This window comes from Duncaniella freteri (genome assembly GCF_004766125.1).
Taxonomy (GTDB): domain Bacteria; phylum Bacteroidota; class Bacteroidia; order Bacteroidales; family Muribaculaceae; genus Duncaniella; species Duncaniella freteri.
The window spans coordinates 111,106-168,776 of sequence record NZ_SJSA01000001.1 but is presented as its reverse complement, the minus strand read 5'-3'; the positions used below and the strand labels follow the sequence as shown (position 1 = coordinate 168,776).

Genomic DNA, 57,671 nt, shown 5'->3' with positions numbered 1-57,671 from the left:
AAAGCGAGTTGATGAGGTGGACTCATGCATTATACTGCATGACAGTTCAGCCGGAACTCGTCCAGTGGCAGTCCATAGGATTCCTTTGGAGCATGTGGTTTCCATCACCGGTGATATCTTCACCGGTGATGAATGGGATTTGTGAATTATGTTTGCTGTTGCTGATTGTCAGAATGCGATTGCTGAATGTGAGAGCTTATGACTTAGGATAGAGCGGACCTCGTTGTGCAGATATGGTAGTTCTACAATCCATGGTGTATGGTAGGACGGATGGAACACACCCAGGCGCATCTTAGAGACTGATATTCCGTATTTCTCTTCAAGGATAAAGCGGTATATGCTCACCTGAAGGGCGTAATGCCAATAGGATGTGTCGGGAAGATGATTTACTGGATGAAGCCCTGTGGCCCGATAGCGGGATTCTGTCAGTATCCTTCCTGTCGGGTCGATTAGTTTTTTTGAGCGTTTCCAGTCGTAAATGTTGAACTTGCCTTGCGGGGTGCATTCTATGAAGTCAAGAGTGCCTGCGAGATCAAAATCTTCGTGATATATTCGCCATTCTGTACGGTAAGGATGCAGGCGGTTGTTTGCAGCGAACAGCCGGAACAGCCTGTATGCATCCGTGTCATCGCCCTGGTCTTCTCCAAGATAGTAGTGTTCTATCTTGTCATGCATCATTGTGCCGAGGTCGCGGGCGTGTTGTGCCTCACGATCCCAGCGGTCGAGAATCATATCAGGATCCACTCCTTCCTGCAAGGCTTTGCGTGCGGCCCAATAATTCTTGTCAAATTTAGGGAAGCAATCCTCTACAAGAGTAGTGACCGAGGTCATTTCGCGTCCGTCAAAATGGTATGAATGTGTGTCAGGGTCGAATGACAGGTGCGCGTCTCGTGGGTGAATGTTCAGGTCGTTGTAGGTCATCCGTCTGTTTTATGCCTTTTCGCGTTCGATGGATTTAGCCTCGTCCCAAAGTTGGTCCATTTCGGCAAGAGTCATTTCTTTGAGATGTTTGCCCATTTCGGCAGCGCGGCGTTCTATGTGATTGAAGCGGCGTATGAATTTGGCGTTGGTCTTTTCGAGGGCATTTTCGGAGTTGATGCCATATAGTCTTGATGCGTTTATTATGGCGAACAGGACATCTCCCATTTCGGCTTCGCGCTCTTTTTCGCCCATTGATTCGGCAGCTTCGGCAAATTCGGCTATCTCTTCGCTGACTTTGCTCCATACGTCTTCGCGTTTCTGCCAGTCGAACCCCACATTAGCGGCTTTTTCTGTGATGCGTTCCGCCTTGATCATGGCTGGTAGGGCTGAGGGTACTCCTGAAAGCACTGTCTTGTTGCCACCCTTTTCCTTTAATTTCAGCTCTTCCCAGTTCTTAAGCACATCATCGGTCGAATCCACATGGGTAGATCCGAACACGTGAGGATGCCTGTAGATGAGCTTGGTGTTAAGTGCGTCACATACGTCTGTGATATCGAACTCCCCTTTCTCTTCCCCTATTTTCGCATAGAAGAGCACGTGGAGCAATACATCGCCCAGCTCTTTGCGTATGTTTTGATCATCTTCCTTTATGAGTGCATCGCATAGTTCATATACCTCTTCTATGGTGTTGGGGCGCAGTGATTCGTTTGTCTGTTTGGCATCCCAAGGGCATTTTACTCTCAGTATGTCAAGTGTGTCTATTACTCTTCCGAGAGCTTCTAACTTTTCTTGTCTGTTATGCATGATGATAGGCTAATTTTTGTACAAAGGTAGGAAGAATTCATGAATTTATGGCTTTGTAGTCGAAAATAAAGATTGGATTATATTTATGGATACATATGACTCTCCATTAGGCGGTGTTTTATCGTTAGGACTAATTGTCAATGATACATAATGTATCTAAAAGCAATTGGTTTATGGTTAGGGGAAGTGTCATCTGGACATTATGTTTTGGGGGTGTAGGGGTAATAGTTATTAGCGCATTATGGGTTGTTGAGTGCCGTTACAGAGGTGTGCTGTTTTTTGAATGCTATATAAATTAATGTATCAATAATTTGTTTTTGAGAGATAGTTGTGTTACTTTTGTAGCTGAAATACAGCTGATATTCTCAATATGAAGAAGTTTTTAATGGCTTTTCTTGGCACTTTGGCCGGGATATGGTTTTCATTATTCATCGCTTTTTTCGGGTTGCTTCTAATCATAGCCGCTGCCGGAGTGTCGTCTCTTGGCAGAAGTAAGGTCGTGCAGGTTAATGACCATAGCTATCTGAAACTTGTGCTTGCAGGGGAGCTTTCCGACCGTCCGGGACAGTTGGACCCTATAGCAGTGATGCGGGGTGACAAAACGGTAACCCAGGGTGTCAACGAGATTGTCGGTTCTATTGATGCATCTGCTGGTGATGACCGTATTGACGGCATTGTGATAGATTGCCGAGGCTCTTCCGCAGGGCTCGCCAAGCGTCAGGCTATCGTGGAGGCATTGAAACGCTTTAAGGATGCTGCTCCGGAAAAATGGATATATGCTTATGGAGATATATACACCCAAGGTGATTATTATGTGGCTACAGCAGCCGATTCTATTTTCATAAACCCTATCGGGCAGATTGATATTCATGGACTATCAAGTACAAGATATTATTTCAAGAATCTTCTTGACAAGCTTGGGGTAGATGTGCAGGTGGTCAAGGTCGGTACTTACAAGAGCGCGGTGGAGCCTTATATTCTTGATGGTATGAGTGCTCCGGCTCGCGAACAGGAGGAACTGTTCCTGTCAAATATATGGGAAAATATTGCCGGAGAGATTGCTGAGGCTCGCAAGGTGTCGGCTGATACTGTCAATCATTGGGCAAACGGATCAATATATGCCGCCCCTACGGAGGATTATGTGAAGATGCATATTGCTGACCGTATGGTGTATCGCCATGAGTTTGATTCCATTGTAGCCTATGCGACAGGAGTAGGAGATGTGAACGATCTGAATCCTGTGACTCCGGCTGAGTATTGTCAGGTAAATGATGTGTTTAGGAAAGGTGATGGAGGTAGCGCGAATATAGCGGTGCTTTATGCCTGTGGCGATATCACGGATGAAACCGGTGAGGGCATTGTTGCACGGACCATGGTGCCTCAGATCCTCAGCCTTGCCGATGATAAGAGTATTGATGGATTGATAATGTATGTCAATTCGGGAGGTGGTTCCGCTTTTGCTTCTGAACAGATATGGGAGGCGTTGGAGCAATGGAAGTCGTTGACCGGCAAGCCGTTCTTCGTTTCTATGGCTGATTATGCCGCATCAGGTGGGTATTACATATCATGTGGAGCCGACAGGATTTATGCTCAGCCCACCACGCTCACTGGGTCCATTGGAATATTTGGACTGATACCAGATCTTAAGGGGTTGATCTCCGGGAAGTTTGGTATTACCACCTCTACAGTGGCAACCAATCCTAATGGTGCTATGCCATCATTGTTGCAGCCGATGAGTCCTGCTCAGCAAGCATCTATGCAGGCATATGTCGATCGTGGATATGAATTGTTCACCGCGCGTTGTGCACAGGGCAGAGGCCTGAGCCAGGATTCATTAAAAATGATCGCCGAAGGTCGTGTGTGGGATGGCTCCGAGGCTCTCAAGCTTGGTCTTGTTGATGAGATAGGAGGACTTGATGCAGCGATTCAAGGTATGGCTAAAAGGCTTGATGCCACATCGTGGACTGTACGAAATTACCCGGAGAGGAAAGAAAAATGGTACGATCTGCTTGTTGAGGCAGGTGCGGACATAAAAGCCGATATTGTACGTGATGAGCTTGGAGAGATGGCTTCGCTTTATGATACACTCAATAGTATCAAGGGTATGTCAACCCTTCAGGCCAGAATGGAGGCCATGGATGTGAATCTCTAAGACAAACACTTTAAAATAATATATACGATATGCCTCGGAATCGATTGCTTTCAGCACTGTTGCTTTATCCGGTCTCACGCCTTTATGGCCTGGGAGTTGCTGTGCGTAACAAGCTTTTCGAACAGGGTATATTAAAGCAACAGGAATTTAGTGTGCCGGTAGTCGTTGTCGGCAATATAGCTATGGGAGGAACCGGCAAGACTCCTCATGTAGAGTATATTGTTGAGGCTCTGATGGAGAAATATAATATCGGGGTGCTTTCGCGTGGCTACAAACGGTCCACGAAAGGTTTTGTCCTTGCGTCTCAACAATCACGGCCGGAGGACATTGGTGATGAGTCGTATCAGATATATCGTAAGTTCGGTCCGGAAATTACGGTGGCTGTATGTGAGAAGCGTGTTGACGGTATAAACCGAATGCTTGAGATAAACCCTAAGATCAATCTTATCCTTCTTGATGATGCTTTCCAGCATCGGTATGTCAAGCCATCGGTGTCTATAGTTCTCACTGAGCATAATCGTCCTGTATTTAAGGATAGCCTGTTGCCTTATGGGCGGTTGCGTGAATCGAGGGGCGCGCTAAATCGTGCCGATATCGTGATTGTGACCAAGTGTCCGCCCGATATGAAGCCTATGCAGTATCGTATTTTTGAAGAGAATCTTAACCTATTCCCATTTCAGAAACTCTATTTTTCTCGATACAATTATGGGCATCTGGTACCTGTTTTTCCCGATGCCGTCGAAAATGTACCTTCATTCGATTCGTTGGATCCAGGGACACCATTGCTTGTGGTGACTGGTGTGGCAAACCCAAAACCGTTTGTGAGGTATCTGCGCCGAAGAAAGGCCAAAGTGAAACTTAAACGTTTTGGCGATCATCATAATTTCTCTTCCTCTGATATGGTTGAGATAGAAAAGGAGTTCAATGAACTTTCCGGTGAAGATAAGTTCATCGTGACTACAGAGAAGGACGCTGTGAGGTTGTTTAACAATCCGTATTTCCCTCATGCCTTGAAGTCCAGGATTTTCTATGTGCCTATCAAGGTCGATTTCATAGACCGTTCTCACGAGATGCCTTTGGAGCAGACCATTGAGAAAACCATACGTGATTCGAGATTGTTCAAATGAAAGTGTCCTTTTGGAAGCTATTCTAATTTTCAAGTTATAATAATATATACTTCTACTATGCTGGAAAAAATTAATCAGACAGCAGAATATCTGCGTTCACGCGTGTCCGATATGCCTGCCACAGCTATAATCCTCGGCACAGGTCTTGGACCGCTCGTTGACCATATAACCGACAAACAGTTTATCCCTTATAGTGAGATCCCCAATTTCCCCGTTTCAACGGTAGAGGGTCATAGCGGTAACCTTATCTTCGGAAAGCTTGGTGAGAAACCTGTCATTGCAATGCAGGGCCGCTTCCACTATTATGAGGGGTATGATATGAAGACTGTGACATTCCCAGTCAGGGTGTTTAAGGCTCTTGGAGTGGATACATTGTTCGTATCCAATGCATCCGGTGGTATGAACAAGGAATTTGTAGTGGGTGATGTGATGACAATTACCGATCACATAAACCTCTTTCCGGAGCACCCTCTTCGCGGTAAGAACTATCCTGAGCTCGGGACTCGTTTCCCGGCGATGACTTATGCTTATGACCCTGAGCTTATAAGGCTTGCTGATGAGATAGCCAATGAGAAAGGTATCCGTCTGATGCATGGTGTATATGTGGGTGTTACAGGTCCTACCTTTGAGACTCCGGCAGAGTATGAGTTCTATCGTGTGATAGGTGGAGATTGTGTAGGTATGTCTACTGTGCCTGAAGTGATCGTTGCTAATCACGCAGGTATGCGTGTGTATGGCATCTCTGTCATTACTGATCTTGGCGGTAAGGATGTAAAGCAGGTGCCGACTCACGAGGAGGTACAGCAGGCAGCTGTGATAGCACAACCCAAGTGCCTTGAGATCATGAAAGAGCTTGTGAACCGTTGCTAAAGAGCTTCTGATAGATTATGGAGATTTCTCAGCTTGGAGAATTCGGCCTTATTGACCGTTTGACACAAGGACTTCCCACAGTCAACCCCTCCACCATACGGGGTGTTGGGGATGACTGTGCTGTGATACGCAATCATGATACTGATATGCTTGTCACAACCGACCTGCTGCTTGAAGGTGTGCATTTCGATCTGACCTATGTGCCACTCAAGCATCTTGGCTACAAATCGGCTATCGTGAATTTCTCTGATGTATACGCCATGAACGGAACTCCTAAGCAGATCACTGTGTCGTTGGGCATTTCGAAGCGTTTTACAGTAGAGCATATCGAAGAGTTGTACAGCGGCATCCGTTTGGCTTGTGAAATATATGGTGTAGATCTTGTAGGTGGTGACACAACGTCGTCACGTCAGGGGCTTGTGATTTCTATAACATGCATCGGAGAGGCCGATCCCGATAAGATCGTTACACGTTCAGGAGCTAAGGATACCGATCTCATCTGTGTGTCGGGAGATCTTGGTGCTGCTTATATGGGGCTTCAGCTTCTTGAACGTGAGAAGGTGGCATCGGTAGGTCAGAAAGATTTTGAGCCAAATTTTGCTGGAAAAGAGTATCTTGTGGAGCGTCAGCTTAAGCCTGAAGCTCGTAAGGATATAGTGCGAGAGCTTGCTCAGGCCGGGATTGTCCCTACCGCAATGATGGATGTGAGTGATGGTCTGAGTTCGGAACTTATGCACATATGTAATGACAGCGGGGTAGGGTGCAGAGTGTTTGAAGAGCGTATCCCTATAGACTATCAGACCGCAATCATGGCCGAGGAGATTGACATGAATGTTATTACTGCGGCATTGAATGGCGGTGAGGATTATGAATTGCTGTTCACCGTGCCTCTGCATAGCCATGATAAGGTAAAGGATCTTCCCGGAGTAAAGGTGATAGGCCATATAACCAAGCCTGAACTTGGATGCGCAATGGTCACCAGGGATGGGGCGGAGATACCTCTTCAGGCTCAGGGATGGAATCCTTTGAAATAGATGTTGATGATTTTTCTTCTGAATTAACATATATTGTCTGTCCCAGGCTAAACTTTTTGACGTGAGGGTGTTCTAATAAATAAATGCAACACTGTTAACGCTCTAAACATTTATGGTTATGAGAAGAGTTCTAAAAAACCTCATTTTAGCCATAGCTTTGGTGTCTATGTGTGTTCCGTCAGCTGATGCACAGCGTCATAACGGAGCTAAAGAAAATAAATCCCGCACTGAGCATTCCGGGCGGTCTTCTCGTCAATCAGGTGATAAGGTGCGCAGCGGGAACACTCAGGCGCGTCGTCCGTCAGGCGTGGGTCCTCAAAATGGCGGACGCCGTTCCCAGAGCAATAAGGGTACCGCATCGCGTCCTAATAATGGAGCAGGCAATAACAGTCGTCCTAATGTCGGGAATCGTCCTGTGAATAATCGACCGGATCATGGCGATCGACCTAACGTTGGCAATCGCCCAGGAAGCAATCGTCCGAATCCAGGTGTTCGCCCTGGAAATGGGAATAATCATCGACCGGATCATGGTGACCGACCTAATGTGGGCAATCGTCCTGGAAACAGTCGCCCGAATCCCGGTGTCCGTCCTGGTGGATCTCATCGTCCAAACCATGGATTGCGTCCAGGAGGTCATCCAGCCCCGCGTCCGCCAATGATTCGTCCGCCACATCGTCCTCACCGGCCTGTGATGGTTCGTCCGCATTATCGTCCGGTGCCACCTCCGGCATGGCGTCCTCATCGCGGAGTCCCTGTCATACGTGGTATACTCGGGTTGTCGTTCGGAGTTGCGATAGGAACTTCCTTGGATTATCTCTATAATTCGGGATATTCTGTAGATGGGTATGCCAATGATATAGTATATCTGCGAAATGTTCCTGCTCTGAATTATGTTTGGACTGATGCGGCACTCTACTACGGCAGTCGAGGATTGGATGCTTCAAGTTTCTATTACTCTACATCTGTCTATGATATGTCTCGTTACAATTCCGTATATTCGGATCTTGTCAGCACTTATGGTGTGCCTGTCTCGGTCAATAATGCAGGAGGCTTGTTGACATCGACTTGGTTTGGCGGAAATAGGGGATATATAACATTGTCGTTCGGTTCAGGAAGTGCAGGCCGTTTCCTTACTACTCTCACTCTCGGACTGTAACTGAAAAAATCTATATGCAAGCGGCATGCCGCAGCATGTTTGGTGCTCGTTACTTCGCATCATCTGTTGTGCATGCCGCTTGCTATGTGTCCGTTAATATCGTATTTCATATAAAAATAGACCTCCGCACAATCACTTGTACGGAGGCCCGGGACAGTGTCTATTTAGGGATGTAGTTGGTTGTTAGCTTGATAGAGTGTATATTTAATTATAAAATTCCCTGTGCCATCATTGCGCGTGCGACTTTCATGAAGCCAGCCACGTTTGCTCCTTTGACATAGTTGATGTAACCGTCCTCTTCTTTGCCGTATTTCACACATTGGTTATGTATTTCGGTCATTATCTGTTGAAGTTTGGCATCAACTTCCTCTTCACTCCATGAGAGTTTCTGAGAATTCTGTGACATTTCCAGCCCTGATACCGATACACCGCCGGCATTTGCAGCCTTGCCAGGTGCATACAGGATATGTGCTTTTTGGAATTCGCGTATCGCTTCAGGTGTTGATGGCATGTTGGCACCCTCGCTTACTGCGATGCATCCGTTGGCTATGAGTGCGTTTGCATCATCGCCATCAATTTCGTTCTGTGTGGCTGATGGCATTGCGATGTCACATGCCACACGCTGCCATGGACGCTCGCCCTCATAGTATTCACATTCATATTCTTCGGCAAATTCGCGGATTCTGCCACGGTATATGTTTTTGAGTTTGAATATGTAGTCAAGTTGTTCGCGTGATAGTCCTTCTGGAACATGGATTGTGCCGTCAGAGTCGCTCATTGACACCACTTTTGCTCCAAGGCTTAGCAGCTTCTCGGCGGTATAGGTTGCCACATTTCCTGATCCCGATATGGCTACCCGTTTGCCGGCAATGTCAATGCCGCGTGTGCGCAACATTTCGAGAAGAAAGTATACATTGCCATATCCGGTAGCCTCAGGGCGTATTTTGGAGCCTCCGAATTCAAGTCCTTTCCCTGTGAATGTTCCGGTGAATTCACGAGCCATCTTTTTGTACTGACCGAACATGTATCCGACCTCTCTGCCTCCTACTCCTATATCGCCGGCAGGTACATCTGTGTCAGGTCCGATCTGTCGCCACAGTTCTGATATAAAGGCCTGGCAGAAACGCATCACTTCCATGTCGCTCTTGCCGCGGGGAGAGAAGTCGCTTCCTCCTTTTGCTCCACCCATTGCAAGAGTGGTGAGTGAGTTCTTGAAAGTCTGCTCGAAAGCAAGGAATTTAAGTATGGATAGGTTGACTGACGAATGAAAACGTATCCCTCCCTTGTATGGACCGATGGCGTTGTTGTGCTGTACACGGTATCCCATATTATTGTGTACTTTCCCTTTGTCATCGACCCATGATACACGGAACGAGAAAATCCGATCGGGAATGCACAGACGTTCGACAAGATTGTAACGTTCAAATTCCGGATTTTCGTTGTACACATCTTCGATTGTGGTGAGAACTTCTTCTACAGCCTGTATATATTCAGGCTCGTTCGGGAAACGACGCTTCAGGTCGTCAATAACTTCTGTTGCTTTCATACCTTAGGAAATTGGAATCTGAGATTCGTTTTATTTTATATCGTTGTTTGTTGTCCTGTTATATCGGTCTGGAATGTCAAAATGTTATATGCTGTTTTATTTTTGCGACAAAGTTATATAAATTATGGTTAATTTCAAAATATTTGCAATGAAAAATAACAAAATATGTGATTGTTTATATTGTCATTGATGTTTGGTTATAGCAATGTGAGTCCACACCTAGCTCGGTATGGACTCATATGATACAATTGAAACTTTGGGTTGTGTGTATAGGGATAAAGACAATTAAAAGCAAAAAAAATTACTCGTCATCACGACGAATAACTTTCTTACCTTAAATCTAATACCATGAAAAACTTATTTAGCAAAGTTATATTAGTACTTTAATATAAACAAATGTTTTTGCCAAAATATCGTGCTGATTAATAAAATTTAACTAAATATCCTGTTCGATCTTTATCACGATATTATAACATTGACAACGATTATCTTAACCTTTTTTAATGAAAAAGAGAGCCGTGATTTCTTTCTGCTACCATTTTTTGTTCCTATCTTTGCAATACAGAGCGAAATAGTACGAAAAAATAAATTATTGCTTAACGTAAGTCAGTAATTCAAATCAATGTTTAACAAATTCAAGAACACATCCTCTCTCATACCACGCATTAACACATTCAACCCTCTCATGAAAATCGCTCTCTCCATTTTCCTAATTATAGTGCTTAATGTAATATTATCATCACATATAAATGCATTATCCTACAATGCGTCCGGCAATGAAGATTTGTTGGAGCAGCTTGACGAGCTCATAGCCGATCGTAAGATCTATATGGATCAGCGGCGGGCTAAGGCTGATTCGGTAGAGGTGCTCATAAATGAGACAATGGATAAGGGGCGGCAATTGTCGCTTTATCTTGAGCAGGCTCGTCTGTGGTCAGATATATCTACCGATTCTACCATTAATGTATGCAACCGAGGTTTGCATCTGAGTGCGCTTGAGTCGGATTCTCTGTATATGCAGCTTTTCTTAGTGGAGAGAGCTTTTGCATTCTTCAACAGGGGGCGTGTGCATGATTGTATAGATGACCTTAATCATGTAGAGAAATCAGGTGTGATGCCAGGTGTGGAACGACGGTTTCATTACGTAGGTTTTGCCACATATGTTACCTTGGGCGCATTTTATGAACATAGAGACCAGTGGACCAATTATTTTGTGCATGGGCGTAAACATCTTGAGGCTGAAAAAAGATACGTAGGGAATGACAGCAGTGCATACCTGTATTGTGATGCTCTGATCAATATGGTTGATGGCAAGAAGCGGATGATGGTTACCAGCCTTAAGAAAATGTTGGAGATAGCAGATGAATCAGATGAGAATTATCCTTTTGTCAATACCATTTTGGGTGAATATTTTTGGGAGACAGGCAACTATGATGAGTCAGTCTACTATTATTCCAAAGGAGCTATAGCAAATATCAGGTCGGCTAATCTTAGTGGGGTGGCACTTATGCGGCTCGGAGAGATGCTTTCGCTCACTAACGATAAGTCGCGTGCGTATAATTATCTTGCAGTATCTCTTGACCAGGCTCTTCAAGGCGACATGAAATTCAACCTTATGAGATTGAATGAAGCATTTATGGATGTTTCATCGGATATTGACAAGGATAGACATCATAAGCTTGCCATTCTTTCGGGATTGGTGGTAGTGCTCATCATGTTACTTGTGTTGGTGGCAAAAATGATTGTTAATAAACGCAAGGAGGTTAAGAAACTTAGGGTTGTCGAAGAGCGTCTTGCCAGGGCGAATCTTGCTAAGGAGACTTACATAACTGAGTTCATGGGGCTTTGTTCATCGTATATTGAGAGCCTGGAGGATTATAATAGATTGAGCCGACGAAAGATAACAGCCGGACAGGCTGAAGAGCTTCTTGCCTATATTAAGTCGGGTCGTATCATTGACGAGCAGCGTCGCAAGTTCTATGAGGTTTTCGATGAAGCGTTGCTTCATATTTTCCCTACATATATAGAAGATGTTAATAAGCTATTGCAGCCGGACAAACAGATAGTGCTTTCTTCCCCGGGATTCTTACTACGGAGTTAAGGGTGCTTGCCTTGAGTCGTCTTGGTATCGACGATGCTGCTGTCATTGCACGGTTTCTCGGGATCTCTACTAACACTATATATACTTATAGAAACAAGCTTCGTACTCGTGCAGTGGATAGAGCTTCTTTTGAGGAGGATGCAAAGAAAATAGGGGCTTTCTGAGGCTTTATGTGTATATTTATTTGATTACCGTTTACAACAGTTCGGTAATTTTTGAGCAGGCATAGCTGTATCGCACTGATACACAATAGTTTGCATTGATATTGAATTGTTGTTGCATCTTATTGATATTCAATTGAATATGCAAATTTTACCGAACTATTACGTTTAGATAAATATTAGTAATTGACAAGCTAATATATTGATTACCAGTTGCCATATGTTTAGATTTTATTAAATACGATTTTGATAGCTTTGTCAAGGGGTTGTTTCGCAAGAAATAACCCTTTAACTTTGCGATGTGATAAAAATTACAGACAACACCATTTTTATAATAGAGATTGTATCATGGTAAAATAGGTTGAGTTTAAGGTAAAAAGATTAGGTAACAAGATTAGTTTTTGTTAGATAAAAGTTTTCACTACGTTAGATTCTGTTTGGAGCGGCCTTCGTGATGATGGTGGCTCTTTTTTATTGTATATTTTTACTGTCCGCTAAACCATAAAAGGGTGAGTCCAACTTCTTGAACAGCATAAGTTGGGCTTACTTTTTGTATTTGACAAGCCCCCTCAGCAGTTTTCGGGATCTTCAGGAGGGGATTCCGAGGCCTCTGCGAGCATGATTTTCAAGTCAGCGTCGGGCTGATTTAGGAACTTTTCGAGATTCAGATAATACATCAGTACAATTCTGACGATTGTAGCCAGTCCAGAAAAGCTCCAACGCCTTTGCAAGGTGCTTTGTAAGACCGAGAGCAACAGATTAGCTATGAGCGTTACCCAAATCTGTATTTTTATGGCATTGGCACTTTCGCCATAGAAGTATCGCAAAGGGAAGTTCTGCTTTATCTGCTTGAAAAGCGACTCAATCTGCCATCGGCGACGGTAGGTGGCCACGATTGTCTCCAGAGGCATGTCGAAGTCATTGGTGAGAAGCGATATAAGTTTTGGCTTCTTGCCTTTCTTAATGTCAACGTATGTGATTATTCTTGCAATGTGGTTGATGCCGTCTTTACGGAACACTACGACCTGTTCACGGTACTCCATCAGTCCCTGCGGATTCTGGTGCATACAGTCCACAAGTATTTCATAACTGAGGTTTTTCTTCATTTTGGTTACATATACCACCCCTCGATCCGTCAGTTCCTCGAATTTGGCATAGTTGATATATGCACGGTCAAGTGCTACTATCTCGTTGTGGCTGTAATGGCTCGGTGCAAGCATGAAGGAGTCATTGGTCGCTGCCGAAGTGAACTGTACGTCGCAGTGAACGCCCTCGTTGGCATGTATGACCGAGTGTACCTTGATGCCGCCTTTCTTCTTTCCCGTCTTCGGATGACGGCCAACACCCTTGAAAATAGCATTGGAGAACAACGTGATTGTAGTGGAATCGATGATTCTAAGCCGTCTTATCCACTCTTCCGTGCCATTGCGTCGGCTGTCCGAGGAAAGAATGTCTTTATTGGCTGCATACAAGTCGCGGTATACATCTTCAAAGAACTTCTCTGAACGTCTGGCATTTGCATCCGACAAGGTGCTCCGCCTGGGCACAGTGTCAATGCCTACATGATGGAGTTTGCGTACCTCGGCTGTCATAGAAGTCTCTATCTCACGCAATGAATCGAAGCGCTGTATGACAGCATATAGCATCGTAAGCAAATGCGTATAGCCGTCAAAGCTCTTGACATATTTCTCTCCGCCGTGTTTTCGGCTGATTTCAACTATTTTTTCACGATCAAGTGATTTTATCAGCTGACCATATGTCGGCTGTCCGAAGAAATTACTACTTTTACTCATGGTTATTTAAGATAGTTTGGCGACATCAAAATAACCATTTAGGGCTGACTCCTGCAATAGGTGCCAGCCCTAATTTTCAACCGCTACTAAAAAAGTTTAGCGGACAGTAATAATTGTATATAGGCTTTATATTTTTAGGTAATTTTGTAAATTTGTACTCAGAAATATTTGCTGGATTATAAATCACCTTAACTAATATGTCTTGAAAATACGTTTATCAGCACTACTGTCAAGTGCTTTAATAATTGTATGTGCATTTTCTGTTGATGCGCAGCTTATTGACAGAGGATCTCTTGTGGCTCGTAATAACCCTCGTGTGACACAGATTGACACATTGTCGTCACTCACGGTTGGCAATGGTGAGTTTGCGTTTACCGTTGATGCCACAGGTTTGCAGACTTTCCCGGAATATTATCGGAAAGGTGTGCCATTGGGTACTCAGAGCCAGTGGGGATGGCATTCTTTTCCTAACGCGGAGAGTTATACTCATTCCGAGACTCTCAAGGAGTATGATTTCGGGCATGGGCATACAGAACTTTATTCTACACAGCTTAAAGAGCCTGAGAGGGGTAAGGCTGCTTGTGAATGGTTTAGGGTCAATCCTCATAGATTACATCTGGGATGTATAGGCATAGCTGACATATCACCTCGACAGGTGACTGATATAGATCAGGTGCTTGATATGTGGAATGGTGTGATACGCTCGAACTATAAGGTGGATGGCAAGCCTGTCAGTGTGCTTACATCCTGTCATCCTGATCGTGACATGGTTTCAGCTGAGATCAACACTTCACTTAAGCTTCCTGTGGCATTCCGTTTTCCGTATCCTACTGGTGCTCATGCTGATGATGCTTGTGATTGGTCATGCGATTCGTTACATGCAACCAGGATTGTATCATCGGGAGAAAATAATGTTATGCTTAGTCACACACTTGATGATACGTCCTACTATATCAGTGTAAGTTGGGATGGAGATGTGATCCCATCCATGACTGGGAGAAATGAGTTCAGATTGACCCCTTTGAGTGATTCATGGAGCTTTACGGCTGAATTTTCCCCGTTAGATACAGGTGTCTATGAGGCTAATGCCTTGGAGGTCCGTTCCGAAGCATCACGTTATTGGGACTATTTCTGGAGATCGGGAGGAGTTGTCGATTTCAGCGAGTGCACCGACCCTCGTGCCCAAGAACTTGAACGCAGGGTTGTCCTGTCGCAATACCTTCTTGCCGTCCAGTGCGCTGGTTCCACTCCTCCACAGGAGACTGGACTGACTTATAACTCTTGGTTCGGGAAGTTCCATCTTGAAATGATATGGTGGCATCAGGCTCAATTTGCTCTGTATGGTCATGACAATCTGTTGGCACGCACTCTGCCTTGGTATGAGTCGGTGTTGCCGTTGGCTCGTGAGATAGCTCATCGACAGGGATTTGATGGAGTGAGATGGATGAAGATGACCGATCCCTCAGGTGTCGAGGCTCCATCCAAGGTGGGCTCATTTCTCATATGGCAGCAGCCTCATATAATATATCTTGCAGAGTTGCTTCACCGAGCCAATCCTAATGGAGCTGTGATTGAAAAGTATGCGGATCAGGTTGAGGAGACCGCGCGTTTCATGGCATCATTCGTATCATATGATCCGGTGAAAGGACGCTACACGCTTAAAGGCATTATTCCTGCTCAGGAAACCCTCAGGGCTGCTGAGACAGTGAATCCTCCTTTCGAACTGTCCTATTGGCATTTCGGGCTTCTTACGGCGAATAAGTGGCGTGAACGTCGCGGGCTGCCTCGTGATGAAAAGTGGGATGAGATAGCATCGTCACTTTCGCATCTGTCATCCAAAGATTCATTGTATCTTGCAGCAGAAACGGCACCTCAGACATATAGCGACATACGTTTCACATCTGATCATATGGCTGTGCTCGGTGCTCTCGGCATCCTTCCGCAGTCGCCTCTTCTGGAGTTGGATATCATGAATTCAACTTTTGACTGGATCTACAGCAACTGGAACTGGAATAAGACATGGGGATGGGATTATCCCACTACTGCAATGTGTGCCACTCGTCTCGGTGAGCCTGAGAAGGCAGTGAACGCGCTTATGATGGATAAACGTACCAATACATATCTTCCCAACGGTCATAACTATCAGGACGACCGTCTGCGTTGCTATCTTCCCGGCAATGGCGGACTGCTTACTGCTATTGCTCTGATGACTGCCGGCTGGGATGGTTGTGATGTAAGGAATCCGGGTTTTCCTAAGGACGGAACCTGGAATGTGCGTTGGGAAGGTATAAAACCATTGCCATAGCATATGAATAGGATTGTACAATTGAGGTGGTCGGTGTTGAGTGTATTTCTATCCATGACCATTTTTCCGGTCTTGGCTTACAAAGGGATGCACTATCGCCCTGACGGTATCTCGGCTGTGTGTGTTGATTGTAAGCACATGTATAACCGAGCTCTCTATGGTGCTCATTCAGGATTCCGTATTGAGTGTAGTGACATACCTGTGTTTGGGGTCTATCTTCCAGGTATGGGCGGGAATATGAGTTTTATACTTCCCGAGGGGAAGTGTGTGGCTCATTATACACCAGGCCGTATGGACTACGAAAAAGGTGGCGTGACTATTGAGGTTCAGGTGATGCGCTCTTTCGATTGTGCCTTATGGCGGCTCACCAATAATAATAGTAATGAAGTGTCCGTTCCTGTGTTTTTCGGAGGTGTTTCCGGCAAAAAGTTTTCCCGCAACGGAGATCTTGGGGTTGACCCTGCCGACTGTTTTTCTCTCAAGCCTGAGTATTGCAAAGGGAATAAGTACTCATTTAGCGGTGATAGTGTCACTGTTTGGTATGGAGTGAAAGAGCGAAAAGAGATCTGCCTCATTATTCCGGCATATAAGCGATCTGTGACACATGATAATATATATGAAGGTGCTGTCAAGCTGAATCCAGGTGAGAGTAAGATTATTGCGTATTTCCCTGATGGAGATATCCCTTTATCGAGTCTTGAATCGCTTATGGTTCAGGCGGAGGATGAGAGATCCACTCTGGCTTCAGCCATGGAGATATCAACCCCGGATGAATGGCTGAACCCTGTCGGTGCAGCTCTTGCTGTGGCAGCTGACGGTATATGGGGCGGTAGGGCATGGTTGCATGGTGCCATCGGTTGGCGCACTCCGCATCTCGGTTGGCGTGGTGCTTATTGCGGAGATGCTCTCGGATGGCATGATCGTGCTTTAAAACATTTTGAGACCTATGCCGCCAATCAGATCACAGATATTCCGCCTGTATATTCTCATCCACGTCAGGATCATAAGCAGAATATGGCTCGCGCAGAGAAAAAGTGGGGGACTCCTATGTATAGCAATGGATATATATGTCGACGTCCCGGCAAAAAGACTGAGATGTCGCATTACGATATGAATCTCGTGTATATAGATGCAATGTTGCGTCATTTTATGCATACAGGAGATACTGCCGCCATGCGCAGGCTTTTCCCGGTCTTGAAGCGTCATCTCGAATGGGAGAGACTCAATTTCGATCCGGATGGAGATTATCTGTATGACGCTTATTGTTGCATTTGGGCAAGCGATGCTCTGTATTATAGCGGTGGAGCCGTCACACACTCCTCTGCGTATAATTACTTTGCTAATAAGCTTGCCGTTGAAGTGGCAAGGGCCATAGGTGAGAACTCATGGCAATTCATCTGGGATGCCATAGGGATAAATAATGCCATAGATTCTAAATTATGGATGCCAGACCGTGGATGTTGGGCTGAATTCAGAGAGACCGACGGTCGTTTGCACCCTTTCCCGGCATTATGGACCATATATCATGCCATAGATTCACGTGTAGGTAATGAATTCAAATGGTACACAGCCACACGTTACATCGATAGGGAGATTCCTCACATCCCCTTAAATTGTGATACTTCCCTGTACACTCTTTCCACTACCAATTGGAAGCCTTATTCATGGAGCATCAACAATGTTGCCATTGCCGAGGTGATGCATACGGCCTTGGCTTATTGGCAGGCTGACCGTCCGGATGATGCCTATGCGATAATGAAGGGGGTGATAATGGATAACATGTATTCAGGAGCCTCACCGTTGAATTTCGGTCAGATAAGTCAGTACGATGCCGCCCGGGGTGAATGTTACAGGGATTTTGCAGATCCTATCGGTGTGTGGAGCCGTGCTCTCACTGAGGGGCTGTATGGCATACGTCCTTGCCTGATTGGTGATAATAAGCGTGTGGTGATACGTCCCGGATTTCCTGAAGGTTGGGATTGCGCGTCAGTCTCGATGCAGGATATCACTTATAGTTTTAAGCGGGAAGGACAGGTAGATACCTATATTATAGAGGGTCGTTATCCGTCTGGGACATCTTTGGAGTTATGTGTGTCGGCTCTCGGACTTAGAGAGGTAAGGGTCGATGGAGGGTCTTCTGACTGGAGTGCGGTCGATATGGCAATCTCTCGACCGTTGATTAATGTTAAGTTGTGTAGCGGTAAAAAAAACGTTGTGGAAATTATCCGTGATGCGTCTCGTGAATATGTGCCGACAGGGGCTGTCAGGACGGTGGGACCAGTCCTGTTCACTCAGATGGAGTCCGGTATGCTTAAATGGTGGCAACCATCGGATGCTGGTGTTGAAGAGCAAGATACTAATATTTCGAAAGCCGCTATTACCAGTCGTTTTGCTGACATAAAGCCTTCGAAATGTGTTCCTGTCGATATTGCAGCATTCTATAATGATTCCGTATCCAATATATTCCGTAATCGTTATGAATCGCCGCGTCCGGATGTGACAACTTTGCAGATACCGGTTCAAGGGATAGGGGAGTGGTGCCATCCTCAACTTACAGCCGATATTGATGACACAGGTTTGCGCCGACTTTCTGCTGATGGAAATGGTACGGTACATTTGTTAAATATCCCATTTCAGATTCCATCTAATGGTCGTAATATCGTATATACAAGTCGGTGGGATAACTATCCTGCTCACGTTTCAATCCCTCTTAAGGGCAAGGCGACCAGTATATACATCTTGATGGCAGGTAGCACCAACCATATGCAGTGGGGGATGGAGAATGCGCGTGTGACAGTAAGATATTCGGATGGTGATACGACATCTTTTCCGTTGATCAATCCTGTGAACTGGGCTCCTGTCGAGCAGGATTTCTATACTGATGAGCATGCATTCAGTCAGCCTCTCGGAACAGAACCACCCATGCGCGTACATCTCCTTTCAGGGGAGGTGTCACGTTCTCTCGGAGCAAGTCTCGGGCTTGAAGGTCCTGCTGACCGTTATATTCCGTCAGGTGCCGGTGTGCTGTTGAATATTCCATTGGATATGTCACGTGGTCTTGAGTCGTTACATCTTGAGACTGTTTCTAAGGATGTTGTTGCAGGGATTATGGGTATTACTATACAGCGTCCATAAATTGACAATCATATGAAGTTCCTTATATTTGTATTACTGTCTAATTTTGCTGCTTTTACGGCTGCTTGGGCGCAGGCTCCTGTCGACTGGTATGCTGAAAAGGTGGAGAACCGTCCTTTTGTGCGATGGTGGTGGCATGGAAGTGCTGTGGATTCCGTCGGTCTGACATACAATCTTGAAGAATTTGCCCGCCAAGGCATAGGTGGGGTTGAGGTCACCCCGATTTATGGTGTAAAAGGTAATGAGGCTAATGATATCCCTTACCTATCTGAAAAATGGATGGATATGCTCGGTCATACTGTCAGTGAGGCTAACCGCCTTGGACTGAGGGTTGATATGAACAACGGCACAGGCTGGCCGTTCGGTGGCCCTAACGTCTCGCCTTCGATGAGTGCACGCAAACTTGTGACACGTCGATGGGAGGTGCCGGAGAGTCATGTCATAGATGAACCGATGTTTCCTCTTCCGTCTGAGATGAAGCAGCCTGATGCAACTTTTCAGCGTGCAATTGCTGTATCCCGCTCCCGGACTATTGATATTACTGACAGAGTGTTAAAGGACGGTTCGCTGAAATGGAAGGCTCCTGAGGGCGGACCTTGGAGGGTGTATGCCATATATTCAGGAAGAACATATCAGAAAGTCAAGCGTGCTGCTCCTGGAGGAGCCGGGCTTGTGCTCAACCATTATGACAGTATTGCAGTCAGAAAGTATCTTGCCCGCTTTGATGAGGCATTTGAAGGCCGTGAATGGATGATTCCTGACTCATTCTTTAATGATTCCTATGAGGTATATGGGTCCGATTGGAGCGATAACCTTTTTGACGAGTTCCAGAGGGATCACGGATATGATCTGGCTTCAGGTATCCATGAGTTTCTTGGCGACAATGGCAATAGTCCTGAGAGAAAGCGTTTGCTACATGATTACCGTATGACTCTTGCGCGTATTCTTGAAGAAAATTTCACACGAGTATGGACGGAATGGGCTCATTCACATAATGCGCGTATACGTAATCAGTCGCATGGATCTCCGGCTAATATCCTGGATATATATGCAGCCGTTGATATTCCTGAATGTGAGTCGTTCGGACAGACGGATTTTGATATCCCAGGGCTTCATTCTTCCGGGCCGTCACGTCCGAGTGATGCTGCACCGTCGGTGCTGAAATTCGCATCATCGGCGGCTCATCTTGCAGGTAAGCCTATGATTTCGGCTGAGACTCTTACCTGGCTCACCGAGCATTTCCACACCTCTTTGGCACGATGCAAGCCTGAAATAGACCAGATGCTGTGTTCCGGTGTAAATCATGTGTATTTTCATGGTGCACCATATTCTCCGAAGGATGCTACGTTTCCTGGATGGCTTTTCTATGCATCTGTCAACATGTCGCCTACGGCATCGCTGTGGGAGGATGCTGACGGTTTGTTCAGGTACATAACCCGCGTGCAGTCTTTTTTATCGGCAGGTAAGCCTGACAATGATATACTCCTTTATTTCCCTTATGAGGAGATAATCACACGTCATGGAGGTGGGCACTATCTCATGTTTGATATCCATAAGATGGATCGTGTGATGCCCGATGTTAAGCAGTGGGTAGCTGACATAATGGAAGCAGGATATGATGTGGATTATCTGTCGGACCGTCTCATAGACTCTCTGACTGTCACAACCGATCGTCGGTTGCTGTCGCGTGGAGGCAATAGTTACCGGGCAATCATAGTGCCTCGTGTCGATTATATTCCGGATTTGACTCTTGATAAGCTTGGAAAACTTAGTGACATGGGTGCTAATGTGGTATTTTCAGATGATATTTCATCCGCTGTCGGATCGCTCGGGGTTCCGTCAGAGCATCTGCGGCGTTCAGGCGTATCGATGATAAGACGTCTCAATGAAGCGGGAGGACATAATTATTTTATTTCAATGCTGCGTGACAGTGTTATTGACGGCTGGGTGCCCTTGGCAGTCAATGCGCGTAGTGTTATGATTTTTGATCCTTTGACCGGTAGAAAAGGGCTTGCCTGTTCGCGAATCGGGATCGATGGGAATATTGAGGTGAAGCTTCAGCTTGCCCCAGGAGAATCACTTCTGTTAAAGACGTTTCCTTATGATGTGGATGTCGCCTCATGGAGATACGTGGCTAAGCGTGGTACTCCGGTGGATATAGTGAATGGGTGGAGCATAGAGTTCCTTAAGAGTGACCCTCAAATTGATGGAGTCTTTACGACTGACACCCTCGCTGAATGGACGAGCCTACCCGATCCTCGTGTACGAGTCAATAGCGGCATTGCCCGATATAGGGTGAATGTCAGTATACCTGATGTTTCTGTGTCAGATTCCTGGCTCCTTGATCTCGGAGATGTGCGTGAGAGTGCATGCGTTACGGTTAATGGCAAGGAGGCTGGATGCGTATGGTCGGTCCCTATGGTTCTTGATGTCGGATGTCTGTTGCATTCGGGAGAGAACGAACTGGTGATTGACGTCACAAACCTTCCTGCCAATCGTATTGCTGATTACGAGCGCAGAGGTGTGGAATGGCGTATCTTCAAGGATGCCAACATAGCCAGCGTGACCAATGCCAAGAAGTTCAGTTTCGGAGATTGGGAGGTGGTGCCGAGCGGACTTAATTCGAAAGTGAAATTAATACCTGTAATATATGAATAGAAATGTTATTATCCTGGGTATCGTTATTCTGGCGGTATCTTTTGGGGCTCTTTCTGCCGGAGCGGCAGAAAATCTACAGCCGCGGGATGAGGTGCTGAAGACTCTTATGAAAGTCAATGACCATTATCTCAGAAAGCATCCTGACCCACTTCTTGGAATCCCGTATTATTCACGAAAGAAAGTGTATGAGGCTAACATATGGACTCGTGCTGTGTATTTTGAGGGACTGATGGCTCTCCATTCCATATATCCTGCAAACAGGTATTATGACTATGCATATAAATGGGCTGACGGTTTTAAATGGGGGATGCGTCGCGATGACACTACCACCCGCAATGCCGACAACTATTGTGCCACACAGGTATATATAGATCTGTATCGTCTTACGCCGCGTCCTGAAATGCTCACAAAGACAAAGGCTATCATGAACATGCTTGTTAATACGCCTCAGATAGATGACTGGACCTGGATTGATGCTATCCAGATGGGTATGCCTGCGCTTGTGAAACTGTCGATCACTACAGGTGATGCCAGATATGCGGAAAAGGCTTATGATATGTATACCTGGACCCGTAATGTCCTTGCCGGCGGACTTTACAACAGCAAGGATGCGTTGTGGTGGCGCGATGCGGATTTTGTGCCTCCCTATAAGGAGCCGAATGGCAGGGACTGTTATTGGTCACGAGGCAACGGTTGGGTGGTGGCAGCTCTTGTTAGGGTCCTTGACGAACTACCGGCCGATGCCCCTCACAGGTCGGAGTATGAGCGGGATCTTAAGGACATGTGCGCCGCGCTTGTGAAGTGCCAGCGAGAGGACGGATTCTGGAACGTAAGTCTGCATGATGCCTCGAATTTCGGTGGAAAGGAGCTGACAGGAACTTCTCTTTTCGTATATGGTATGGCATGGGGAGTTCGCAACGGACTTCTTGACAGAGATAAATATATGCCTGTTATTGTCAAGGCATGGAATGCTATGGTAAATGATGCGGTCCATGACAACGGTTACCTTGGGTATGTTCAGGGCACAGGCAAGGAGCCAAAGGATGGGCAACCTGTGGCTTATGATTCAAAGCCCGATTTTGATGACTATGGCACAGGGTGTTTCCTGCTTGCCGGTACGGAGGTGTACAAGCTTTAAATATTCTATTACTGTAGAACTTTTTAGACCAAAGGACCATAGATTCTACATTATCTATGGTCCTTTGGTCTAAAAAGTTCTTAGTGTATTTGATATTTTATCGCTGGTTTTATTTCACCACTTTACCGTTGAGTTTGAGGTTGATGAACTTTACGCCTTCGGTCTTGCCGATTATAGAATTGGAATCCGTTGTCACACCGTTAAATGTGCAGTCCTTGACAATAATATTGTTGATATTGCATCTGTCCTCGAAACCCTCTATTTTCACACCGAATTTGCTCTTATTGCAGGTGACATTTTCGAGGAACACATTTTTTACTACAGGATAGAAATCGCGTTGGCAGATCTCTTTTTTGTCGTATACAAGATTGATTTTAAGCACAGCTTCATTGCACTGGCCCACCTGTACATTCCTTACGAAAATGTCCTCGATCACACCTCCGCGACAAGAATTTGTCTTTATGCGTATCACTCGGTCAAGCTCGGGTGAATCCATGATGCAGTCCTCTACAAACAGGTTTTTGAATCCTCCTGATATTTCGCTGCCTACCACCACTCCGCCGTGGCCGTTCTCCATACGGCAGTGGCGCACGATCACATTCTCGGTCGGTATGTTCCAGCGACGTCCGTCACGGTTACGTCCGCTCTTGATTGCAATGCAGTCATCACCGGTGTCGAAGAAGCATCCCTCAATCAGTACATTCTTGCATGATTCGGGATCGCAGCCGTCTCCGTTTGGTCCGTCGTTCTGTACATGTACTCCTCTTACCGTAAGGTTCTCACAGAGCAATGGGTGCATCACCCAGAATGGTGCACGAAGCATTGTGACACCCTCTATGAGAACGTTCTTGCATTTCACAGGATTGACGAGCTGCACACGCATGCCATAGCCGTCACCGAGTATGCGCTTTTCGACAGGGATCTCTTTTTCATTCCATTCGAGAAGCAGCGGGCGGCCTATGCGCTGTGACACCATGCCTTCTTGATAGCCGAAATGGTGAGCTCCACACATTGCCCACCAGTTTGTCCTGTCGGCTCCGCCATCAATCACGCCGTGACCTGTGATTGCGATATTGGTCTGCTCATAGGCATAGATCATGGGCTGATAGTTATAGCAGTCCACTCCCTCCCAGCGTGTGAGCACCAAGGGATATTCTTTCAGGTCGGATGTGAATAGAAGTGTCGCTCCTGCCTCAAGGTGCAGATTCACATTGCTTTTAAGAGTTATAGGACCTGTGAGCCATGACCCTGCCGGGATAATCACCCTGCCGCCCCCTTCCTTGGAGCAGCGGTCAATGAGTGAGTTGATCATCTCGGTATATAGGAATCCGGGAGTTTCGGATCTTTTTCCGTAGTCGAGCAGGTTATAATCTCGGTCACGGAATGTAGGGGCTTTTATCTGGGCTTCTACTTCAGGATAGATTTTCTCCCAAGCTTCTTTTGGTGTCAGTGGGGCGGCACTCACACTCATGGAAAGCCCTAATGCCACCAATGGCAGTAAAAATTTTCTCATGCTTCTTTATTTAAGGTGATAAGTAATTGTAATATTTTAATAATCGGCTACAAAATTACAATTTAAAATCGCTGCATTAAATTTTAACACATAAATTTTTCGTATTTTTTGCAAACATTAGGATAAAATATATTAACTTTGTGCCCAACTTAGAGAAATCTGCAACTTAGAGTAATATATATAAACCTTAAATTTCAACAATGAGAAACGAGAAATCTCTTAAAATCAAGAGTTCTCGAAGTGAGCTTTGTTCTCGCTTTGGGCGTATCTGCTTCTCGGTGCTTTTTGCTGTGTTTGCCATTATGGCATCTGCACAGGACAAGTCCGTTAGCGGAACAGTGATTGATGAGACGGGCGAGCCCGTCATTGGCGCAACTGTAATGGTAAAAGGGACCAAGAATGGGACTGCTACCGATATTGATGGCAAGTATGCGCTAACTACCCCCCCCTCAGCTACTTTAGTATTTAGTTATGTAGGTTACACCACTCAGGAAATTCCTGTGGGTGGGCGTAACGTGATTGATGTCACCCTTAAGGAGAGCCGCGAATTGCTCGATGAGGTAGTGGTTGTGGGTTACGGAACCGTGCGTCGTCGCGATTTGACCGGTGCGGTTTCCTCTATGAAGAATTCCGATGTTGTTGTCGCTCCGACCAACAATGTGATGGAAGCTCTTCAAGGCAAGATTGCCGGTATGGACATCACCAAGTCAAGCGGTGAGACCGGAAGCGATGTCAATATTCTGCTTCGTGGTTCACGTTCAATTTATGGAAGCAATGAGCCTCTTTTTATCATTGACGGTATTCCTGGTAGCTACAGCCAGGTCAATCCCAGTGATATCGAATCGATCGATGTCCTGAAGGATGCATCCTCGACTGCTATATATGGTTCAGCCGGAGCCAATGGCGTTGTGATCATTACCACCAAGCGTGGAGAGGAGGGCAAGGCGATTGTGAATTTTGATGCCTACTACGGCTTCAGCGGCGATGTCAACTATAAGCATGGTATGCTCGGCGACGAGTGGCTGGCTTATCATCGTGAAGCATACAAATATATTAACGGTGATTATCCAACCGACAATGCTACACTTATGGGGAACCCAGAATATACCTCTGCTCTTGAAGAGGGAAAGTGGATTGACTGGGTTGATCTTGCATCAGGTCGGCGTGCCACCACTCAGAAGTATGCTCTTTCTGTGAGCGGCGGTACACAGAAGGCTCGCATTTTCGCATCTACATCATATTCTAAGGAGGAAGGTCTCCTTCCTAATGACGAGCTTGACCGTTACACTCTTCGCCTGAATGCGGATATGGAGATCAATAAGTATGCGACTATCGGTTTTACAAGCAACCTTACTTATTCCGATCATGACCGTGGTGTCAAGAACACATTCACTAAATCTCTTACGGCTTTCCCTCTCGGAGATGCTTTCGATGAGGATGGCAATCTCAATCATCGTTTTATTGATAATCAGGATTCTCCTCTCGGTGACTTTATTGAAAATCAATTTGCCAACAACACCAAGTCGACCTATATCAATTCAATAGGTTATCTGGATATAACTCCGTTCAAGGGATTCAAGTTCCGTAGCCAGATCAGTGCGATCCTGTCAAACAGTCGTTTAGGACAGTACTGGGGAGCTCAGGCTACAGCCAATCAGCCTTCGTATGCCAAGAGTCCTTTCGCTCAGAAAACCCACAATAATAATTGGGCATATACCTGGGAAAATATACTCTCTTATAATGCTGACATAAAGGACCATTCTTTCGGTGCGCAGTTCATCACATCGTATAACAAGAACACTAACGAACAGACTATTGCCGGTAGCGGCGGATTTGATGTTGACACCTGGCAGTTCCATCGTCTTCTTTCAGGCTCAGGAAGTCAGTACACCTATTCTGACTATTCTCGCACTCAGAAGATGTCATATGCATTCCGTGTGAATTATAATTATAAGGGGCGTTATCTGCTCACGTTCTCAAATCGTTGGGACGGTGTGAGCTGGTTCTCCGAGGGCAGCAAGTGGGATTCGTTCCCGGCAGGAGCTGTGGCATGGCGTCTTTCCGATGAGGAGTTTATGGAAAGCACACGCAACTGGCTCAGCAATGCAAAGCTCCGTGTCAGCTACGGTATCACTGGTAACTCAGGTGGCACAGGTGCTTATGTTACTCAGACCCAGGCATATCTCTATCCCAATGGTGGTGTGACGGTAGGTGGGAAGCCTGTACAGTTCGCTCAGTACACAGGCACTTATGCCGGCAGCACGCTCGGATGGGAGAAATCTTACAACTGGAATGTCGGTCTTGATTTCGGTGTGCTTAACAATCGTATTGACGGATCTATCGAATGGTTCAGGACAGAGACCAAAGGTCTTCTTTACAAACGTACTGTGCCCATCACAGACGGTGTGACTGGATGGGGTAGCCCGCTTTCACGTTGGGAAAATCTCGCCAGGACGGAGAATCATGGTTTTGAATTCACTATCAACAGCCGTAACATTGTAAGCAAGGACTTCAACTGGTCCACAACTCTTACCGCCACATGGAGCAAGGAAAGGATCAAGGAACTTCCCGGTGGTAATCTTATCAGCGAGAGCCTTTTCGTAGGTGCTCCTATAAAGTCGATATATGGATGGAAGTATGCCGGCATCTGGGGGACTGACGATGACGCTGAACTGATGAAGAAATATAAGGTAGAGCCTGGCTACATCAAGATTGAGACAATAGAAAATAATGGTGATGGCGGTGTTCATGCATATGGTGACAATGACCGTATGATTCTCGGACATCAGAATCCCAACTGGATACTTGGTCTTAACAACACATTCAAATATAGGGATTTTGACCTATCCGTATTCATGATGGGACGTTTCGGTCAGACTATTCAAAGCAACCTGCTTGGATACTATGATGCCAAGAATTCACGTACCACTAACCAGATTTCAGGTGTGGACTACTGGACAGAGGATAACCAGGGTGCATATTATCCGCGTCCCGGTACAGGTGACAAGCAGAGCAAGGTGATGCCTTCGCTTCGTGTTGTTGACGGATCGTTTGCCAAGATCAAGAATGTGACCTTCGGTTACACCCTCCCTGGCAAACTTACTCAGAAAGCTCTTGTTGAGCGTATGCGCCTCTACTTTACCGCTTACAATCCCTGGATCATTATGAATGACAGCAAACTTGACGGTATTGATCCGGAGACCGGCGGTTCTGACGCATTCCCTACCTATAAGCAGTTTGTTTTCGGTATCAATCTCACACTCTAATACTTAATTCGATTTTAATAATGAAACGAAATATATATAATATACTATGGGCTTGCGGAGTGGGAGCTACTCTTATGATGCAGTCTTGTTCGCTTGAAGAGGTGAATCCTGGTGAATTCTCGCTCGAAGTGCTTGGCTCCACTCCTCAGGGGTATGAAAAGTTGCTCAACCAATGCTATTTCGGCCTGGAGCGTCAGTTCTATAATGGCATTGACTTTATGGGTTTCATGGAGGGCAACACCGACCTGTGGACATCAAAGACCAACCAGCCGGGGGTGAATGACAATATGTTCAAATTCTTTGCAAACGCTTCTCCGAACCTTACTTTTACCGGCTCAATATGGAATGCCGCTTACGATGGTATTGGTGCATGCAATATGGCTATTGAAGCCGGGGCGGGCTGTTCGTTCTCAACCGAGGAGCAACGGAATGCAAAAGTTGCGGAAGCGCGTTTCCTCCGTGCTGTGTATTATTACAATCTTGTCGAGATGTTCGGCGGTGTGGTTAAGCTCACTGAGGTACAGAAAGAAAATAATTATTCTCCTGTCCGCACCGAACCTCTTGAGATCTATCGTGATATAATTATACCTGACCTTGATTTTGCTGCCAAATGGTTGCCTAAGGGTGATGATTCCTTTGATGGGCATCCTGCCCGGAAAGCTGCTCTCGGATATCTTGCAAAGGCTTGCCTTGCAACACGTCAGTATGATACTACCGATTTCCTTCAGATAGGTTTTGATGCAGCTAAAAAGCTCATTTCCGATTGTGAGGCTGGAGGGTCTGCCTATAATGCATATATGTATCCCGATTTCGAGGATGTGTTTGCTGAGGTAAACAATAAGGCAAATAAGGAGGCTCTTTGGAAATATTCAGTGTATGCCGGTTCTGACGCTCACGGTTCAAGCAACGGAAACTATCGTACCAATCGTAATGATGAGCATTTCCTATGTCAGCTTAACCATTTTGGAGCACGAAAGGATAATCAGGAATCCCGTAAGGCATGGGACGGAGGTGTGCAGGGCGACTTTATGCCTACTCAGCATCTTCTCAGTCTTTACATCCAGCAGGATGGCTCTCTTGATCCTCGCTTCCATAATCTGTTTATCACAGAGTGGAAAGCCAATCAGGCATATAGCTGGACCGAGGGCGATGTGAAGAATTATGGGAAGGATGCCTCAATGGAGGGGACAAAAGTTAATGTCGGAGATTTAGCTATCCGTTTTGTGATGCCGCAGGATGACAATTATGCAGATGAAGTAGCCGGGAAAGCTAACTCCAACTATCTGTTGATTGATTATAATGATGTGTATGATGATGCTGCAAAGTCAATCATTATGAAGGACGGTAGCGGCGAAAATCATTATCGATATTTCTATCCTTCACTCAATAAGCACGCAAGCTCCAATTATTTTGACGCCAATTACAGCAAAAGCCGTTTTGCCAATCTCAACAGTGTGATACCTATGCGTATGGCAGAGGTGTATCTGATCGCTGCTGAATACGATATCGTTATGAATGGCGGAGGTCAGGCTATGGGATATATCAATAAGGTGCGTCAACGTGCCGGAGCCAATGCTCTTACAGGAGCGGCTGATATCCGTACAGTCCTTGACGAACGTGCCCGCGAGCTATGTGGTGAGTTCACACGTTTCTATGACCTTAAACGTACAGGAATGCTGAAGGATGCGACTTATCTGCAATCCACATTCCCGGAGCTCGCTCAGTACTTTAAGCCGGAATATGCTCTTCGTCCTATACCGTCGACTTATACCGATGTGATCACGACCGGAGGACTTTTCCAGAATTACAGATAAATACAATCTCATATAAGACACTCTGGGCTTGCCTGATTGATATCGGCAAGCCCAGTTGTTTTATTCTATAATTTCGTTGAACTTAAAGAGTGTAGAGCGGAGTGGCGGCGTAGCGTGGGAGCGCAACGAGGCGTAGCCCTTGGAGGAGAATGAGAGCGTCGTCGCGTTGTGATATTGCTTCTTCAATTGTGTGCAGTGCTATCTGTGGCAGATTGTTGTCATGAGATAGATGGCACAGATATAGGTTGCGCAGACGAGGAGATATGATTTCGGATATGAATGCGGCGGTTACATTGTTGTCAAGATGACCGTTGTCGGCAGCGATTCTTGCTTTCAGATATTCAGGATATGAACCTGTCGCCAACATATGTGGATCGTAGTTTGCCTCTATTACGATTGAATCAGCCTGACGCATGTAGAAGTCCACTCGTGGGGATATGCAGCCCAGATCGGTAGCGACTGCCATAGTGTGTCCGGATGTATGGGTTATGAAGAATCCGGCATTATCTGCCCCATCGTGCAGCACTTCAAACGGTGTGACCTCGAAATTGCCAAGCTTGAAGGTGAACTCCTTATATATAGGCTGGTGGTAGTCCTTTATGCGGCGTGACACATTGTGGCGGCGTAGTATGCCATTGAATGTGCGAGGTGTGCAGTACAGTCTTATATGACGGTTGGCACGCAGTATGGCGTATGCCTGGGATATGTGGTCGTGGTGATCGTGGGTCAGGATTATGCCTTGGATGCGGTCCATTGTTATACCGTTGGCCTGTAAAGTCGAGGTCACTTTCTTTGCATCAATTCCTGCATCGACAAGAAATCCGCTGTTACGGTCACCTATATAAGCGCAATTGCCGCTGCTTCCGCTGCCGAAACTCATGAAGAATACTCGGTCGGATGCTTGTAGCGGAGGCAGTTCATCTATTTCCGGTTTCTGTGCATGAGAGCGTGCTATATCAGCCATCCTCTCCGGAGGGATGATTTCAAATCCTCGGTCGAGACGTTCGTTGAAGTCATCGAGTCCGTCGAATAGTCCTGGTTGCGGATGATGTGGAGGGCTGTATTTGCGACGCATGGTAGTAGAGGCGGTTAGTGAAAAAGGTGTGTTAGTTGTAGAGGAGAAAGATTGTTGGGACTTTGTCGTAGTTGTAAGCGCGCTTTGCCCATTTGGAGAGTGGTAGAGTGACTATTTCTTGATTGGGACCGGTGATGTCGGATGCCACGCAGAGCCGTATGCCGGATGGCAGCGATGATGCCAGCTCGGCGATCAGACGGTTGTTCCGGTAGGGGGTCTCAATGAATATCTGAGTCTGTCGGCGGGTGCGTATGAGTCGTTCCATCTCTTTGAGCTTCTCTGCACGCGCTTTTGATTCGTATGGAAGATAGCCGTTGAAAGCGAATGTCTGACCGTTGAACCCCGATGCCATTAATGACATGATAATGCTTGACGGACCCACCATCGGGATAACGGTTATTCCTTTCTGCTGGGCTACAGCTACGAGGTCGGCTCCGGGATCAGCCACAGCCGGACAACCTGCTTCCGAGATGACTCCTATAGGATGTCCCTGAGATATTGGGTCAAGCATTGCCGGGACATCTTCAGGACGTGTATGTTCGTCAAGTGTGGTGAATGTGATTGAGTCAATGTCGATTTCTCGGTCACACCGTTTCAGGAATCTTCTTGCTGTGCGCACATTCTCTACCACATAATGCTTTATCTCCCTTACCATTTCAATATTGGTGCGGGGCAGCACAGAGTCCACCGGAGCATCACTCATTGTGGATGGGAGCAAGTAGAGGGCAGGCTGGAGCATATTTTCAGTTTATATGTGTCGCAGTTATCAGATGGTTGATTTTATAGTAGTCTTAGCCGACGGAACCTTCAAGGGATATCTGAAGCAGCTTCTGTGCTTCGACTGCGAATTCCATTGGAAGTTTGTTCATAACTTCGCGGGCATAGCCGTTGACGATGAGAGCCACAGCCTCTTCGGTGGGTATTCCTCGTTGATTGCAATAGAATAACTGATCCTCGGATATCTTGGATGTTGTAGCTTCATGTTCGACTATTGCAGTGTCATTGTGTATGTCGATGTAAGGGAATGTATGGGCCCCGCAATGGCTTCCCATAAGTAGGGAGTCGCATTGTGTGTAGTTGCGGCATCCCGATGCCTCTGGAGCGACTTTGACGAGCCCTCGGTAAGAGTTTTCGGAGTATCCTGCCGATATGCCTTTTGATACTATGTAGGAGGTGGAGTTCTTCCCGAGATGTATCATCTTGGTGCCGGTGTCGGCCTGCTGGTGATTGCGTGTCACAGCTACCGAGTAGAACTCTCCGCGCGAATAGTCGCCTTTGAGTATGCATGACGGATATTTCCAGGTGATGGCTGAGCCTGTCTCCACCTGTGTCCATGACAGTTTGGAGTGGTCGCCTCGGCATAGTCCGCGTTTTGTCACGAAGTTGTATACGCCTCCGCGTCCTTCGGCATCTCCTGCATACCAGTTCTGTACGGTCGAGTATTTTACCTCTGCTCGGTCCTCGACGATGATTTCCACGATGGCAGCATGAAGTTGATTCTCGTCGCGCATCGGAGCGGTGCAGCCTTCGAGATAGCTGACGTAGGCATCGTCGTCGGCAACTATGAGAGTTCGTTCGAACTGTCCTGTGCCGGATGCGTTGATACGGAAATAGGTCGACAGCTCCATCGGGCATCTTACCCCTTTTGGGATGTAAACAAATGATCCGTCGGAGAACACGGCAGAGTTCAGAGCGGCATAGAAGTTGTCGCGATAGGGGACAACTGAGCCGAGATATTTCTTCACCAGGTCAGGATAATCTTTGACAGCTTCGGAAATTGAACAGAATATAATCCCTTTCTCTGCAAGCTTCTCTCGATGAGTGGTCTTTACACTCACGGAGTCCATGACGGCATCGACTGCCATACCAGACAGAGCTTTCTGCTCCTCAAGAGGTATGCCCAGCCGGTTGAATGTGTCAAGCAACTGCGGATCTACTTCATCGAGACTCTTCGGTCCATCTTTCTTTACAGGCTCGGCATAATAGCTTATGTCCTGAAAGTCTATTTCAGGAATCTTGAGGTATGCCCAGTCGGGAGCTTTGAGAGTCTGCCAGTAGCGGAAGGCTTTGAGGCGGAATTCAAGGAGCCACTCGGGTTCTCCTTTCTTGGAAGAGATAAGCCTTACCACATCTTCATTAAGACCTTTTGGTATGATGTGGGTGTCTATGTCGGAGGTAAAGCCGTATTTGTATTCCCCCGAAGTGGCTCTGTTCAGCAGATCGTCATTGGACTCTCCTGTATTGACCGGAGTTCTTTCGGGAGCGGATGTGTTATTGTTCATTTCCATTGTCATTGTTTAGGGCACCCCATACGGAGGGTGCGAGATCGATAATCCATGTCACCAGGCGACCGTCACCCAAGCGTGACGCTTTGTTGATGTCAGTGCCTGAGAACACCACCATGTAAAGGTTCAGTGCCACACTCATAACCATGAACCATTTCAGAATGTTCACCACTGCACCGGCTATATGGTCGAGTGGTCCGAGTAGCAGAGTGTGTGTCACAAGTTTGAGGAATTTTGCCACGATTATAACACAATAATATGCCACTATATATATTATGCAGCAGGCAAGTATTGATGCTCCGTAATTCGACATGAAGTTGACCTCCGGTCCTCCTGATGGTGTAATCATTCCGGCGACCTGTGAGCCGAACATGCGGCAGGCTATGATGCCTATTATTATTGCGGCAACAGAGCCTACCTGGGTAATGAGCCCTTTACGGAATCCCATTACCGCTGATACGGCAAACACTATGAGGATTATTATATCGATAGTCGGCATTTCTTATTGTGTTTATTAGGCATCAAAATTCAAATTAGTAGTCCTGTTTACTCGCTGTAGAGTGTTTTACTAATTTGAATTTTGATATCTTACACATCCTCTGTTTTTACGATAGTGCTGCAAGGGTTGTGCGGAGTGTGGCGAGCTTGGTGTCGGCATCCGCAAGTTTCTTGCGCTCACCTTCTACAACGGCAGCAGGGGCATTGGATACAAAGCGTTCGTTAGAGAGCTTTTTCTCAACTGATTTTTTGAATCCTTCGTAGTATTCAATTTCCTTGGCTATTTTAGCCTTCTCTGCTTCCACGTCAATGTTATTGAGCAGTGGGATATTGAATTCGGTTGTGCCTACGAGGAATGATGCCGCAGCCGGATCCTTTTCAGCTGTCGAACCGACCTTGTCGAGAAGAGCGAGTTTGCTTATCACATCAGCCAGTTCAATGTTTTCATTGATAGCGAGTAGGGTAAGGAGCTCTCGGTTAGGTATGTTGCGCTGTGCACGCACTCCACGCACACCGTTGACTATCTCTTTTGCTCTCTCTATGGCTGCGAGCAATTCATTGTCGGTTTCACCTGCTGCCGGCATTGATGCATACATTATTGACTCACCTTCGGCACGGTTACCGATGTGTTGCCACAATTCCTCTGTAATGAATGGCATGAATGGGTGAAGCATGCGCAGTAACGAGTCGAAGAATCCGATAGTGGCGTTATATGTGGCGCGGTCAATAGGCTTCTGGTATTCAGGTTTCACCATTTCGAGATACCAGGAAGAGAATTCGTCGCGGAACAGGCGATAGACGCTCATCAGGGCTTCGGAGATGCGGAATTTGTCAAACAGGTCGTTGATTTCGGCTATGGATTTGCTTAGCATACTCTCGAACCACTTGATGGCTGTATCCGAACTTGACGGCTGTGCTATATTGTCGTCGATCTCCCAACCTTTCACAAGGCGGAAAGCGTTCCATACCTTGTTGCAGAAGTTACGTCCGTTCTCACAGAGTTTCTTATCAAAGAATATATCGTTTCCTGCGGGTGCGGACAGCATGATTCCCATACGTACGCCGTCAGCTCCGTAGTCGGCTATTAGTTCCAGTGGGTCAGGGGAGTTGCCGAGCTGTTTTGACATCTTACGTCCTATCTCATCACGAACGATACCAGTGAAGTACACATTGTTGAAAGGCTGTTTGCCCATGTATTCGTATCCTGCCATTATCATTCGTGCCACCCAGAAGAATATAATGTCCGGTCCGGTCACGAGGTCGGAAGTGGGATAGTAATACTTTATCTCTTCATTGTCAGGATCGAGGATGCCGTTGAAGAGAGAGATAGGCCAAAGCCATGAAGAGAACCATGTGTCGAGACAATCCTCGTCCTGATGCAGATCTGCGGCAGTCAGGCCTGGAGTCTGTTCCTGTGCAAGCTTCAATGCTTCTTCCGCGGTCTCAGCCACTATGAACGATCCGTCAGGCAGATAATAGGCCGGGACACGGTGACCCCACCACAGCTGACGAGAGATACACCAGTCGCGTATGTCGGTTAGCCAGCGGCGGTATGTTGTCTTGAATTTCTCCGGGACAAATTTTATCACACCATCCTCGACTGATGCGAGTGCCGGATCTGCAAGGTGCTGCATCTTTAGGAACCACTGGTCGCTCAGGCGCGGTTCGGTAACAGTGTCCTGGTTGCGCTCGGAGTATCCAACCTTGTTTTCGTATTCCTCAATCTTCTCGATGAGACCGGCAGCCTGCAAGTCTTGTGCAATCTGCTCACGGCAGGCGAAGCGGTCCATGCCGACATACATGCCGGCTGCTTCGCTTATTGTGGCATCATCGTTGAATATGTCGATGGTTTCAAGTCCATGCTTCTCACCGAGCATATTGTCGTTCATATCATGTGCCGGTGTTACTTTGAGGCATCCGGTACCGAAATTGATGTCAACATAAGTGTCCTCGATGACCGGGATCTCACGGTTCACGAGTGGAACTATCACGCGTTTCCCTCTGAGATGCTGGTTCTTCGGGTCATCAGGATTGATACACATTGCAGTGTCGCCCATGATGGTTTCGGGGCGTGTTGTTGCAACGATTGCATACCCTTCTTCTCCAACGATCTTGTAACGGAGATAGTAGAGTTTGGAATGCTCCTCCTTGTACACTACCTCTATGTCGGATAGTGCTGTCTTGGCCTTAGGGTCCCAGTTGACCATACGTTTTCCGCGATATATTAGCCCTTTGCGGTAAAGATCAACGAACACATGGATGACGCTTTTAGAACGTATTTCATCCATTGTGAACGCAGTGCGTTCCCAGTCGCACGATGCGCCGAGTTTCTTGAGCTGTTCGAGGATAATGCCGCCGTGCTTCTCTTTCCACTCCCATGCGTGCTTCAGGAACTCTTCACGAGTCAGGTCGCTTTTTCTGATGCCTTCCTGTGCGAGTTTGTTTACCACTTTGGCTTCTGTCGCGATGGCGGCGTGGTCAGTGCCTGGCACCCACAGTGCGTTTTTGCCCATGAGGCGAGCCCGGCGCACAAGGATGTCCTGTATAGTGTTGTTGAGCATATGCCCCATGTGAAGGATACCGGTGACGTTGGGTGGGGGTATCACTATTGTGAACGGTTCGCGAGCGTCAGGCTCGGAGTGAAACAGACGATGTTCCATCCAGTAGGCATACCAGCGGTCCTCAACGGCACGAGGATCGTATTTTGAGGCAATTTCTTCCATGAGGTGATGTTGGTTTTATCAGTTCATTGGTTTTAAAGTGCAAAGGTACAAAAAACATATGACACTACGCCACTCAAATGTGTAAAATTATACAACTTTAATACCTATGGTTTCATTGGGGATTAAGGTCCGCCGGTCCATCAGGTTAAAAACGAAGTAGTGTGATTTACAGCATGCTGTAAATCACACTACTTAATCATAGTTTCATATGTGTTTATTCAGTTGTGGTGGGCGGATGTATTATCCATGTGCCTGATATGCTCTCAGAACAGCATCGGGTCGAATGAATCGGCAGGCAGCTGAGGGTTGGCAGAGATGGCGTTGATGATGTTTCGAAGCATAGCGGCGTAGCCTATGTCGAGACAGGCAGCACCTGAAGGTGACATGTCGTTGCGAAGTATGCTGTCGGGTCGGTTAGGACGAGGCATCTGCATGAGAGTGTCCATATCCTTGAGATGGGTGCGGGCTTCCGATATGGCCTTGTCTGTCTCTCCTATCCTTATGAGGCTCATGAGGTAGGGGAATGTCAGCCCTGGAGTCGGCATTCTTAACTCGGATAGTCCGTTGATTGATTCCTCGATGATATCGATGACTTCGCGGTACATTTTGTTGAAGTACCATAGTTCGGTCAGGAAGTTCAGTTCAGGTGCACTGACGAAACGGTCTCTAAACAGTCTAAGGAGTTCAGCCGCGATGTCGATGCGTCCGTTAGCCATATGTTCTCTTGCCCATGCCACCAATGTGTCGCGGGTGAAGGATGTGCGTTCGGCTATCTGAAGAATGAACGGTGTGGCGCGTTGGAAATCGATGTTCATCAACAGGTCTATGGGGATCTGCGAAAGCGGATAGCGCGAGATGGTCTCTTCAAGCAGTCTGACGGCTTCGTCGGTCAGTCCGAGTTCCACGATGGTGGCAGCGTAGGCGGCAGCATCGGAATCGTTGGCATCGGGATGGTCAAGCACGGACCGGAACACTTCCGCTATCTTTTCGCGCTGATGGTTGAGACGGTACATCAAGCGTCCCTTAAGACGTAGAGCCTCGACGTAGTTGCTGTCAATTGCAAGTGCATAATCGGCAGACCCCAAGGCATCCTCATAGAATCCCTCAAGCATCTGTACGTTAGCGAGCCTTACCCAGAAGTCGACAGTGAACGGTTCCATCATGGTCAGCTCTTCAAACAATCGATGGGCTGTAGGCAGGTCGCTGATCTCTTCGGCTCGGTCGGCGTATTCATATATGAAGGTAGGGGTGTATGAGCATTTCGCTTCTATTCGGGAGCGGTTTTCCTCTACCCAATCGAGCATACTGTTCTCAGCGCAAAAGTCAACGAGCTGTATCACATCCTCATCTCCAAACTCTGATGTGGCATCAACGATTTCATCAAGTCGTGAGCGTGTGTCAGGGGAGTCGGAAGCTCCTTCTGCACGAAGGGTCAGAAGCCGGTTGAGGAATCCTCCGTTGCTCACACGGTTGTTGACATCGGCGGCAGCCTCCATTTCACCGAATGATGAATAGAACCATGCCCGACGTGTGGCGAGGGCTTCGCTTGCGGGATAGTGGCGTGCTCCGTAGAGAAGGACTTCCATCTTGACGATGTAGTTGTCCATATCCGATGCATAGTCGAATATCTCGACAAGGTCGTTCTCGTCGAAGTATGCCTCCGGATTGCCTGCCTTGACTATCTCGGACTCGAATTCGTTGTAAAGACCCTGCCGGGTGTCGTCGTTGTTGTCTTGCATTTTATAGAGTTTTCGCGAGTTTACACCAAAGGTTAAGGATCAGGGGCTGTAGATTGATCCAAGTCCTTTGACAAAGTTAAAGGACATAATCTTTTTTAACCTCTAACCATTAACCTTTGGTAGATGTTTGCGAAGATACGGATTATTTATTGATCTTCTCCCAGGAGTCCTTGAGGGCTATCGTGCGGTTGAAGATGAGATTGCCGGGGGTAGAATCCTTGTCGAGAGTGAAATATCCTATACGCTGGAACTGTAGAGGCACACCGGGACTGGATATTTCAGCAAGATATGGCTCCACCTTGATTCCTTCCGCCACTTTTAGGGAGTCGGGGTTGAGCATTTCACGGAAGTCGCGCTCTGTCTCGGCGGCAGGATTCTCTACGCAGAACAGGCGGTCGTATATTCTTGCTGTGGCATTGACGGCTGTCGGTGCTGAAACCCAATGCAATGTGCCTTTGACTTTTCGGGATGCTCCGGGCAGGCCGCTACGTGTGTCGGGGTCGTAGGTGCAGTAGATCTCTTCGATGTTTCCGTCAGCATCTTTCTTGACACCTGTGCACTTCACTATGTACGCGCCTTTGAGACGTACCTCTCCATCGGGGGCGAGTCGGAAGAATTTCTTGGGGGGATTCTCCATGAAGTCGTCACGCTCAATGTATATCTCACGCGAGAATGGCATCTGATGCACACCTGATTCAGTGTCTTCGGGATTGTTCTCCATCTCTACCATTTCGGTCTGTCCTTCGGGGTAGTTTGTGATCACCACCTTTACAGGGTTGATGACAGCCATTCCTCTGGTCGAAATTTTGTTTAGGTCGTCACGCACGGCATGTTCAAGCAGGGAGATCGAGTTGAGTGCTTCGTATTTTGTATACCCTATGGCATCAATGAAATTACGTATCGAACGAGGTGTGAAACCTCGACGGCGAAGCCCGGATATGGTCGGCATACGAGGGTCGTCCCATCCTGCCACGAGTCCTTCTTTGACAAGTTGGAGGAGCTTGCGTTTCGACATTACTGTGTATGTGAGGTTGAGACGATTGAACTCAATCTGTCGGGGGCAATAAGTCTCATCGGCGAGCTCCTTTACGAAATATTCATAGAGGGGGCGGTGAGGCACAAATTCAAGTGTGCATATCGAGTGGGTGACTCCTTCAAAATAATCGCTTTGGCCATGGGCGAAGTCGTACATGGGGTATACTTTCCATGTGGTGCCTGTGCGGTGATGAGGGGTCTTTATGATGCGATACATAATCGGATCACGGAAATGCATATTGGAGTTAGCCATATCGATCTTGGCGCGGAGCACTCTTGATCCTTCCTCGAATTCACCTGCATTCATGCGCATGAACAGGTCCAGATTCTCCTCGACGCTGCGGCTGCGGTAAGGGCTCTCTGTGCCGGGTTGTGTCGGGGTGCCCTTCTGTGATGCGATCTGCTCGGATGTCTGATCATCGACATATGCCTTGCCCTCTTTTATGAGGCGCACTGCAAGCTCAAAAAGCTGCGGAAAATAGTCGGAAGCATAATATTCTCTGTCTCCCCAGTCGAAACCGAGCCATTTTATGTCTTCGCGTATGGAGTCGACATACTCGACATCCTCTTTGACGGGGTTGGTGTCATCGAAACGCAGGTTGCATGTGCCTCCGAACTTCTCAGCAATGCCGAAGTCCATACATATGGCTTTGGCGTGTCCGATATGGAGATAGCCGTTAGGCTCTGGTGGGAAACGAGTGTTGAGGCGTCCTCCGTTCTTGCCATCCTTGAGGTCGTTGTTCACGATCTCTTCTACGAAATTGAGGCCCTTGGCCTCCGGCATGATATTTTCGTTACTATCCATTATGTGAGAATGTATCGATGATTAAAATATTATCAGTTTGAGTATATATACGATGATGAGTGCATAAGTTCCGGCGAGAACATCATCCATCATTACTCCACATCCACCGGGGCATAATTCTTCTATTTTTCGGCAGCCTAATGGCTTGGTTATGTCTATGAGCCGGAACAGACCGAAGCCGAGCAGCGCAAATAACCACGTGTATTCTCCGCATGGAGCTACAAGCAATGGTATCCAGCAGCCCACGTATTCGTCGATTACTACTGCACGAGGATCGGGACCCCAGTATCGTTCCATCACTGAAGATGTCCATGCGCCTGTGACAGTGGTAACTACTATCAGTGCTATCGTGGAGAGTGTGAGTGCAAGAGGTGAAAGCAGCAGGTACAGCACATACCATATTATCAATGCGGTGAATGCTGCATAGGTGCCGGGGGCTCCTGGAAGAAGCCCTGTATAGAAGCCTGTAGATAGAATCTCGTGAAAGCGGGGTGCGACCCCAAGTTTCCTATAATTGTTGTCGCTCATATGTGAAAACTCAACTTGAATTGCAAAATTACTACATTTCTTGCACATTACGCAATTCGGTTTCTAAATTTTTATCTTGTCGATGCAAATTCTCGCAGGTTTTGCGTAAATTTGCAAAATAATCACCGAATTTCTAATATCGAGACGAAATAAAATATGGAATACAGAGAGATAGGCAAGACGGGGCTGAAGGTGTCCCGGCTTAGCTATGGTGCATCGTCACTTGGAAGTGTGTTTCACGAGACTGACGACCGCGTGGCTATAAAGGCGGTACACACTGCTGTTGAGAGAGGTATGAATTTCATTGATGTATCACCGTATTACGGACATTACAAGGCGGAGACGGTACTTGGGAAGGCTCTTAAGGATCTGGACAGGTCAGATTACTATCTGTCGACAAAGGTGGGGCGTTATGGCAAGGATGGTGTCAATACGTGGGATTATTCCGCCAAACGTGCCAAGGATAGTGTGTATGAGAGCATGGAGCGTCTTGGCATTGATTATATAGATATAATAAATGTTCACGATGTGGAGTTTGCCGATCTCAGCCAGGTGGTTGAAGAGACTCTGCCAACTCTTGTAGAGCTTAGGGACAAGGGTGTTGTAGGGCATGTTGGAGTGACCGATCTGCAGCTTGAGAACCTTAAGTGGGTCATAGAGCATGCAGCTCCCGGATCGGTGGAGAGTGTGTTGAGTTTCTGTCACTATGCTCTTAATGACGATAAGTTGGTTGATTTCCTCGATTTCTTTGAGGAGAATGGGGTAGGAGTGATAAATGCTTCTCCTCTGTCAATGGGGCTGTTGTCACAGCGAGGCGTGCCGGCATGGCATCCTGCACCTAAACCGTTGGTGGAGGCTTGCCGCAAGGCGGTGCAGCATTGCGCGGCGAAGGGTTATCCGATTGAAAAGCTTGCCATGCAGTACTCTGTTGCCAATCCGAGGATTGCAACCACTCTGTTCAGCTCTGCCAATCCTGACAATGTGGCAAGAAATATTGATTTCATCAGTGAGCCGGTGGATATGCAGCTCGTAGAGGAGGTGCGTGAGATTATCGGCGATCAGAAACGTGTAAGCTGGGCTAATTCGTGATTTTAAAATTAGGACAAATAGCCCGCTAAACTTAAATTCAGACTGGTTATGTATATCATTGACACGCACTCTCATCTGTGGCTCAGGCAGGACACAGTGGTGAATGGGCTGCCGATACGTCCGCTCCCTGACGGACGTGCAGACTTTATGGGTGAGGAGAGGCAGATGTTGCCGCCGTTTATGATCGACGGCAAGAATAGTGCTGAAGTTTTTCTTTCCAATATGAATTATGCCCAGGTTTCGGCTGCGGTTGTGGTTCAGGAATTTATTGATGGTAATCAGAATGATTATCTTGAAGAGGTGGCTCGCAGTTACCCCGACAGATTTTTTGTATGCGGTTTCTGTGATGTGCGTCATCCTGGTTTCTATCCTCAGGTTGAGGAGCTTTGTAGCCGTGGGTTCAAGGCGATAGCTGTCCCCGGTCATCGCCTGTTTCTTCCTGAAGGCAGGGTGTGGCTCACATCGGACGAGATGATGGCAATGTTCAAATATATGGAACGTAATGGTATGATACTCTCTGTCACGCTTGCCGATGGTGATGTCCAGGTGGCGGAAATGGAGGAAGTCATAGCTGAGTGTCCCGACTTGAAGATTGCTGTAGGTCATTTCGGTATGGTCACTGTGCCCGGATGGCTTGAACAGATAAAGCTTGCGCGTCATGAAAATGTGTCGGTTGAATCGGGAGGCATCACTTGGCTTTTTAATTCTGAGTTCTATCCGTACCCGAGTGCTATAAAGGCTATCCGTACTGCTGCCGATGAGGTTGGTTTCGACAAGCTTATGTGGGGGTCGGATTATCCTCGTACCATTACGGCTATAACATACAGGATGTCATATGACTTTGTGCTGAAATCCGCAGAGCTGAGCGATGAGGAGAAGAGACTGTTCCTCGGAGAGAATGCTCGCAGATTCTATGGGTTCAAGGAGCTTGTCGATCTTCCATATATTAAGAATATGTCGGAATGAAAATTACAAATATATAATAATTACAGATATGTTATCTATTCAGATTTCCTCTCCAGGTAAAGTTGAATTGGTGGAACAGGAGAAGCCTATACTTCTTTCTGATCAGGTGCTTATAAGGATACATTATGTCGGGTTCTGCGGATCGGACTTGAACACTTATCTCGGTCGTAATCCGTTGGCTATCTCGCCGGTGATTCCCGGTCATGAGATAGGAGGTACGGTTGAGGCCGTTGGTAAGGATGTCCCTGCTGGACTTTTCGCAGAGGGCATGAGTGTCACGGTCAACCCTTACACCGCATGCGGCAAATGTTCATCATGCCGTAAGGGCCGCCCGAATGCTTGTGAGCATAATCAGACACTTGGTGTGCAGCGTAACGGTGCGATGAGCGACTATATCGCTGTGCCTTGGGGCAAAGTGATTCCGGCTCCCGGCATTTCTCCGCGCGACTGTGCTCTTATAGAGCCGATGAGTGTTGGGTTTCATGCTGTAGACCGTGGTGCAGTAAGCGATATTGATACTGTCATGGTGATCGGTTGCGGAATGATCGGCCTTGGTGCGGTGGTTAGAGCCTCAATGAGAGGAGCTACAGTCATAGCCGTCGACCTTGATGAAGAAAAGCTTGACCTTGCAAAAAGACTTGGGGCTGCGCATGCTCTGAACTCAAAGTCTGCCAATTTCCATGAGGAGCTTATGGCTCTTACCGGAGGATGTGGCCCTGACGTAGTGGTAGAGGCTGTGGGCTCTCCTGTCACTTATGTCCTTGCGGTAGATGAGGTCGCTTTTGCCGGACGTGTGGTGTGCATTGGATATGCCAAATCGGATGTTTCTTTCCACACCAAACTGTTTGTGCAGAAGGAGCTTGATATCCGTGGCTCACGTAACGCCATGCCATCCGATTTCAATGCCGTGATACGTTATCTTTCGCGTGGTAACTGTCCTATGGAAGAACTTATCAGCCGTATAATCAAGCCTGAAGAGGTGTCGGAAACCCTTCAGTATTGGTCGGAAAATCCAGGCAAGGTATTTCGTATTCTTGCAAAATTCGACTGAGATGGACCGGAACGGCTATCCTGTAAGGCAGTACTCACAGCCGGTGAAGCGTTATTGCCAGACTATGGACATCACTGACGATGATAAGCTGATCTCGGCTTATCGTGAATGTCACAGTCGTTCAAAGGCATGGCGCGAGATTCTTGACGGCATACGTGAAGTCGGGATTCTTGAAATGGAAATGTATATACTTGGCAACAAGGTTTTTATGATAGTTGAAACTCCTCTTGATTTTCAGTGGGATGAGGCAATGGCAAAACTTGCCACTCTTCCGCGCCAAGCTGAGTGGGAAAAGTATGTATCAATGTTTCAGGGTTGCGATCCTGATGCCACATCCGATCAGAAATGGCAACTGATGGAACGTATGTTCTATCTCTACGACTAACTGAAAGGACCTCGGATTAATCTTATAGTCACCCCCCTTGGATGATTTACTGTACAAAGCAAATTATCCAAGGGGGTGGATATTCTCAAAAATTGCCCCCCATTGATAACCTGTGTACGATAAAATATCGTAGAGGCTTCGACTTTATGATTTTGTATTTGTCGCAAACCAACAGCAGAAGCTCCGCTACAACTGCAATTATTATGTAGACATACCAATGTTTAAGCATAGCCTTTTGATTTTGAAGTTTTCCTATTAGACGCGAATATACGCAAAAAATTACAGATGAGCGAGAAGAAAGTCTACTTTAACAAGCCACAATGCCTTACACAGCTTATTGGCGCGAGCACTACCGTTATCGTCGCAGGCCGCTTCACTGGAGCAAGCATAAGGTTTTGATTTCATCCGTGGCATACTCGGATGCAATGAGTTGATAAACATAGCGAAGCTGTTTATCGGAAAGCTCGTGCCAGCCCTGCGCCACGATGAAGTTAATGGAGATTGTCTGCATAGAAAAAGTGCTTTAACGTACTGCGAAAGTACGGTAAAGCACTCTATGCGGAAAAGACAATACTAATAGCCTTAAATGGCATTCGCCTCTTTTGGTCTCAGTAGAGATAGTGATACTTCATAGGAATTGAGAGCTGCAAATACCGATGTGCCGCCAATAACGAGCCATGCAATAATTGTGAAATTATTAGCAAAAACATTCATTACAGATTCACTTGGTAGAGTCAGTTGCCAATTTGAAATGGCATCGGTCAAATATGGCAATGACAGCGAGAATAAGAAGCCAACAATGAAGCCGACAATGGCGGCAATGGCGACGGCTTTACGGCTTCGCGAGCGGACTTCGGCGGTATGTTGTTTTATTAATTCAACGGAATTTAGATTCCGTTGGAGTTTATTCATAAACAGGAAGTCAGAAGAAAGTTCCGGCTCAAAGTTTGAGAATAAGGATTTTAATTTATCATCTTCCATATCGTCTTGGATTAATTGGTGGATAACAAACCGCGCAAATGGTTGCGGCCTCGCGAAATATGTTGTTTCACTGCGTCTTGTGATGTTTCCTGAATTTCGGCAATCTCTTTGATTGAATAGCCCTGCATATAGAAAAGAAGAACAGATGTTCGTTCTTTTGCAGGGATTCTGTTCAAAGCCTCGTAGAGGTCTTGATAGGCAAAAGATGAATCGGCACTATCATGCGCGGTGATTTCTTTTGCGTCCTCAATTCCGACAGTTAGTCTTTCACTTCGCTTATGATTGATAAACGTGTTGTAGCCGATTTTGAAAATCCAGGCGTTGAACTTTTCAAGATTTGAAAACGAATCGCAGGAAAGGTAAGCCTTGATGTAAGACTCCTGCGCAACATTATCCGCGAGCGCGGTATCACCGCAGCATAGAGCCACAAGAAAGCGTCGGAACGCTTTCTGTGTGGTCTCTACATGGGATATGAATTGCTCGCGAGTCATATCCTGATGCGTTTAGTCTTTGATTTGTTTGCGGGTCACGAAGTAAACTACGAGATAGCTCAGACCTATTGCGAGCGATGCGCCGCCGAATACCAAAGGAACTGTGACATGTTCGGCAGAGAACACTGTGCCCATACAGAGCGACACGATGCCTACGATGCAGAGCGCAAGGCCGATGAAGGAGAAGATGCAACCACGGAGCAGGCGAAGGTTGAGAATTTCGCGAGCGGATTTCTTGGGTTTTTGAAGGGCCTCGGCCAGTTTGTCGGCATTGATACCGCAGTTGGATTCGATTGCCTTAATGAGCACTTTAGAGCGCTTGTTATCATTATTAATCGCTGCTGCGAATACGATTGCCACGATAGCTATGGGGAGTACCACGCCGACGAAGATGGGAACTAAAATTTGCTGCATATCTTTGAGATTTTAGATGTTTAACGTTGTTCTTTTGAGGCGTCTCGTATGTAAGACACATCTCGGGGAACAAAGGTGACAATAACAACAAAAAAATTTCAACAAATTTACAAATCATTTTTGAAATGATTGATATACAGGTAAAAGCCCCATCGATTGCTCGGTGAGGCTTTGGGTCGGGTCGTTCAATACTCCTGTTCGTGGATATTGATACCGCTGATGTATTCGAGGCAGGTTGGAAAACCCAGGCGCGGATGACCCCTGCAGCCAAGGTTGATTTGACCCCATAAGCCAAAATAGGACTAACCCCTTTGCCCAAAATAAAAATGACCCCTGAAGAGTTTGGCCGACGGGGTCAGTTTTATTTTGGTTTATCTGCCTTTGAAGGCTTTGAGTTTACGGACGCTTTCACCGGTTAGCGTGATACGGTGAGCAGTGTGTACGATGCAGTCGAGGATGGCGTCTGCCACGGTGGTGTCACCGATGGCGTCGTACCAGTCCAGTTCGGGTAGTTGGGAGGTGACGATGATTGATTTGCGTCCGTGCCTGTCTTCGATGATTTCGGTCAGATGAGCGCGCTCCTTGGCATCGAGGGGAACCAGAAAGAGGTCGTCGAGGATGAGGAGTTGCGTTTTTTCGAGTTTCTTCAGCTCCGTCTCGATTGTCCCTTTGTTTTGGCGATTTTCAGAGTTCCCATCAGTTTGGAGGCGTTTGCGTACAGGACACGCATGCCGGCCTTGCAGGCCTCGTAGCCCAGCGCTGTCGCCAGATAGCTTTTCCCTGTGCCGGCACATCCGGTGATGAACAGGTTGTCACCCTTGCGGACAAAATCCAGCGAGGCAAGACGCTCCATCTGGTTGCGGTCCAGGCCACGCGGCAGCGTGTAGTCTATCTGTGCCACCGATGCGTCGTTGTATCTGAAGTTCGCGCCTTTTACCAGGCGCTCGATGTTGCGGGCCACCCGGTAGTCCCATTCCCTAGAGAGAAGCCAGTTCAGGAAGCTGTCAGGTGTCATTGTTTCGGCGAAGGTTGCCTGAAGGCTTTCGGAGAACGCGGCGGCCATCCCGTGAAGGCGCATGCGGTGCATCAGATCGAGAGATATGGAGTTGCGGTCTTTCTCCGGAGTTACAGGGGAGGTTTTATCGTTTGTTTCCATTTTTTGAGTTGTCGTTTTGAGTTGATTGTCTTATGCTGGCGGCAAAGTATTCTTTGCCCCGTATGTTACGGTGGGCCGGTCTCCGGGGTTCCCGGTCATCGGCCTCGGCCCCCGGCAGATAATCCGCGTCTGCCCCGGACTCGAGTATGTCCACCATGTCGCTGATGCTGCAGCGGCGTGCTTCCATGGCCGCGGCACACCCGGACACAAGACGTTCCTGCCCGTACTTCTTCTCCAGGTTCATGATGCCACGGCAGGCCCGGAAAGCAAGTTCGGGATAACGCCTGTCCTCGATGACAGCGCGAAGATAGTGCACCACGATGTTGTCGATTACTGCGGCACGGGAAAGAATTTCCTGCAGGTCGCTCTCGCAGCTCCCCTTGCGTCCGGGCAGATTGTGGGAAGGCTTCGTGGTGTATTCATACGGGGTGTCGTTGCGGTGGTGTGTCGCGCGAGGTGGAAGGTCAGGTTCTTTTCGATGCCGCAGATGTCGGCAATCTCCTTCAGATAGCAGTTGAGCTTCTGATTGGTGATTATCGGCATGAGCTGGCCGTCGTTGTAGCAGCCCTCATATTTATTGAGGATTTTCAGAGCCGGCGGAAGCAATGGTACCATTACCTTTGTGTTCGTCTTCTGGCGGTGGGTGACAATCCACAGGCGGCCGTCAAACATCTTCTGTATGTTATCGACACGCAGGTGGGCGAGGTCGATGTATGCCAGCCCGGTAAAACAGGCGAAGATGAAGATGTCGCGCACCTGCTCCAAGCGTTTGCTTGCGAACTCCTTCTGCATCATCTTACACAGCTCGTCTTCGGTCAGATAGCCACGGTCAACGCGCTCGATGGATATTTTGTAGCCGTTGAAGGGGTCAACGGTGATAAGCCCGGCGCGGATAGCCTTGTTTATTACCTGCTTGAAGAACTTCATGCACTTGTAGGTGGTGTTCTGCGAATACTTGTGCTCTGTGCGTAGGAAGAACTCCAAGTCCACGATGAACTGGTACTTTATCTCACGTAGCGGGATGTCAGTGATGTTATACTTCTTTTTCATGAACTCTACCACGCGGCGGTACATACGCTCGTATTTGCGATAGGTGGGGTCAGCTTTGCTGAGACCCACGAGTTTCTTGGTGTCCTCCAAGTGCTGCTCATAGACTTTAAGGAGCGATTCCTCTCGCTGGGTGATGCCCATGTAGGCGTTGCGCACCATTTCGGCGGTGACGTATCCGTGACGACGCTGGATGTCGTAATAGTGTTCTTTCAGTATAACCTGAATATCATTCAGTCGACTGTTAAGTTCAAGAACCTTTGCCGAGCGACCAACGGCCCTGCCGGCTTTTGCATCCCATATTTCAGGGTTTACGACCAGTTTGGAATTTAGCTGTTCCATTTCACCATCCACGGTTATTCTTATCATGACGGACACATTACCGTCTTTATTGATACGATTCCCGCGAATATAAAATAGAACTTTGAATGTGTTCTTTTTCATTTAACGAGGATTTGGTGGTTATCATAGACCCGGTTTTGCCGTGGTCTGGAATGATAACGAGTTTAACTTTTATTTTGATTAGACCAATTCTGGCCAATGTCAGACTTATATCGGACATCGACAAAATCGGTATCGAACACCTCGTTTTTAATGATGGAATAATCGTTGTTCGGGACAATCAGAATAGTGGTAAATATGGAAGTTGGAAATACTCATTCCCTTGTCCGATTTTTGACCGCGTTTTTCCGACTTACGTCCGAGTTAGGTTTTTGTAACCCATTGATACTATGTTTTATGCAGCACTAATCGTTACCCAACCGTTACCATTTTGGATTTTAAAAAAAGTGGTAACGAGGGCTCAAATCGAAATGCCAGTGCATGAATTTTTGGAAAAGTGTTAAATTTGCGGTATGAAAACCGCAGATGCATTTTGGCAATTCCTGCCAGAACAATGATTCGGTAAAATTTTAGGTTGTTCATCCTAGGCTAAGCCGCTAACTGAGTCAACCGATGATTTATTTTCTGAATTATTTTTAGATGCGGAGATTTTCCGCAAGTCGAAATAATTGTTGAGGCGAGATAAGATTCAAACATAAGCCGTTTGAACTGCGCTACCGAAAGATCCGGATAATCCTTCCTTATGACCTCTTTGCAGACATTGAGGGCAGTGAAGGAAAGATTGAACGCAAAGTCAAGCCGCTCCCTGTCGCGGGTCTGCTGTGACTGAAGTCCGGTAAACTGCTTGGCATCGCGTATACCGAACTCAATCTGAAAGCGGGTGCGGTAGAAACCGATGATCTTTTCAGGCCTCATATTGGTGTCGGTAGAGAAGTAAAGAAGAGGCTCTGCGTTTTCAACCGGACAGACCACGATACGGATGTCGCGTTTCAATGCCCTCGAATGCACGACCGCCGTGTGACATCGGTTTTTGTTTCCTTTGGAATCCTCATATATGAATGAAGTGAACACGGACATGTCAAGGTTGGAGAAATCCACTTTCTCTCCATACTTTTTCTTTCTGCCGCGTCTTCGCGGGGCGGAGGAATCCGGTATGGCCAGATACCTCAGATATGAGTTGGCACGTAATCTCCCGACAAATCGAAATCCCATGCCAATCACTTCATTCACAAATTCATATTTGGAAAAGAAGGCATCGGCAACCAGAATATCCGTCAGTGAGAGCAGCTCTGTCGCCTTTGACCTGACAAGTGCCACATACCAGCCAAGCATTGACATTTGTTTCTCAGATTCAAGAGTCCTGAAGTTCGGTGACTGGACAGCACCGAGCATCACGCATGTATGTTTACTCAGACTTATTGCCCCGATCGCCATTATCTCCAGACCGCGTTTCACACGTTGTGCCACCCCTGACCAGAAACGGCCTATGCCATACGTCAGTCTGCCTGACTTTGAAATGAACGACGGATCGATTGCCACTGCCATGTCATCGGCCGGCTCAAAACAATCCTGCGCCATACCTATGTTGACTTTCATCCAGTCTACGGATGTCTTGAAATTGGAAGCAAAGGTCTTGGCTGTACGACCGCCATAGCGCGACAGCCGGGTAAAATTGACTTTGCCCGGAATCAACGCCACAGTGCGTATTGTTAAAATCAGCCAGTTGAGGAACCTTTTGCTCATCTTGGTTGTAGTATTTTCAAATACCGACTTACACCGAAAGGTGAAGTCTTTGAGAATCGCCAATACGTTCATGGTATAAGATTTTTATAATGAACGCTTTGGCGATTCATTTGTATTTGACAATTCGAGATATTAACTTAAGTTTCAACTACTTCGGTAATTTTTACCGAATCATTGCCAGAAGGATTGGACGAACTGTTTGAGATGGTCAAGTTTGAAAAGACAGACCAGTCCTACGACATATGGCTTGACGAGAAGAAGAAACTGTCGGATGAGGATTTCCGCAATCCGAACATTGTGGCACGTGGATACACGGATTACGTTACAGTGCAGGACTATCCGATGCGCGGCAGACCGGTGTTCCTGCACATGCGCAAGAACAAATGGTGGGACAAAAAGACCAACGAGATATTCTCATATAACCTGGAACTGCCCAACGAGGAGAGGACACGACTCAGCGCCGAGTTCGTGGCTTTTTTAAAAGACGAAGGTGGAGACGACGGCATTGTCGATTAAGCATATATCGCAGATGTACTGCGTCAACGGCAAATATTTTGCCGAACAGTATCGCAACAGGATAAGCGGTTATACCGAATGGCGTGAGGCCGAACTCGGTTGCGGCTTCTACTTCAACGCTAACAATATCGGCCCGTACATGAGTCTTGACGAAACCTGCCTGAGCAACGGCGAGGTATGGACTTTCCTCACGAACAATGACGGACACGGTGGCCGTGGGACGCTGGCGGCGGCCATCCCCGGCACAAAGAGCGATGAGATAACCACAATCCTCATCGGAGCCATGGGTAAATCGGTCAGACGCAGGGTAAAAGAAGTGACCTGCGATCTGTCGCCCTCGATGATGCTGATAGCCGCCGAGGTATTCTACAACGCCCACGTCGTTAACGACCGCTTCCATGTGCAGCAGGTCTATAACGAGGCTGTCGACGAAATTCGCATAGACATCCGCCGACAGCTCATTGCCGAAGACAACAGCCGTGACAAATCAGAGCCTCCAATTACATATTCCAACGGCGAGACCATGCGCCAGATCCTTGCCCGCAGCAAGCACACCCTGATGATGTCGCAGAACAAATGGACTGACATACAGCGTCATCGCGCAAACATTCTGTTCAGACACTATCCGATACTGAAAGCTGCATACCATCTGGCTATGGAACTGCGCCAAATCTTCAACGCAAAGATATCACCCACCAAAGCAATGGGTCGGATGAACAAGTGGTATGAAAAAGTAATGGCATTGGGCAACAACAACTTCCGCTCTGTCATCAAGACGTTCAAGAACCACGCCCCGACTATCCTCAATTATTTCCGACGTCGCGCAACTAATGCCTCGGCCGAAGCATTCAACTCCAAAGTCAAAATCTTCCGTTCGCAGATGCGAGGGGTCCGTGACCGTGATTTCTTTATCTTCCGACTCGTCAAGCTATACGCCTGAATCTTTAACACTCTATTCTAATTGTTTTAACAAATGCACCGGAATTTCGGCTTGTGCCGTAACGAGTTGGTAACGAATGGCTGTCCGTAGCGGTCTTTTTTCTGTCCGATGACGGTCCTGAGTCGTCATTTTTAGGCACTAAAAAACCGCAGAATACATTGATATTCTGCGGTTTAGTCTTGTTTAGACTTCTGTTGGCCGGAATCTGTCCGACCCGTCAAGTGGAGCTGGAGGGATTAGAAATTATGGTGTAATAAGGAATTATTATGGAATTATATTTTAATATAAAGTGCTAATATATAGTGTATTTTCTTTGCATATGGGTAAAACGAAATATTTTAGAATATCCTTGATTGAATCATAATTTGTATGTAATTTTGTATGGGTAAAACAAAGGTGCTTTACCTTAAAATCTCTCCTAATATGGATAAGTACAAACACCGTGTCAGCTTCCGGCTTGAGAAGCGAAAAGATAAAGACGGCAACTACGCTGCCGAATTACCGATTAATGCAGACATCACTTTTGGTGGTAAGCGTATTTGGTATTATTCGGGATACAAAATTGCTCCGTCAAAATGGGATGAAAGGACTCAACGTGTCAAACGAAACAATTTCAATTCCGAAGGAGTCTCGGCTTCTGACATCAATCAGCGATTACTGAAGATAGCCACTGCTGTGGATGATGCATTCTCACATCTTGAATTACAAGAGGATGAAGTAACGCCAACTACTGTAAGAGGCGAATTGAAAAGGGTTTTAGATGAGGAAAAAGGAACTCGGTTGACAGTTGCACAGATATATCAGCTGCTAATTGATGAAAGAGAAAAGGAGTTGACCGGCACGCCTTCCACTGCACAATGGACAAAGGGAACATTGATGAAGCATAAAACAATGCTACGCCATCTGTCAGACTTTCGTCAAGGTCTGTATTTTGAGGACATTAATGATGAACTCCTCGCTAAGGTTGAGTTATTTCTTATAGGGAAGGGCTTAAGCAATAGTTATGTTTTTAAGTCCATGAAGGATATTCGTTCATTCTTGAATTGGGCTACACGCAAAGGTTACAACAAGAATCATGCCTATGTTTCGTATCGTCAACGGTTCCATGATGAAACGAAGTCTGATTCAACAGTCAATTTATTTGCCCTAACCGAGGACGAACTTTCCGCGATTATGACATTTCCCACACATCGCGCTGCTATTGACCGAGCAAGAGATGTATTTCTATTTTCCTGTTTTACAGGACTGCGTTTTTCGGATGTAATAGGATTACGTTGGTCGAATATAGATGGAGATATGCTCGACTGCACTGCTCAGAAAACCAACCATCGTCAACGGTTTGCGTTGGCTGCGGAGGCTTTGCGTATCATCGCCAAATATCCAAAATCTCCCGATGAGGCAGACCCTCGCGTTTTCCCTCAAATCTCCAATCAGAAGTACAACGCACACTTGAAAGAGGTTGGTAAGTTGGCAGGCATGACAGGCGATTGGATTACTGAAAAACAAAGCGGCAGGGAAAAGACAAGAGAAGTGCATCCAAAATATGAGTTACTTACATCTCACGTTGCCCGGCGCACATTTGTGACGATGTGTCTACGAAAAGGTATGTCGCCTGAAGATATACGCGCCGTCACAGGACACACTACCGTCGACATGATGATGAAGTATGTGAAGTTCGACGATGAAAGCAAGCGCGAGAAGATGAGCATACTTAATGAAGCTCGTCAACAAGGATGCGAAACCGTATTTGATTATGGGGTTAGCAGCGAGGAGCGAATGAAGCTCGGTATACCGGAACAATCAGCCTACTTTGAACTGTTTGAGGGCGACGCTGCATCCGTAACTGTACACCTCGCACTATTATTCCATCTTCGCCATGACTATGACCGCCGAGCTACATACATGAAACGTTTGCCAAATAACCTGTTTAACTATGTGATTGAAAAAATAATCCATTATTAGACCATAGTGACAATCCAACTGACCATGCCAGCAAATAGGACCACCATCAGCAAAACTATACTCATGAAACGACATCAACACATAACACCTCTATTTTCTGATGAATTCTAGGGTACGCATTGACGAAGTCAGGATACGATTAACTCCAATCTTATTTTAGTTTGCTCAACCATTGGTCAAGCTCCTGTTTGGAACTCGAATAGGAGGTTGCTTTAAAGAGAAATTTACGAGAGTTGTCGGATTTGACGAGATAATAGTCGCAATTGAGGTCCACGACGATTATTTTACCTCCGGTGAGCTCTTCCACAATGTAATAATCATGCAAATCGTAGGGGAACAGCGCAGTCTGCTCAAAGCTCAATTCTCGTCCGCCGCCCAATGTAGAATTTGGGATATAGACCTTCGCTGAAATCGGGCAAATGCTGTATATCTTTAAGTACCAGCCCATCCATGTGGGCGGATACGCGCTGTTTTTGTAATATTCAATCGCATAATATGGCATACGCCGCCACAACTTACTACCCTCGTCAAGAAACTCCATCGGACCGTATGTTCTGACAATCGGTCGCTCGGCAAAATCTTGGGTGGTCACCATATCATGATATATGGTTCCACGCATTGTGGTGACCTTGATGATTTTGTCAGACTGAATTTCAAAGTCAATACTATCAGACGGCAGTTCCAATTCTTTGCCCGTGGGAAATATAAGGCAGACCGACTTGTCTGCAAGACGCACGACCACGGCGTCATGTTTATATGCAATCACATCAGTGACTTGTTTGCGGGCTACAACCTTCCCTTTGAGTACGACGCCTACGAGATTGCTTGCGGAATAGTATTTGAGAATATTCTGCCTGCTGATGGCGTCGGACATGTCGGTATGGCTGATAATCCTTTCCATCGGTTCGTCGACCAACTTGCCTGGATAACCATAATATTTCAGCAGCGCAGACCGGTCGAGACTATCAATGCGCACATTCCGCATTGTGCCCTTGAACATCTTGTCCCAGTTCCATTTGCGCACAGGGGTTCCAAACGTGCGGCTCAGACCCACATTGTCAAGAATCACGCAATACTTCTTACCCTTAGCCTTGCGCAGACCGCGACCTATCTGCTGAAGATATACCGCCAACGACAGCGTCGGTCGTGCAAGTTGAATAAACTCCACCTCCGGGCAGTCGAAGCCCTCTGAGAATATATCTACATTTACCATCACGTCAATGTTGCCATTTCGGAAAGACGTAACCATCTCCCGGCGTTCCTTTTCGGGGGTATTGCAGTCGATGGCGTAACACCTCAAACCGTTTGCGGCGTAGAAATCAGCGATTGCACGGGCATGGTTGATGTTGATAGCATAGACAATCCCCTTGCGCCCTTTGGCATAACGCATCAAAGAGTTGTAGAGATATTCGATATTCCGCGGAGTGTTTAGGGATAGGTCAAGTTCTTTGGTCTGATAGTCGCCATGGGCTCCGCGTTTTTTGAGTAGAGCTATCTGCCTTCGTATTTTACTATTCTGAGGCACCGCGTAGTAATCAAATAGCGACAGCCTATTCTCAGTGATGAAATCTGGTATGCTCTTTGATTGAAGCAGAATTTCAAACAGGTCGGTAAATCCTTTGCCCGACATTCGATAAGGTGTCGCAGTCATTCCCAATTTTTTGGCTCCGGGATAACGGCGAAAAAGTTCCTGATAAGTCTCGGCCAAAGCATGATGAGCCTCGTCAATCACAATCATCGACGGGGCATCGTTAGCGACCTTCTCCCAATTCCGAGCCAGCCATTGGATTGACATTACCTTTACATCGGGTGCATTGCGCTTATCCCTATAGCAAGCTTCCCATGTGGTTGTGATTTGCTCAATCAACTCCTTACGATGGACCACAACCCACACCAATTTTCCATTGGCATAGTTGCTGACCACCGATGCCAGCACATGGGTCTTCCCCGTGCCGGTTGGCATCTGGCACATCACAGCGTTATGCGATTCAAGAGCCTCCAAAACAGCGTCCCTCATCTTACGCTGATAATCGTAAAGCCGAATTGTCATCAATGTTTCCCTCTTTTTCGAAACTACTCAGAAGGACAATCTGTTAGTGCAATACAAATATATTATATTGTGCACTATAAAATCTTAAAATTTGAATTATACTTCGCAACTGTTTTGTGCAAGTATCTCTTTGATTTTAGGAATGCATTGAATACCTCTAAAATCGTATGCATCAGCAAGAAGTCTTTTTTTGCTTAGTGTCCTATCGCGTTGTAATTATCGGTTTTTGTACATAGAGTCGTAGTAGCGCTCGTAGTCACCGGAGGTGATGTTGTCCATCCACTCCTGGTGGTCGAGATACCAACGGACGGTCTTTTCGATGCCTTCTTCGAACTGAAGAGAGGGTTCCCAACCGAGCTCTTTTTGTAGCTTGCGGGAGTCGATGGCGTAGCGCATGTCGTGGCCCAGACGGTCGGTGACGTATGTAATGAGGCTTTCCGACTGTCCATCAGGATTGCCGAGAAGACGGTCAACGGTCTTGATGATTACCTTGATGAGGTCTATGTTTTTCCACTCGTTAAAGCCACCAATATTATATGTGTCAGCGATTTTGCCTTTGTGGAAGATGAGGTCGATGGCGCGGGCGTGGTCTTCGACGAAGAGCCAGTCACGCACATTCTCGCCTTTTCCGTAGACTGGGAGTGGTTTCTCGTGGCGGATATTGTTGATAAAGAGGGGAATGAGTTTTTCGGGAAACTGGTAGGGACCATAGTTGTTGGAGCAGTTGGTCACGATGGTGGGCATGCCGTAGGTGTCGTGGTAGGCGCGGACAAAGTGGTCGCTCGATGCTTTTGAGGCTGAGTAGGGCGAGTGGGGATTATATTTTGTGGTCTCGAGGAAAAACTCTGTGCCATAGGCCATATCGTCCTCCGAGGAGGCGTTGGTGGTGAACGGTGCGGGAACACCTTCTGGATGGGTCAACTCGAGTGCGCCATACACTTCGTCGGTGGAAATGTGATAGAATCGCTTGCCCTCATACTTCTCTGGCAGTGTGTCCCAATACTCCTTTGCAGCCTGAAGCAGCGCGAGTGTGCCCATCACGTTAGTGCGGGCAAAAGTGAACGGGTCCTTGATGGAGCGGTCCACGTGGCTCTCGGCGGCAAGATGTATAATGCCGTCAATCTCGTATTTCTGGATGATGCGGCGCATTTCGTCGAGGTCAGCGATGTCAGCCTTCACGAAGGTATAGTTGGGCTTGTCCTCAATGTCTTTGAGGTTGGCAAGGTTACCGGCGTAAGTCAGTTTATCGAGGTTGACAATATGATAGTCAGGATATTTGTTGACAAACAGGCGGACAACATGGCTTCCGATAAATCCGGCTCCGCCTGTTATAAGAATATTACGCTTCATTTTCTTTCAGGTTTTTAAGGCATTTTTTCAATGAGTCTGTCCAATAGGGGACGTTCTTGCCGAATATGTTTTTGTATTTGGTTTTGTCGAGGACGCTGTAGGAGGGGCGCATAACGGGCGATGGAAACTCATCGCTATGACAAGGTTGTATATTGCAGTCTGCGTTGCCGGAGTATTCTGCTATCATCTTGGTGAAATCGTACCATGAGCATACACCCTCGTTGGAAAAATTATAGATGCCTCCGTTACCTTCATACTTGCGGTTTTCGATGATATCGAAAATTGCATCGGCAAGGTCGAGGGCATATGTCGGAGTGCCGCATTGGTCGAACACCACTTTCAGCTCTGGCTTTGTAGCAGTAAGATTAAGCATCGTCTTGACGAAGTTTTTGCCAAACTCTGAATAGAGCCATGCCGTGCGCAAGATTATTGCTTTCGCGCCTGATTCGGCAATATGTTGTTCACCATGGAGTTTTGTGAGACCATAAACACCGGTCGGATTGGTCGGTTCATCTTCTGTGCGTGGGGTGTTTTCTTTTGAACCACCGAACACGTAATCAGTAGAGACGTGTATCAGCACACCGTCATTGGCTTTCACCGCATCGGCAAGATTGCGGACAGCGGTGGCGTTGAGCAGTTCTGCAAATTCCTTGTCCGTTTCAGCCTTGTCAACATTGGTGTAAGCCGCGCAGTTGACGATTATATTCACGTCGTTATCCTTCACCATTTTGTTGACAGCCTTGGCATCAGTGATGTCGAGTTCTGCTACATCGGTGAAGATATAATTATCTTTAGAATCTTTGGAGACTATTCGCATCTCGTTTCCGAGTTGACCATTCGCTCCTGTCACTAGTATATTCATTTTTTATAGAGGTCTATATTGATGTCAAAAGGTGAATCGAAGTCTTTGAGCATTGGATGCTTCGTGTCCTTCTCCGACAATATTGCCTCCATGTAGTCGATACACCAGTCAATGCCGAGCGAATCATCAAGAATGGAGATGCCA

At 46.8% G+C, this 57,671-nt stretch carries 42 protein-coding genes and 1 pseudogene (2 of these 43 only partly in view); 20 read left to right on the top strand and 23 right to left on the bottom strand.

Annotated elements, in window-relative coordinates; genetic code table 11:
• Positions 1-145: the 3' portion of a YolD-like family protein gene (locus tag EZ315_RS00900; RefSeq protein ID WP_135469814.1), read on the top strand. 308 nt of this gene lie to the left of the window's left edge; only the last 145 of its 453 coding nucleotides appear in the window; its start codon lies beyond the left edge, outside the window; its stop codon occupies positions 143-145.
• 23 nt (positions 146-168) lie between these two features.
• On the opposite strand, the gene EZ315_RS00895 is transcribed toward EZ315_RS00900, so the two are convergent.
• Both EZ315_RS00895 and mazG read right to left on the bottom strand, forming a co-directional pair.
• Positions 169-921: a hypothetical protein gene (locus EZ315_RS00895; RefSeq protein ID WP_135469812.1), complete on the bottom strand. Its 753-nt coding sequence runs from the start codon at positions 919-921 to the stop codon at positions 169-171.
• Between the two features lie 9 nt (positions 922-930).
• Positions 931-1,728, bottom strand: a complete 798-nt coding sequence (gene mazG / locus EZ315_RS00890) for a nucleoside triphosphate pyrophosphohydrolase (RefSeq protein ID WP_170957511.1) — start codon at positions 1,726-1,728, stop codon at positions 931-933.
• Between the two features lie 367 nt (positions 1,729-2,095).
• Here mazG and sppA point away from each other — a divergent pair, with 367 nt between their 5' ends.
• The 5 genes from sppA to EZ315_RS00865 all read left to right on the top strand — a co-directional run bounded on the left by sppA (position 2,096) and on the right by EZ315_RS00865 (position 8,064).
• Positions 2,096-3,877: a signal peptide peptidase SppA gene (gene sppA / locus EZ315_RS00885; protein ID WP_135469809.1), complete on the top strand. Its 1,782-nt coding sequence runs from the start codon at positions 2,096-2,098 to the stop codon at positions 3,875-3,877.
• A 29-nt stretch (positions 3,878-3,906) separates the two neighbouring features.
• A complete protein-coding gene (gene lpxK / locus EZ315_RS00880; protein WP_135469807.1) occupies positions 3,907-5,004 on the top strand; it encodes a tetraacyldisaccharide 4'-kinase in 1,098 nt (365 codons plus the stop codon).
• 57 nt (positions 5,005-5,061) lie between these two features.
• The gene (locus EZ315_RS00875) at positions 5,062-5,874 is read left to right on the top strand and encodes a purine-nucleoside phosphorylase (RefSeq protein ID WP_135469805.1); all 813 of its coding nucleotides are present in this window, start codon (positions 5,062-5,064) and stop codon (positions 5,872-5,874) included.
• A gap of 17 nt (positions 5,875-5,891) precedes the next feature.
• A complete protein-coding gene (gene thiL / locus EZ315_RS00870) occupies positions 5,892-6,908 on the top strand; it encodes a thiamine-phosphate kinase (RefSeq protein ID WP_135469803.1) in 1,017 nt (338 codons plus the stop codon).
• Between the two features lie 118 nt (positions 6,909-7,026).
• Positions 7,027-8,064, top strand: coding sequence for a hypothetical protein (locus EZ315_RS00865; protein WP_135469801.1), 1,038 nt, complete (start codon positions 7,027-7,029; stop codon positions 8,062-8,064).
• A gap of 208 nt (positions 8,065-8,272) precedes the next feature.
• Here the strand turns inward: EZ315_RS00865 and EZ315_RS00860 are convergent, their stop codons facing one another.
• Positions 8,273-9,610 (bottom strand): NADP-specific glutamate dehydrogenase, encoded by a 1,338-nt coding sequence (locus tag EZ315_RS00860; RefSeq protein ID WP_135469799.1) that lies wholly within the window; start codon positions 9,608-9,610, stop codon positions 8,273-8,275.
• A gap of 622 nt (positions 9,611-10,232) precedes the next feature.
• On the opposite strand from EZ315_RS00860, the gene EZ315_RS00855 reads away from it, so the two are divergent.
• Positions 10,233-11,711 carry a DUF6377 domain-containing protein gene (locus EZ315_RS00855; RefSeq protein WP_135469797.1) on the top strand — a complete coding sequence of 493 codons (1,479 nt, stop codon included), beginning with the start codon at positions 10,233-10,235 and terminating at the stop codon, positions 11,709-11,711.
• A gap of 730 nt (positions 11,712-12,441) precedes the next feature.
• Here EZ315_RS00855 and EZ315_RS00850 read toward each other — a convergent pair.
• On the bottom strand, positions 12,442-13,665 hold the full coding sequence (locus EZ315_RS00850) for an IS4 family transposase (RefSeq protein WP_135469795.1): 1,224 nt from the start codon (positions 13,663-13,665) through the stop codon (positions 12,442-12,444).
• A gap of 202 nt (positions 13,666-13,867) precedes the next feature.
• Between EZ315_RS00850 and EZ315_RS00845 the strand changes: the two genes are divergently transcribed.
• The 4 genes from EZ315_RS00845 to EZ315_RS00830 are packed head-to-tail and all read left to right on the top strand — an operon-like array spanning position 13,868 to position 22,901.
• Entirely contained in the window at positions 13,868-15,970 is a 2,103-nt protein-coding gene (locus EZ315_RS00845; protein WP_135469793.1) for a hypothetical protein, read from the top strand.
• 3 nt (positions 15,971-15,973) lie between these two features.
• Positions 15,974-19,105, top strand: coding sequence for a DUF4450 domain-containing protein (locus tag EZ315_RS00840; RefSeq protein WP_135469791.1), 3,132 nt, complete (start codon positions 15,974-15,976; stop codon positions 19,103-19,105).
• A 12-nt stretch (positions 19,106-19,117) separates the two neighbouring features.
• The gene (locus tag EZ315_RS00835; protein ID WP_135469788.1) at positions 19,118-21,763 is read left to right on the top strand and encodes a glycosyl hydrolase; all 2,646 of its coding nucleotides are present in this window, start codon (positions 19,118-19,120) and stop codon (positions 21,761-21,763) included.
• Positions 21,756-22,901, top strand: coding sequence for a glycoside hydrolase family 88/105 protein (locus tag EZ315_RS00830; RefSeq protein WP_135469785.1), 1,146 nt, complete (start codon positions 21,756-21,758; stop codon positions 22,899-22,901). Before EZ315_RS00835 ends, EZ315_RS00830 begins: the two co-directional genes overlap by 8 nt.
• A gap of 109 nt (positions 22,902-23,010) precedes the next feature.
• Here EZ315_RS00830 and EZ315_RS00825 read toward each other — a convergent pair whose 3' ends face one another.
• Entirely contained in the window at positions 23,011-24,414 is a 1,404-nt protein-coding gene (locus tag EZ315_RS00825) for a glycoside hydrolase family 28 protein (RefSeq protein ID WP_135469782.1), read from the bottom strand.
• Between the two features lie 200 nt (positions 24,415-24,614).
• Between EZ315_RS00825 and EZ315_RS00820 the strand changes: the two genes are divergently transcribed.
• Both EZ315_RS00820 and EZ315_RS00815 read left to right on the top strand, forming a co-directional pair.
• Complete coding sequence (locus EZ315_RS00820; protein WP_135469780.1) at positions 24,615-27,680, top strand: SusC/RagA family TonB-linked outer membrane protein; 3,066 nt, start codon at positions 24,615-24,617, stop codon at positions 27,678-27,680.
• Positions 27,681-27,700: 20 nt separating this feature from the next.
• A complete protein-coding gene (locus EZ315_RS00815; RefSeq protein ID WP_135469777.1) occupies positions 27,701-29,494 on the top strand; it encodes a RagB/SusD family nutrient uptake outer membrane protein in 1,794 nt (597 codons plus the stop codon).
• Positions 29,495-29,576: 82 nt separating this feature from the next.
• Here the strand turns inward: EZ315_RS00815 and EZ315_RS00810 are convergent, their stop codons facing one another.
• The 8 genes from EZ315_RS00810 to EZ315_RS00775 all read right to left on the bottom strand — a co-directional run bounded on the left by EZ315_RS00810 (position 29,577) and on the right by EZ315_RS00775 (position 40,182).
• Positions 29,577-30,569, bottom strand: a complete 993-nt coding sequence (locus EZ315_RS00810) for an MBL fold metallo-hydrolase (RefSeq protein WP_135469774.1) — start codon at positions 30,567-30,569, stop codon at positions 29,577-29,579.
• A 31-nt stretch (positions 30,570-30,600) separates the two neighbouring features.
• Positions 30,601-31,308, bottom strand: coding sequence for an SAM-dependent methyltransferase (locus tag EZ315_RS00805; protein WP_135469771.1), 708 nt, complete (start codon positions 31,306-31,308; stop codon positions 30,601-30,603).
• A gap of 52 nt (positions 31,309-31,360) precedes the next feature.
• On the bottom strand, positions 31,361-32,857 hold the full coding sequence (gene sufB / locus EZ315_RS00800) for a Fe-S cluster assembly protein SufB (protein WP_370463784.1): 1,497 nt from the start codon (positions 32,855-32,857) through the stop codon (positions 31,361-31,363).
• Positions 32,841-33,353 carry a CvpA family protein gene (locus tag EZ315_RS00795; protein ID WP_135469769.1) on the bottom strand — a complete coding sequence of 171 codons (513 nt, stop codon included), beginning with the start codon at positions 33,351-33,353 and terminating at the stop codon, positions 32,841-32,843. The genes sufB and EZ315_RS00795 overlap by 17 nt, the downstream gene beginning before the upstream one ends.
• Positions 33,354-33,459: 106 nt before the next feature.
• Positions 33,460-36,075, bottom strand: coding sequence for a valine--tRNA ligase (locus EZ315_RS00790; protein WP_135469766.1), 2,616 nt, complete (start codon positions 36,073-36,075; stop codon positions 33,460-33,462).
• Between the two features lie 263 nt (positions 36,076-36,338).
• On the bottom strand, positions 36,339-37,814 hold the full coding sequence (locus EZ315_RS00785) for a tetratricopeptide repeat protein (protein WP_135469763.1): 1,476 nt from the start codon (positions 37,812-37,814) through the stop codon (positions 36,339-36,341).
• Positions 37,815-37,956: 142 nt separating this feature from the next.
• Complete coding sequence (locus EZ315_RS00780) at positions 37,957-39,654, bottom strand: glutamine--tRNA ligase/YqeY domain fusion protein (RefSeq protein ID WP_135469760.1); 1,698 nt, start codon at positions 39,652-39,654, stop codon at positions 37,957-37,959.
• A gap of 21 nt (positions 39,655-39,675) precedes the next feature.
• On the bottom strand, positions 39,676-40,182 hold the full coding sequence (locus tag EZ315_RS00775) for a phosphatidylglycerophosphatase A family protein (RefSeq protein WP_135469757.1): 507 nt from the start codon (positions 40,180-40,182) through the stop codon (positions 39,676-39,678).
• 156 nt (positions 40,183-40,338) lie between these two features.
• Here EZ315_RS00775 and EZ315_RS00770 point away from each other — a divergent pair, with 156 nt between their 5' ends.
• Genes EZ315_RS00770 through EZ315_RS00755 form a run of 4 tightly spaced genes read left to right on the top strand, consistent with a single transcriptional unit; the run spans position 40,339 to position 43,673 of the window.
• Positions 40,339-41,271 carry an aldo/keto reductase gene (locus tag EZ315_RS00770; protein ID WP_135469754.1) on the top strand — a complete coding sequence of 311 codons (933 nt, stop codon included), beginning with the start codon at positions 40,339-40,341 and terminating at the stop codon, positions 41,269-41,271.
• 48 nt (positions 41,272-41,319) lie between these two features.
• On the top strand, positions 41,320-42,237 hold the full coding sequence (locus tag EZ315_RS00765; RefSeq protein WP_370276581.1) for an amidohydrolase family protein: 918 nt from the start codon (positions 41,320-41,322) through the stop codon (positions 42,235-42,237).
• Between the two features lie 28 nt (positions 42,238-42,265).
• Positions 42,266-43,288 carry a zinc-binding alcohol dehydrogenase family protein gene (locus tag EZ315_RS00760; protein ID WP_135469748.1) on the top strand — a complete coding sequence of 341 codons (1,023 nt, stop codon included), beginning with the start codon at positions 42,266-42,268 and terminating at the stop codon, positions 43,286-43,288.
• A gap of 1 nt (position 43,289) precedes the next feature.
• Positions 43,290-43,673 (top strand): L-rhamnose mutarotase, encoded by a 384-nt coding sequence (locus EZ315_RS00755; RefSeq protein WP_135469746.1) that lies wholly within the window; start codon positions 43,290-43,292, stop codon positions 43,671-43,673.
• A gap of 582 nt (positions 43,674-44,255) precedes the next feature.
• On the opposite strand, the gene EZ315_RS00750 is transcribed toward EZ315_RS00755, so the two are convergent.
• The 6 genes and pseudogenes from EZ315_RS00750 to EZ315_RS00725 all read right to left on the bottom strand — a co-directional run bounded on the left by EZ315_RS00750 (position 44,256) and on the right by EZ315_RS00725 (position 49,919).
• Positions 44,256-44,654, bottom strand: coding sequence for a hypothetical protein (locus tag EZ315_RS00750; RefSeq protein WP_135469743.1), 399 nt, complete (start codon positions 44,652-44,654; stop codon positions 44,256-44,258).
• Between the two features lie 11 nt (positions 44,655-44,665).
• Positions 44,666-45,145, bottom strand: a complete 480-nt coding sequence (locus tag EZ315_RS00745; RefSeq protein ID WP_135469741.1) for an RNA polymerase sigma factor — start codon at positions 45,143-45,145, stop codon at positions 44,666-44,668.
• A 12-nt stretch (positions 45,146-45,157) separates the two neighbouring features.
• On the bottom strand, positions 45,158-45,559 hold the full coding sequence (locus EZ315_RS00740) for a hypothetical protein (protein WP_135469739.1): 402 nt from the start codon (positions 45,557-45,559) through the stop codon (positions 45,158-45,160).
• Positions 45,560-45,930: 371 nt separating this feature from the next.
• Positions 45,931-46,715 (bottom strand): annotated as a pseudogene (gene istB, locus EZ315_RS00735) (IS21-like element helper ATPase IstB).
• Positions 46,716-47,045: 330 nt separating this feature from the next.
• Positions 47,046-48,206 carry a site-specific integrase gene (locus tag EZ315_RS00730; protein ID WP_135469737.1) on the bottom strand — a complete coding sequence of 387 codons (1,161 nt, stop codon included), beginning with the start codon at positions 48,204-48,206 and terminating at the stop codon, positions 47,046-47,048.
• 486 nt (positions 48,207-48,692) lie between these two features.
• Positions 48,693-49,919, bottom strand: coding sequence for a transposase (locus EZ315_RS00725; RefSeq protein WP_135469735.1), 1,227 nt, complete (start codon positions 49,917-49,919; stop codon positions 48,693-48,695).
• Between the two features lie 102 nt (positions 49,920-50,021).
• Here EZ315_RS00725 and EZ315_RS00720 point away from each other — a divergent pair, with 102 nt between their 5' ends.
• From EZ315_RS00720 to EZ315_RS00710, 3 genes are all read left to right on the top strand, one after another.
• Complete coding sequence (locus EZ315_RS00720; protein ID WP_242452458.1) at positions 50,022-50,363, top strand: ISAon1 family transposase N-terminal region protein; 342 nt, start codon at positions 50,022-50,024, stop codon at positions 50,361-50,363.
• Positions 50,338-51,303, top strand: a complete 966-nt coding sequence (locus tag EZ315_RS00715) for an ISAon1 family transposase (protein WP_242452457.1) — start codon at positions 50,338-50,340, stop codon at positions 51,301-51,303. The genes EZ315_RS00720 and EZ315_RS00715 overlap by 26 nt, the downstream gene beginning before the upstream one ends.
• A gap of 423 nt (positions 51,304-51,726) precedes the next feature.
• Positions 51,727-53,265: a site-specific integrase gene (locus EZ315_RS00710; RefSeq protein WP_170957414.1), complete on the top strand. Its 1,539-nt coding sequence runs from the start codon at positions 51,727-51,729 to the stop codon at positions 53,263-53,265.
• 151 nt (positions 53,266-53,416) lie between these two features.
• On the opposite strand, the gene EZ315_RS00705 is transcribed toward EZ315_RS00710, so the two are convergent.
• The 4 genes from EZ315_RS00705 to rfbC form a co-directional block, all read right to left on the bottom strand.
• Complete coding sequence (locus tag EZ315_RS00705) at positions 53,417-55,315, bottom strand: DEAD/DEAH box helicase (protein ID WP_135469731.1); 1,899 nt, start codon at positions 55,313-55,315, stop codon at positions 53,417-53,419.
• 216 nt (positions 55,316-55,531) lie between these two features.
• Positions 55,532-56,665 carry a dTDP-glucose 4,6-dehydratase gene (locus EZ315_RS00700; protein ID WP_135469730.1) on the bottom strand — a complete coding sequence of 378 codons (1,134 nt, stop codon included), beginning with the start codon at positions 56,663-56,665 and terminating at the stop codon, positions 55,532-55,534.
• Entirely contained in the window at positions 56,655-57,527 is an 873-nt protein-coding gene (rfbD, locus tag EZ315_RS00695; protein ID WP_135469727.1) for a dTDP-4-dehydrorhamnose reductase, read from the bottom strand. The genes EZ315_RS00700 and rfbD overlap by 11 nt, the downstream gene beginning before the upstream one ends.
• Positions 57,524-57,671: the 3' portion of a dTDP-4-dehydrorhamnose 3,5-epimerase gene (gene rfbC / locus EZ315_RS00690; RefSeq protein WP_135469724.1), read on the bottom strand. 428 nt of this gene lie beyond the right edge of the window; only the last 148 of its 576 coding nucleotides appear in the window; its start codon lies off the right edge, out of view — the gene reads right to left on this strand; its stop codon occupies positions 57,524-57,526. Before rfbC ends, rfbD begins: the two co-directional genes overlap by 4 nt.

Coding starts and splice junctions, on each gene's coding strand:
- EZ315_RS00895 (WP_135469812.1), bottom strand. CDS start 921: ATGACCTACAACGACCTGAACATTCACCCACGAGACGCGCACCTGTCA.
- sppA (WP_135469809.1), top strand. CDS start 2,096: ATGAAGAAGTTTTTAATGGCTTTTCTTGGCACTTTGGCCGGGATATGG.
- lpxK (WP_135469807.1), top strand. CDS start 3,907: ATGCCTCGGAATCGATTGCTTTCAGCACTGTTGCTTTATCCGGTCTCA.
- EZ315_RS00875 (WP_135469805.1), top strand. CDS start 5,062: ATGCTGGAAAAAATTAATCAGACAGCAGAATATCTGCGTTCACGCGTG.
- thiL (WP_135469803.1), top strand. CDS start 5,892: ATGGAGATTTCTCAGCTTGGAGAATTCGGCCTTATTGACCGTTTGACA.
- EZ315_RS00865 (WP_135469801.1), top strand. CDS start 7,027: ATGAGAAGAGTTCTAAAAAACCTCATTTTAGCCATAGCTTTGGTGTCT.
- EZ315_RS00860 (WP_135469799.1), bottom strand. CDS start 9,610: ATGAAAGCAACAGAAGTTATTGACGACCTGAAGCGTCGTTTCCCGAAC.
- EZ315_RS00855 (WP_135469797.1), top strand. CDS start 10,233: ATGTTTAACAAATTCAAGAACACATCCTCTCTCATACCACGCATTAAC.
- EZ315_RS00850 (WP_135469795.1), bottom strand. CDS start 13,665: ATGAGTAAAAGTAGTAATTTCTTCGGACAGCCGACATATGGTCAGCTG.
- EZ315_RS00840 (WP_135469791.1), top strand. CDS start 15,974: ATGAATAGGATTGTACAATTGAGGTGGTCGGTGTTGAGTGTATTTCTA.
- EZ315_RS00835 (WP_135469788.1), top strand. CDS start 19,118: ATGAAGTTCCTTATATTTGTATTACTGTCTAATTTTGCTGCTTTTACG.
- EZ315_RS00830 (WP_135469785.1), top strand. CDS start 21,756: ATGAATAGAAATGTTATTATCCTGGGTATCGTTATTCTGGCGGTATCT.
- EZ315_RS00825 (WP_135469782.1), bottom strand. CDS start 24,414: ATGAGAAAATTTTTACTGCCATTGGTGGCATTAGGGCTTTCCATGAGT.
- EZ315_RS00820 (WP_135469780.1), top strand. CDS start 24,615: ATGAGAAACGAGAAATCTCTTAAAATCAAGAGTTCTCGAAGTGAGCTT.
- EZ315_RS00815 (WP_135469777.1), top strand. CDS start 27,701: ATGAAACGAAATATATATAATATACTATGGGCTTGCGGAGTGGGAGCT.
- EZ315_RS00810 (WP_135469774.1), bottom strand. CDS start 30,569: ATGCGTCGCAAATACAGCCCTCCACATCATCCGCAACCAGGACTATTC.
- EZ315_RS00805 (WP_135469771.1), bottom strand. CDS start 31,308: ATGCTCCAGCCTGCCCTCTACTTGCTCCCATCCACAATGAGTGATGCT.
- sufB (WP_370463784.1), bottom strand. CDS start 32,857: ATGGAAATGAACAATAACACATCCGCTCCCGAAAGAACTCCGGTCAAT.
- EZ315_RS00795 (WP_135469769.1), bottom strand. CDS start 33,353: ATGCCGACTATCGATATAATAATCCTCATAGTGTTTGCCGTATCAGCG.
- EZ315_RS00790 (WP_135469766.1), bottom strand. CDS start 36,075: ATGGAAGAAATTGCCTCAAAATACGATCCTCGTGCCGTTGAGGACCGC.
- EZ315_RS00785 (WP_135469763.1), bottom strand. CDS start 37,814: ATGCAAGACAACAACGACGACACCCGGCAGGGTCTTTACAACGAATTC.
- EZ315_RS00780 (WP_135469760.1), bottom strand. CDS start 39,654: ATGGATAGTAACGAAAATATCATGCCGGAGGCCAAGGGCCTCAATTTC.
- EZ315_RS00775 (WP_135469757.1), bottom strand. CDS start 40,182: ATGAGCGACAACAATTATAGGAAACTTGGGGTCGCACCCCGCTTTCAC.
- EZ315_RS00770 (WP_135469754.1), top strand. CDS start 40,339: ATGGAATACAGAGAGATAGGCAAGACGGGGCTGAAGGTGTCCCGGCTT.
- EZ315_RS00765 (WP_370276581.1), top strand. CDS start 41,320: ATGTATATCATTGACACGCACTCTCATCTGTGGCTCAGGCAGGACACA.
- EZ315_RS00760 (WP_135469748.1), top strand. CDS start 42,266: ATGTTATCTATTCAGATTTCCTCTCCAGGTAAAGTTGAATTGGTGGAA.
- EZ315_RS00755 (WP_135469746.1), top strand. CDS start 43,290: ATGGACCGGAACGGCTATCCTGTAAGGCAGTACTCACAGCCGGTGAAG.
- EZ315_RS00750 (WP_135469743.1), bottom strand. CDS start 44,654: ATGGAAGATGATAAATTAAAATCCTTATTCTCAAACTTTGAGCCGGAA.
- EZ315_RS00745 (WP_135469741.1), bottom strand. CDS start 45,145: ATGACTCGCGAGCAATTCATATCCCATGTAGAGACCACACAGAAAGCG.
- EZ315_RS00740 (WP_135469739.1), bottom strand. CDS start 45,559: ATGCAGCAAATTTTAGTTCCCATCTTCGTCGGCGTGGTACTCCCCATA.
- EZ315_RS00730 (WP_135469737.1), bottom strand. CDS start 48,206: ATGAAAAAGAACACATTCAAAGTTCTATTTTATATTCGCGGGAATCGT.
- EZ315_RS00725 (WP_135469735.1), bottom strand. CDS start 49,919: ATGAACGTATTGGCGATTCTCAAAGACTTCACCTTTCGGTGTAAGTCG.
- EZ315_RS00710 (WP_170957414.1), top strand. CDS start 51,727: ATGGATAAGTACAAACACCGTGTCAGCTTCCGGCTTGAGAAGCGAAAA.
- EZ315_RS00705 (WP_135469731.1), bottom strand. CDS start 55,315: ATGACAATTCGGCTTTACGATTATCAGCGTAAGATGAGGGACGCTGTT.
- EZ315_RS00700 (WP_135469730.1), bottom strand. CDS start 56,665: ATGAAGCGTAATATTCTTATAACAGGCGGAGCCGGATTTATCGGAAGC.
- rfbD (WP_135469727.1), bottom strand. CDS start 57,527: ATGAATATACTAGTGACAGGAGCGAATGGTCAACTCGGAAACGAGATG.